This window comes from Paenibacillus radicibacter, assembly GCF_024721995.1.
Lineage (GTDB): Bacteria > Bacillota > Bacilli > Paenibacillales > NBRC-103111 > Paenibacillus_AM > Paenibacillus_AM radicibacter.
Genome location: NZ_JANQBC010000001.1, coordinates 346,027 through 403,697, shown reverse-complemented (window position 1 = coordinate 403,697; position 57,671 = coordinate 346,027). Strand labels below are relative to the sequence as shown.

The 57,671-nt window shown below is 36.3% G+C and carries 75 protein-coding genes (2 of these 75 only partly in view); all 75 read left to right on the top strand.

All coding sequences use genetic code 11. The annotated features are described in order from the left end of the window. Nucleotides 1-892, top strand: partial view of a DNA primase gene (locus tag NV379_RS01985; protein WP_258205583.1) — the 3' portion only. Its footprint begins 197 nt before the window's first position; only the last 892 of its 1,089 coding nucleotides appear in the window; its start codon lies beyond the left edge, outside the window; it ends in the stop codon at nucleotides 890-892. Nucleotides 893-917: 25 nt separating this feature from the next. Then, nucleotides 918-1,349, top strand: coding sequence for a DarT1-associated NADAR antitoxin family protein (locus NV379_RS01980; RefSeq protein WP_258205582.1), 432 nt, complete (start codon nucleotides 918-920; stop codon nucleotides 1,347-1,349). A gap of 294 nt (nucleotides 1,350-1,643) precedes the next feature. After that, complete coding sequence (locus NV379_RS01975; RefSeq protein WP_258205581.1) at nucleotides 1,644-1,841, top strand: hypothetical protein; 198 nt, start codon at nucleotides 1,644-1,646, stop codon at nucleotides 1,839-1,841. Nucleotides 1,842-1,900: 59 nt separating this feature from the next. Beyond that, nucleotides 1,901-2,320 (top strand): hypothetical protein, encoded by a 420-nt coding sequence (locus NV379_RS01970; RefSeq protein WP_258205580.1) that lies wholly within the window; start codon nucleotides 1,901-1,903, stop codon nucleotides 2,318-2,320. Nucleotides 2,321-2,444: 124 nt separating this feature from the next. Next, nucleotides 2,445-2,618, top strand: a complete 174-nt coding sequence (locus NV379_RS01965; RefSeq protein WP_258205579.1) for a hypothetical protein — start codon at nucleotides 2,445-2,447, stop codon at nucleotides 2,616-2,618. 551 nt (nucleotides 2,619-3,169) lie between these two features. Beyond that, nucleotides 3,170-3,466, top strand: coding sequence for a hypothetical protein (locus tag NV379_RS01960; protein ID WP_258205578.1), 297 nt, complete (start codon nucleotides 3,170-3,172; stop codon nucleotides 3,464-3,466). Between the two features lie 26 nt (nucleotides 3,467-3,492). Further along, nucleotides 3,493-5,316 carry a hypothetical protein gene (locus NV379_RS01955; RefSeq protein WP_258205577.1) on the top strand — a complete coding sequence of 608 codons (1,824 nt, stop codon included), beginning with the start codon at nucleotides 3,493-3,495 and terminating at the stop codon, nucleotides 5,314-5,316. 63 nt (nucleotides 5,317-5,379) lie between these two features. After that, the gene (locus NV379_RS01950) at nucleotides 5,380-5,718 is read left to right on the top strand and encodes a hypothetical protein (protein WP_258205576.1); all 339 of its coding nucleotides are present in this window, start codon (nucleotides 5,380-5,382) and stop codon (nucleotides 5,716-5,718) included. 68 nt (nucleotides 5,719-5,786) lie between these two features. Beyond that, complete coding sequence (locus tag NV379_RS01945; RefSeq protein ID WP_258205575.1) at nucleotides 5,787-6,287, top strand: hypothetical protein; 501 nt, start codon at nucleotides 5,787-5,789, stop codon at nucleotides 6,285-6,287. A gap of 60 nt (nucleotides 6,288-6,347) precedes the next feature. Beyond that, nucleotides 6,348-7,169 carry a phosphoribosyltransferase family protein gene (locus tag NV379_RS01940; protein ID WP_258205574.1) on the top strand — a complete coding sequence of 274 codons (822 nt, stop codon included), beginning with the start codon at nucleotides 6,348-6,350 and terminating at the stop codon, nucleotides 7,167-7,169. 1 nt (nucleotide 7,170) lies between these two features. Then, nucleotides 7,171-8,679 carry a nicotinate phosphoribosyltransferase gene (locus NV379_RS01935; RefSeq protein ID WP_258205573.1) on the top strand — a complete coding sequence of 503 codons (1,509 nt, stop codon included), beginning with the start codon at nucleotides 7,171-7,173 and terminating at the stop codon, nucleotides 8,677-8,679. Nucleotides 8,680-8,776: 97 nt separating this feature from the next. Next, complete coding sequence (locus NV379_RS01930) at nucleotides 8,777-9,160, top strand: YoqU family phage-derived protein (protein ID WP_258205572.1); 384 nt, start codon at nucleotides 8,777-8,779, stop codon at nucleotides 9,158-9,160. 35 nt (nucleotides 9,161-9,195) lie between these two features. Continuing rightward, nucleotides 9,196-9,546 (top strand): spore protein H, encoded by a 351-nt coding sequence (locus NV379_RS01925; protein WP_258205571.1) that lies wholly within the window; start codon nucleotides 9,196-9,198, stop codon nucleotides 9,544-9,546. Continuing rightward, nucleotides 9,536-9,754, top strand: a complete 219-nt coding sequence (locus NV379_RS01920) for a hypothetical protein (RefSeq protein ID WP_258205570.1) — start codon at nucleotides 9,536-9,538, stop codon at nucleotides 9,752-9,754. The genes NV379_RS01925 and NV379_RS01920 overlap by 11 nt, the downstream gene beginning before the upstream one ends. Further along, nucleotides 9,744-10,061: a hypothetical protein gene (locus NV379_RS01915; protein WP_258205569.1), complete on the top strand. Its 318-nt coding sequence runs from the start codon at nucleotides 9,744-9,746 to the stop codon at nucleotides 10,059-10,061. The genes NV379_RS01920 and NV379_RS01915 overlap by 11 nt, the downstream gene beginning before the upstream one ends. A 38-nt stretch (nucleotides 10,062-10,099) precedes the next feature. Next, nucleotides 10,100-10,318 (top strand): hypothetical protein, encoded by a 219-nt coding sequence (locus NV379_RS01910; RefSeq protein ID WP_258205568.1) that lies wholly within the window; start codon nucleotides 10,100-10,102, stop codon nucleotides 10,316-10,318. Nucleotides 10,319-10,543: 225 nt separating this feature from the next. After that, on the top strand, nucleotides 10,544-10,771 hold the full coding sequence (locus NV379_RS01905; protein ID WP_258205567.1) for a hypothetical protein: 228 nt from the start codon (nucleotides 10,544-10,546) through the stop codon (nucleotides 10,769-10,771). An 86-nt stretch (nucleotides 10,772-10,857) separates the two neighbouring features. Next, nucleotides 10,858-11,067 (top strand): DUF3797 domain-containing protein, encoded by a 210-nt coding sequence (locus NV379_RS01900; protein WP_258205566.1) that lies wholly within the window; start codon nucleotides 10,858-10,860, stop codon nucleotides 11,065-11,067. Nucleotides 11,068-11,159: 92 nt separating this feature from the next. Beyond that, the gene (locus NV379_RS01895) at nucleotides 11,160-11,393 is read left to right on the top strand and encodes a hypothetical protein (RefSeq protein WP_258205565.1); all 234 of its coding nucleotides are present in this window, start codon (nucleotides 11,160-11,162) and stop codon (nucleotides 11,391-11,393) included. A gap of 153 nt (nucleotides 11,394-11,546) precedes the next feature. Continuing rightward, the gene (locus NV379_RS01890; RefSeq protein WP_258205564.1) at nucleotides 11,547-13,202 is read left to right on the top strand and encodes a DHH family phosphoesterase; all 1,656 of its coding nucleotides are present in this window, start codon (nucleotides 11,547-11,549) and stop codon (nucleotides 13,200-13,202) included. 30 nt (nucleotides 13,203-13,232) lie between these two features. Continuing rightward, the gene (locus tag NV379_RS01885) at nucleotides 13,233-13,469 is read left to right on the top strand and encodes a hypothetical protein (protein WP_258205563.1); all 237 of its coding nucleotides are present in this window, start codon (nucleotides 13,233-13,235) and stop codon (nucleotides 13,467-13,469) included. 217 nt (nucleotides 13,470-13,686) lie between these two features. Further along, nucleotides 13,687-14,571, top strand: coding sequence for a prohibitin family protein (locus tag NV379_RS01880; protein ID WP_258205562.1), 885 nt, complete (start codon nucleotides 13,687-13,689; stop codon nucleotides 14,569-14,571). Nucleotides 14,572-14,665: 94 nt separating this feature from the next. Continuing rightward, a complete protein-coding gene (locus NV379_RS01875) occupies nucleotides 14,666-15,076 on the top strand; it encodes a hypothetical protein (protein ID WP_258205561.1) in 411 nt (136 codons plus the stop codon). 5 nt (nucleotides 15,077-15,081) lie between these two features. Next, nucleotides 15,082-15,333: a hypothetical protein gene (locus NV379_RS01870; RefSeq protein WP_258205560.1), complete on the top strand. Its 252-nt coding sequence runs from the start codon at nucleotides 15,082-15,084 to the stop codon at nucleotides 15,331-15,333. A 397-nt stretch (nucleotides 15,334-15,730) separates the two neighbouring features. Further along, nucleotides 15,731-15,886 carry a hypothetical protein gene (locus NV379_RS01865; RefSeq protein ID WP_258205559.1) on the top strand — a complete coding sequence of 52 codons (156 nt, stop codon included), beginning with the start codon at nucleotides 15,731-15,733 and terminating at the stop codon, nucleotides 15,884-15,886. A 71-nt stretch (nucleotides 15,887-15,957) separates the two neighbouring features. Beyond that, complete coding sequence (locus NV379_RS01860) at nucleotides 15,958-16,194, top strand: Acb2/Tad1 domain-containing protein (protein WP_308860243.1); 237 nt, start codon at nucleotides 15,958-15,960, stop codon at nucleotides 16,192-16,194. Continuing rightward, nucleotides 16,188-16,568 (top strand): class Ib ribonucleoside-diphosphate reductase assembly flavoprotein NrdI, encoded by a 381-nt coding sequence (nrdI, locus tag NV379_RS01855; RefSeq protein WP_258206197.1) that lies wholly within the window; start codon nucleotides 16,188-16,190, stop codon nucleotides 16,566-16,568. Before NV379_RS01860 ends, nrdI begins: the two co-directional genes overlap by 7 nt. Nucleotides 16,569-16,572: 4 nt before the next feature. Further along, nucleotides 16,573-18,627 (top strand): class 1b ribonucleoside-diphosphate reductase subunit alpha, encoded by a 2,055-nt coding sequence (gene nrdE / locus NV379_RS01850; protein ID WP_258206196.1) that lies wholly within the window; start codon nucleotides 16,573-16,575, stop codon nucleotides 18,625-18,627. A 12-nt stretch (nucleotides 18,628-18,639) separates the two neighbouring features. Further along, entirely contained in the window at nucleotides 18,640-19,632 is a 993-nt protein-coding gene (gene nrdF / locus NV379_RS01845) for a class 1b ribonucleoside-diphosphate reductase subunit beta (protein ID WP_258205557.1), read from the top strand. Between the two features lie 74 nt (nucleotides 19,633-19,706). Beyond that, complete coding sequence (locus NV379_RS01840) at nucleotides 19,707-20,138, top strand: dUTP diphosphatase (RefSeq protein WP_258205556.1); 432 nt, start codon at nucleotides 19,707-19,709, stop codon at nucleotides 20,136-20,138. Nucleotides 20,139-20,260: 122 nt separating this feature from the next. Further along, a complete protein-coding gene (locus tag NV379_RS01835; protein WP_258205555.1) occupies nucleotides 20,261-20,698 on the top strand; it encodes a hypothetical protein in 438 nt (145 codons plus the stop codon). Further along, nucleotides 20,695-20,982 carry a DUF2829 domain-containing protein gene (locus NV379_RS01830; RefSeq protein ID WP_258205554.1) on the top strand — a complete coding sequence of 96 codons (288 nt, stop codon included), beginning with the start codon at nucleotides 20,695-20,697 and terminating at the stop codon, nucleotides 20,980-20,982. Before NV379_RS01835 ends, NV379_RS01830 begins: the two co-directional genes overlap by 4 nt. A gap of 59 nt (nucleotides 20,983-21,041) precedes the next feature. Next, a complete protein-coding gene (locus tag NV379_RS01825) occupies nucleotides 21,042-21,971 on the top strand; it encodes a hypothetical protein (RefSeq protein ID WP_258205553.1) in 930 nt (309 codons plus the stop codon). A gap of 145 nt (nucleotides 21,972-22,116) precedes the next feature. After that, nucleotides 22,117-22,659: a CPBP family intramembrane glutamic endopeptidase gene (locus NV379_RS26150; RefSeq protein ID WP_373426064.1), complete on the top strand. Its 543-nt coding sequence runs from the start codon at nucleotides 22,117-22,119 to the stop codon at nucleotides 22,657-22,659. A gap of 13 nt (nucleotides 22,660-22,672) precedes the next feature. Next, complete coding sequence (locus NV379_RS01820; protein ID WP_258205552.1) at nucleotides 22,673-22,894, top strand: hypothetical protein; 222 nt, start codon at nucleotides 22,673-22,675, stop codon at nucleotides 22,892-22,894. Beyond that, on the top strand, nucleotides 22,895-23,182 hold the full coding sequence (locus tag NV379_RS26015) for a metallophosphoesterase (RefSeq protein ID WP_308860236.1): 288 nt from the start codon (nucleotides 22,895-22,897) through the stop codon (nucleotides 23,180-23,182). A gap of 113 nt (nucleotides 23,183-23,295) precedes the next feature. Continuing rightward, the gene (locus NV379_RS26010) at nucleotides 23,296-23,613 is read left to right on the top strand and encodes a hypothetical protein (protein ID WP_308860235.1); all 318 of its coding nucleotides are present in this window, start codon (nucleotides 23,296-23,298) and stop codon (nucleotides 23,611-23,613) included. A gap of 114 nt (nucleotides 23,614-23,727) precedes the next feature. Further along, nucleotides 23,728-24,015 carry a hypothetical protein gene (locus NV379_RS01810; RefSeq protein WP_258205551.1) on the top strand — a complete coding sequence of 96 codons (288 nt, stop codon included), beginning with the start codon at nucleotides 23,728-23,730 and terminating at the stop codon, nucleotides 24,013-24,015. Nucleotides 24,016-24,111: 96 nt separating this feature from the next. Continuing rightward, nucleotides 24,112-24,732, top strand: a complete 621-nt coding sequence (locus tag NV379_RS01805; protein WP_258205550.1) for a sigma-70 family RNA polymerase sigma factor — start codon at nucleotides 24,112-24,114, stop codon at nucleotides 24,730-24,732. A 319-nt stretch (nucleotides 24,733-25,051) separates the two neighbouring features. Further along, the gene (locus tag NV379_RS01800) at nucleotides 25,052-25,264 is read left to right on the top strand and encodes a hypothetical protein (protein ID WP_258205549.1); all 213 of its coding nucleotides are present in this window, start codon (nucleotides 25,052-25,054) and stop codon (nucleotides 25,262-25,264) included. A gap of 58 nt (nucleotides 25,265-25,322) precedes the next feature. Beyond that, entirely contained in the window at nucleotides 25,323-25,664 is a 342-nt protein-coding gene (locus NV379_RS01795) for a hypothetical protein (protein ID WP_258205548.1), read from the top strand. 31 nt (nucleotides 25,665-25,695) lie between these two features. After that, nucleotides 25,696-25,878, top strand: coding sequence for a hypothetical protein (locus NV379_RS01790; RefSeq protein ID WP_258205547.1), 183 nt, complete (start codon nucleotides 25,696-25,698; stop codon nucleotides 25,876-25,878). 15 nt (nucleotides 25,879-25,893) lie between these two features. After that, nucleotides 25,894-26,187 carry a hypothetical protein gene (locus NV379_RS01785; RefSeq protein ID WP_258205546.1) on the top strand — a complete coding sequence of 98 codons (294 nt, stop codon included), beginning with the start codon at nucleotides 25,894-25,896 and terminating at the stop codon, nucleotides 26,185-26,187. Between the two features lie 88 nt (nucleotides 26,188-26,275). After that, nucleotides 26,276-26,809, top strand: coding sequence for a hypothetical protein (locus NV379_RS01780; RefSeq protein ID WP_258205545.1), 534 nt, complete (start codon nucleotides 26,276-26,278; stop codon nucleotides 26,807-26,809). A gap of 204 nt (nucleotides 26,810-27,013) precedes the next feature. After that, nucleotides 27,014-28,276: a Gabija anti-defense Gad2 family protein gene (locus NV379_RS01775; RefSeq protein WP_258205544.1), complete on the top strand. Its 1,263-nt coding sequence runs from the start codon at nucleotides 27,014-27,016 to the stop codon at nucleotides 28,274-28,276. Nucleotides 28,277-28,369: 93 nt separating this feature from the next. Then, complete coding sequence (locus NV379_RS01770) at nucleotides 28,370-28,594, top strand: hypothetical protein (protein WP_258205543.1); 225 nt, start codon at nucleotides 28,370-28,372, stop codon at nucleotides 28,592-28,594. Between the two features lie 225 nt (nucleotides 28,595-28,819). Then, on the top strand, nucleotides 28,820-29,764 hold the full coding sequence (locus NV379_RS01765) for a ParM/StbA family protein (protein WP_258205542.1): 945 nt from the start codon (nucleotides 28,820-28,822) through the stop codon (nucleotides 29,762-29,764). Continuing rightward, complete coding sequence (locus NV379_RS01760; RefSeq protein WP_258205541.1) at nucleotides 29,755-30,066, top strand: hypothetical protein; 312 nt, start codon at nucleotides 29,755-29,757, stop codon at nucleotides 30,064-30,066. Before NV379_RS01765 ends, NV379_RS01760 begins: the two co-directional genes overlap by 10 nt. Before the next feature lie 107 nt (nucleotides 30,067-30,173). Then, a complete protein-coding gene (locus NV379_RS01755; protein WP_258205540.1) occupies nucleotides 30,174-30,902 on the top strand; it encodes a nucleotidyltransferase domain-containing protein in 729 nt (242 codons plus the stop codon). Continuing rightward, a complete protein-coding gene (locus NV379_RS01750; protein ID WP_258205539.1) occupies nucleotides 30,889-32,232 on the top strand; it encodes a CCA tRNA nucleotidyltransferase in 1,344 nt (447 codons plus the stop codon). Before NV379_RS01755 ends, NV379_RS01750 begins: the two co-directional genes overlap by 14 nt. A gap of 30 nt (nucleotides 32,233-32,262) precedes the next feature. Next, the gene (locus tag NV379_RS01745) at nucleotides 32,263-32,490 is read left to right on the top strand and encodes a hypothetical protein (protein WP_258205538.1); all 228 of its coding nucleotides are present in this window, start codon (nucleotides 32,263-32,265) and stop codon (nucleotides 32,488-32,490) included. Nucleotides 32,491-32,545: 55 nt separating this feature from the next. Beyond that, entirely contained in the window at nucleotides 32,546-36,505 is a 3,960-nt protein-coding gene (locus tag NV379_RS01740; protein WP_258205537.1) for a PHP domain-containing protein, read from the top strand. Nucleotides 36,506-36,529: 24 nt separating this feature from the next. Continuing rightward, nucleotides 36,530-36,742: a hypothetical protein gene (locus NV379_RS01735; RefSeq protein ID WP_258205536.1), complete on the top strand. Its 213-nt coding sequence runs from the start codon at nucleotides 36,530-36,532 to the stop codon at nucleotides 36,740-36,742. Nucleotides 36,743-36,770: 28 nt separating this feature from the next. Then, on the top strand, nucleotides 36,771-36,992 hold the full coding sequence (locus NV379_RS01730; RefSeq protein WP_258205535.1) for a hypothetical protein: 222 nt from the start codon (nucleotides 36,771-36,773) through the stop codon (nucleotides 36,990-36,992). A gap of 4 nt (nucleotides 36,993-36,996) precedes the next feature. Beyond that, nucleotides 36,997-37,554, top strand: coding sequence for a RusA family crossover junction endodeoxyribonuclease (locus NV379_RS01725; RefSeq protein WP_258205534.1), 558 nt, complete (start codon nucleotides 36,997-36,999; stop codon nucleotides 37,552-37,554). Nucleotides 37,555-37,969: 415 nt separating this feature from the next. After that, nucleotides 37,970-39,715, top strand: coding sequence for a recombinase family protein (locus NV379_RS01720; RefSeq protein WP_258205533.1), 1,746 nt, complete (start codon nucleotides 37,970-37,972; stop codon nucleotides 39,713-39,715). Between the two features lie 156 nt (nucleotides 39,716-39,871). Beyond that, nucleotides 39,872-40,858: a TadE/TadG family type IV pilus assembly protein gene (locus tag NV379_RS01715; protein WP_258205532.1), complete on the top strand. Its 987-nt coding sequence runs from the start codon at nucleotides 39,872-39,874 to the stop codon at nucleotides 40,856-40,858. Between the two features lie 15 nt (nucleotides 40,859-40,873). Further along, nucleotides 40,874-43,069, top strand: a complete 2,196-nt coding sequence (locus NV379_RS01710) for a TadE/TadG family type IV pilus assembly protein (RefSeq protein ID WP_258205531.1) — start codon at nucleotides 40,874-40,876, stop codon at nucleotides 43,067-43,069. After that, the gene (locus NV379_RS01705) at nucleotides 43,062-43,700 is read left to right on the top strand and encodes a TadE/TadG family type IV pilus assembly protein (RefSeq protein WP_258205530.1); all 639 of its coding nucleotides are present in this window, start codon (nucleotides 43,062-43,064) and stop codon (nucleotides 43,698-43,700) included. The genes NV379_RS01710 and NV379_RS01705 overlap by 8 nt, the downstream gene beginning before the upstream one ends. 95 nt (nucleotides 43,701-43,795) lie before the next feature. Continuing rightward, entirely contained in the window at nucleotides 43,796-44,305 is a 510-nt protein-coding gene (locus NV379_RS01700) for an A24 family peptidase (RefSeq protein ID WP_258205529.1), read from the top strand. A gap of 23 nt (nucleotides 44,306-44,328) precedes the next feature. Continuing rightward, nucleotides 44,329-46,242 (top strand): DUF6382 domain-containing protein, encoded by a 1,914-nt coding sequence (locus NV379_RS01695; protein ID WP_258205528.1) that lies wholly within the window; start codon nucleotides 44,329-44,331, stop codon nucleotides 46,240-46,242. A gap of 64 nt (nucleotides 46,243-46,306) precedes the next feature. Beyond that, the gene (locus NV379_RS01690) at nucleotides 46,307-46,597 is read left to right on the top strand and encodes a Dabb family protein (RefSeq protein ID WP_258205527.1); all 291 of its coding nucleotides are present in this window, start codon (nucleotides 46,307-46,309) and stop codon (nucleotides 46,595-46,597) included. 136 nt (nucleotides 46,598-46,733) lie between these two features. Continuing rightward, a complete protein-coding gene (locus NV379_RS01685; protein ID WP_258205526.1) occupies nucleotides 46,734-47,783 on the top strand; it encodes a M42 family metallopeptidase in 1,050 nt (349 codons plus the stop codon). Beyond that, complete coding sequence (locus tag NV379_RS01680) at nucleotides 47,783-49,738, top strand: ABC-F family ATP-binding cassette domain-containing protein (RefSeq protein ID WP_258205525.1); 1,956 nt, start codon at nucleotides 47,783-47,785, stop codon at nucleotides 49,736-49,738. The genes NV379_RS01685 and NV379_RS01680 overlap by 1 nt, the downstream gene beginning before the upstream one ends. Before the next feature lie 107 nt (nucleotides 49,739-49,845). Further along, nucleotides 49,846-51,459: an ABC-F family ATP-binding cassette domain-containing protein gene (locus tag NV379_RS01675; RefSeq protein WP_258205524.1), complete on the top strand. Its 1,614-nt coding sequence runs from the start codon at nucleotides 49,846-49,848 to the stop codon at nucleotides 51,457-51,459. Nucleotides 51,460-51,477: 18 nt separating this feature from the next. Next, entirely contained in the window at nucleotides 51,478-52,011 is a 534-nt protein-coding gene (locus tag NV379_RS01670; RefSeq protein WP_258205523.1) for a hypothetical protein, read from the top strand. 3 nt (nucleotides 52,012-52,014) lie between these two features. Beyond that, complete coding sequence (locus tag NV379_RS01665; RefSeq protein WP_258206195.1) at nucleotides 52,015-52,344, top strand: thioredoxin family protein; 330 nt, start codon at nucleotides 52,015-52,017, stop codon at nucleotides 52,342-52,344. A 28-nt stretch (nucleotides 52,345-52,372) separates the two neighbouring features. Then, nucleotides 52,373-52,753 carry a kinase-associated lipoprotein KapB gene (gene kapB / locus NV379_RS01660; RefSeq protein ID WP_258205522.1) on the top strand — a complete coding sequence of 127 codons (381 nt, stop codon included), beginning with the start codon at nucleotides 52,373-52,375 and terminating at the stop codon, nucleotides 52,751-52,753. 167 nt (nucleotides 52,754-52,920) lie between these two features. Continuing rightward, nucleotides 52,921-53,283, top strand: coding sequence for a hypothetical protein (locus NV379_RS01655; RefSeq protein WP_258205521.1), 363 nt, complete (start codon nucleotides 52,921-52,923; stop codon nucleotides 53,281-53,283). Between the two features lie 118 nt (nucleotides 53,284-53,401). Next, entirely contained in the window at nucleotides 53,402-54,457 is a 1,056-nt protein-coding gene (locus tag NV379_RS01650) for a CotH kinase family protein (protein WP_258205520.1), read from the top strand. 93 nt (nucleotides 54,458-54,550) lie between these two features. Beyond that, entirely contained in the window at nucleotides 54,551-55,168 is a 618-nt protein-coding gene (locus tag NV379_RS01645) for a trimeric intracellular cation channel family protein (RefSeq protein ID WP_258205519.1), read from the top strand. After that, nucleotides 55,168-55,635 (top strand): hypothetical protein, encoded by a 468-nt coding sequence (locus NV379_RS01640; protein WP_258205518.1) that lies wholly within the window; start codon nucleotides 55,168-55,170, stop codon nucleotides 55,633-55,635. The genes NV379_RS01645 and NV379_RS01640 overlap by 1 nt, the downstream gene beginning before the upstream one ends. Nucleotides 55,636-55,702: 67 nt before the next feature. Continuing rightward, nucleotides 55,703-56,896 (top strand): formate-dependent phosphoribosylglycinamide formyltransferase, encoded by a 1,194-nt coding sequence (gene purT / locus NV379_RS01635; protein WP_258205517.1) that lies wholly within the window; start codon nucleotides 55,703-55,705, stop codon nucleotides 56,894-56,896. A gap of 3 nt (nucleotides 56,897-56,899) precedes the next feature. Beyond that, nucleotides 56,900-57,382, top strand: coding sequence for an acyl-CoA thioesterase (locus NV379_RS01630; protein ID WP_258205516.1), 483 nt, complete (start codon nucleotides 56,900-56,902; stop codon nucleotides 57,380-57,382). A 122-nt stretch (nucleotides 57,383-57,504) separates the two neighbouring features. Next, nucleotides 57,505-57,671, top strand: partial view of a sulfate ABC transporter substrate-binding protein gene (locus NV379_RS01625; RefSeq protein ID WP_373426063.1) — the beginning only. The gene runs 895 nt beyond the window's last position; the window shows 167 of its 1,062 coding nt (coding positions 1-167); the start codon lies at nucleotides 57,505-57,507; the stop codon falls past the right edge of the window.

The following is a 57,671-nucleotide window of genomic DNA, read 5'->3' as shown; positions in this document are numbered from 1 at the left end:
TTCAAAAGGAATCTCATATGGTATGGATATTTATGGATTAGTTTCATACATAGTATTTGATATTTATGATGAGACAGAACAGTTGAAGAATCTATACAAAGCGAAGAAATGGATTTGTGAGCAACTAGGTTATCAATCTACATACAGCCCAATTGTTGTTAAAAGTGATCCACTAAAATGGTTGAAAGACGTTAGAAAGAAAAGAATGAAGCCTAAAAGAGTTTTTAATGATAATGAAATATATGAAGAGAATATGCTTAACCAATACGTTATGTTTCCTCATAAAAAATACATAGATGAAGGAATTGAGTATGAAACTCAGATTGAATTTCAGGTAGGCTATGATGTTCAATCTGAAAGGATTATTTTTCCTGTATATAATGCTTATGGTGAGCTAATATCAGTAAAGGCTAGAACACTTGATCCAGATTATAAGATTAAAGATATTCCTAAATTTTTATATTTTCCAAACTTCAATAAAATGATTGAGCTATATAACTGGCATCGCGCACTGTATTACATATTAGAAAAAAAAGAGGTCATAATTTTTGAAGCTGAGAAGTCATGCTGGTTGAGCAGTCAGTTTGGTCGCAGAAATTGTGTTGCAATCAGTGGTGATGATTTAAGTGAGTATCAAGTTGACTTAATAAAAAATTTGGGTAATGACATCAAGATTATTATCGCGTTAGATAAAGATAAAGCTCCAGACGATTTCATAAAACAAGCAAGAAAGTTTGGTCACACGAGAGTAATATACGCAATGTGGGATAGTAATGATCTATTATCAAAAGAATTGAAGCAAAGTCCTGTTGATGTAAGTAAAAAAGTCTTTGACATGCTATACAAGGAATGTTTTACGCATAGGATTAATACGATTCAAGAAAGCAAATAAAAGAGAAATTTTAATGGAAAGGAGGTTGCAAACGATTAAAATATTGGAGTGCTCTTCTAAAGGTGATAAGCGATTCTCTGCTTTTTATGCGAAAGTAAAAGCTTGGGGTAAATACGATAGTATTGAAAACCACTATCAACTGTGTAAGAGGTTTGGCAATAATGCACCTTCATCTTGGAGAGATGCAAAAGGTAAGCAACCAACTCACATTGAGTTAAACGGTAAGTCATATGAGTTAAGTTATCTTTCACAATGGTATAAGATGCTATGGGTAGAGTATTTAGATAAAAATCCTGAGCTAGTTAAGTATGCTAATGGATTTGATGAGTTCAATGACATATTTAAAGGTAAAAGTTTGAACTGTCAGGCTGATGTTGTAAGACAATACATAAAGCAAGGAAGAGAGTCAGTAATTAGTGACTATAAAGAATTGCTAGATATGTTTAAGTGTAAATAAAATCTTCATTTGATAGGGAAGGGAGTCGAGACAATCTGAATTCAACAGTTAAAATTGACCAGTTGAAATATGCTTTGGAATGTATCGCAAATTCAGATGGATGGTTATTAGATCCTGAACCTTTATGTACTGTTGAAGAAGCCTATATTAGATGTGTAGATATAGCCACAATAGCGCTAAAAGTATATGAGAATGAGTTTGAATAAAGGCGAAGTTGTATTAAGAATCAAGCACTTCTATTAATGATGAAAAATAGTAGACACAAAATATGCAATAGAAAGGAGGACTTATCTTATGAAAATAGTAAAGAAAGATAATTTCAATAGAGATTTATTTTCTGAAATTGTTTTCGCGGAAAATGTAAATAGAGTCATTGGAGAAGAAATGGTGAAACTATGGAATGAAAAGTATTGGAATGGTAATTCTGAATATTATTTAAAGTTGGTTGATGATGATTATGAACTATATGATGGATACGCTGATTTACTGTAAACCGCATTTTGAAGATGTAGTGCAGAAGGACACATTATGTGCAGGAAGGATGAGGATTTATGGGGATAACAATAAGTTCAAAAAGACATAGTTGCGACATGGGCTATGGTGGCTTCGGTAGATTTAGGAATACGGTAGCGGAAAAGGTGGGTATAGAGTTTCATAAGCATTACTTGTTACTCTCGGATTCAACGGTCATGTTTTTATTTGGGGAAGAAAGGAAAGAGTTTTTTGAAAAATATGATGCCATTACGAAAGAATACATTGAGCAAAACGTAGTAACAGTAGAAGTTGCTAACTTTCTATACCAGAGCGATTGTGAAGGAAAGATAGACAGAAAACAAGCTAAACAGATATACGAGATGATTAAAGAGTGCGACGATAGCCTTAGTTTCGGATATTCTGGCAGAGTAGATTGTGCGAAAATGTCTGATTTAAATAAGATTTTTTCAGATGGAACCAAGGTTGAGTGGCGTTAAGAAATATTGGCGCGCTTATGTCACAGTACAATGATGGTTAGCAAGAAACATATCGAAGATTATGAGATCTTAATACAATTGAACTTTGATTTAGAAGTGAGGGTTTAGATGATTATCTATCCAGATGGAGATTATTCATATTTTAATGCGTTGTTTTGGAAGAAGAAACGGTAAGTCTAATCTACATTTGACACTAATAAAATCAATATTATTGAGTAGAGCTTTGAATCAACCGATTGAGGTTAAAATAGGATTTGTGCCATTTGCAGTCGAAAGAAGAGAAGTAGAAATATATTAAAACGTACCAACCAAAAGAATCATACATAGTGTGGCACAATAAAGAGGTTTTTAGAGGGGAACCGCGATATATAGTTATTTAAGCAACAATTTACTCAATCAATTCCTGATAAAATCATTCTTTCATAGGTTATTCAAAATATTAATAATCACATTATATGCAATATTACAAAAGTAGTATTGCATTTTTTATTCTAATATGATAGATTGATATTATAAATAAAGAAAACAAATAGAGGTGAAAATATCTGTTTTGGAGAAGAAAGAAGTTGAATTGTGATCATGAATGGCATGGATTGGGTATTGTTAGTGAATGGGTAGATTATACACATGGACTAGATGGAGAATTCGAAAGAGTGGGACACATCTACTGCCCAAAATGTGACTTGAGAAGGAGAGTGATTGAACAAGAATATAATTTGATTCTTAAATCACAGAAAATAAAAAGTAATTATAATCTATTGATACCAAAAATGATAAAACTGAGGAAATAGTATGGTACTGAAGAAGAAAAGTAAAAGATTAAAATAAATAAATTATAGGAAGTGAGACATGAAAGTATCAACAAAAGTTATTGAAAAATACTTTGAGCTTTGTCCTTCAAGCACATTGAAATCAGATTCATTTGCTGAGATTGAATTCAAAATTCTTAGAGCAGTTGAACTTGGTAAAGTGATTGAATACATAGATGGTGGCAATGGAATGGTTGTACGATATCATCATTTGAATTTTATTCTTGATAGAAATTTAATTGTTGACATGAAGAAGGACACAGAAGCAAGATTCGTACACATAAGTGAGAAGCGAAAGAGTGAGTACTATAATACATATAATAAGGTATTGGTGTAATCAACATGTATAAGGAGGATATTGTGGTGAACGAGTGTGAAGTAAAAGTAAATGTAATAAATCAGCTTAAACTTCTCAGACAAAGCACATTTAAAGATAAGCTATCCTTTCTTGACGAAGACATTCAAAATGCTCAGAGGGCTAAAGCAACAAGAGTGAATGTGACTATTGATTATTCTAATAAAGTTGTATCAATTGAAAATGATGGTAAGATACTCGAAAATCCACAAGCGTTATTTTCAATTGCAGAATCAGAATGGGATGAAGATATTCAAAATAGTGAAACACCTTTTGGAATGGGATTCTTCAGCAATATTACAGTTAGTGACTATATCGAAGTGTACTCAGGCAACAAACATATTGTCTTTAATGTTGAAAATATGATCCAAACCAATCAGACGAAAATCGAAGTAGTCGAAGTAAAAGATACATACAATGGATTCAAGTTAATATTAAGGAATTTTGACTTTACCCAAATTGGATCACATATGATTCGAGAACGAGTTGAGGTTTTAGGTAAGTACATACATGAACTAGACATATATTGTGATGGCAAATTGCAACTTAAGAAAGAATTGACTGAGGGTGATGGTAGTGTATTTTTAAGTAAAATTGAAAACGAACCATCATTTAAAGGTTGGATTGCACTTAACGCTGGTTTTAGTCAAGATCTCAAAGTGTTTTATAAGGGTAGATACGTAACCAAGCTAGAGGGTTTCTATTATGCGAAAGGTGATTTGCATATAACGGATAAGGCTCTAAATTTAACAGCGCCTGATCGGAAAGATATTGTTAGAGATAGTAAGTACAATGATTTTGTAATGATTATTAAAAAATACCTAGAAAAGTTAGCGAATGAGAGTGTTATTCAAGGTAATCAAAATGACATTGAACGTCATATTGACGCTATATCTAATTATGCCGATAAAAATAAATTGAAAAACGAAATGACGTTCTTGCTGCTTAAAACAGAGAATGAATGTGACGCGAAATACTTAACTGGAATTGCTCTAGCAAAGAGACAGAGTGGAGACATTAAAACTTTGAATGATTATGAGGTGTTCATTAAGTCTCAAGCAGCAAAACAATCAGAGTCTCATTTTGAAGAAGTATTAATTGAAAGCGATGTGAAAGTAAAAGCACCAGAAGCAAAAGGCTTAGTTCATCATAGTGGAAGTTCTGGAAGTGTTGGGTGGACTGAAAAGCATGAGATTAACGAAGATCAGTTAGAAGAAAGAAAAGGTCAACACATTCACTTTGACGAAGAACCTGTGTTTTGGTTGGGATTTGATGAAGTGTTGGAGCAAGAAGCAAAATTTAAAATTGCGCAACATTATGGTTTGAGAGTAATTGTGTCACGTAACAAATTTGAAAGCAGTGTTTTAGAAATGTTGGGATGGGAACAAAACATCGTTCATATCTCTGAATTAACAGAAAAGACAAGCATAAAAGCTACTCTAACGAATACAGAATTATCCATTAAAGAAAAAAGAGCATTAATGTTGCTAGATATGATTAGCAGAGTTGTTGGTTTTAATAGAAACGTGTTTGCAATAGGTAATTTGATGGTATTAAAAGAAACTTCTGTGGAAGTATTGAATCGAACAATTGAAAAAATAGAGGAAGAATTTATTGCTGTTCGTGATTATTCAAATGATAAGATATATATTGATAGAATAGCAATTGATAAAAGTAAATTAAGAGAAGATGTAGAAGAAAATCTAGACTTAGAGGATTATAAGTTCATCTTATTAAATTTAAAGGAAATTGTGCGTGAACTTGGATTGATGGATTTTGACAAACCAATAGACCTGTATGGAAGTATCATCAATACATTAGCAGTTGCATGATACATAGACAATATATAATTGATTATTTGTATGATTGAAGTTTTTTGAAAGGGGGCTGTAAAATTGAAAATTAAAGGTGAAGCAAAACTGATTCTGTTTGATCATGAATGGTATATGGATCTAATACTTGAGGTTAAGTTTAAACTTCCTGAGCAAATTTTTTCGAGAACAAGAAGGGCGCTTCTTTGGAAGTCTAGCGGTAAAACTTTTGCAGAATGTCTAGCAATAATTGACAATGTGGATCAATTACATGAAATGGCTAAGGAGGTAATTTTGGAGTATATAAAAGAAAAATATAAACATACAGATAAAGATGATTTTAAAATGCAAATTGATGTCTTGATTAATAAGATAAATAAGGATTTTAAGGTTGAGGTTGAATACCCAGATCCAGATAAATGAATTAGTAGAACTTGAAATAATACAGTTACTTATTGAAAAAAATTATGACAAATAAGGAGCAATAGACGATGAATCAGTGTTTTAAGATTAAACATGGAACAAACTATGATAAGAAAGTTAAGAAGCACTTTACAAAAAAACCACTATGGAAAAATGTCATGGTTAGAGTTGGTGCGCTGCTAGATGAGAATGTAACTCAAATGGCTATACACGCAACTGAATTATGGGTTAACACTGATGAAATGAATAAAGTTGAAAACAAAAAATTATTTAATAAAGACGGTAAGTTAAAAAACAATTCAAAACGAGCAAAAGAAATACTAGAAAACTATAAGAAAATAGTTAGTGATGAAGGTTTAGCTGATTTTGAAGATTTGAGGTTGATAAATTTTACTTACGGTGTAATGAGATTGCAAGGTCAGAAGTTAGAGAGCTTTGTGACAAGTGAAAATGATATTTTTTATAAAGCTGATTTTAATTTAGAAGATAGAGCAAAGGGACTTGTTGAACCAATCACCGAGATTGAGTATGAAGAGAAGTATTTAGAGGAGCTAAAGAAGAACCAATAAAACAGTGATTTCATTCCAATCTATGAAAAGATCGATAAAACCAAGAGAGGTGTATAACTTTTGATTAAATTAAATAATGAAGTTGTAACTTTTACATCGTTTCCTAATGGTGAAACAAAATTAGAACAATCAGGATTAATTATTCTGACTCATAATAAAATTGTATTTAAGTATGAAAATGACGGAGATCTAATTAAACTTATGTTTTTGAAAAAATACCTAGATACATTAAAAGTGATTTGTAGTTTAACTATTATGTACATGCCATATAGCAGAATGGATAGAAGCGAGAATGATTCGCCTTTCACACTTAAATATGTAACCGAATATATTAATCTATTACAATTTTACAGTGTTGAGTTAGTTGAGCCACATTCAGATGTATCAATCGCCTTACTTAATAATTGTAGAGCAAACTATATTGATTTTGAATTGCTAAAATTAGTAATTAGAGAAATTGATTTTGATATTGAACAAGATTACATTATGTTCCCAGATGCAGGGGCTAGTAAGAGATACAGTAAAATGAAATATAAAAATGTGATTGTTGGTGACAAAGAAAGAGATTTTCAATCAGGAGAAATTAAAGAAGTCTCATTACATGGAAATTTCAAAGGCAGTGGAAAGAAAGTTATCATTGTTGATGATCTATCGTCTTATGGTGGCACATTTGTGAAAAGTGCTAAAGCATTACGTGACAAAGGATTTAATGAAGTTTACTTACTAGTTGCGCATGCAGAGAATAGTATTTTCAAAGGTGAGCTTTTTAACCATATCAACAAAGTATTCACCACAAATAGTATTGTTTCTGAACAAAATCATTGGGATAACTTGAAGTATAAAGAACAATTAAAAATTTATGAACTAGAAGAGGTGTTGTAAAATGACAAATACAATTTATCCAGCAAGTTTGCTTTGTGATTTTTATAAAGTGTTTCATAAGAATCAGTATCCTAAAAATACTCAACAAATCTATTCCACATTTACTCCTCGTAGCAAAAAATACTTTCCGCAAGCTGATAAAGTTGTAGTTTTTGGGATTCAAGGATTCATTAAAAAATACTTAATTGATTACTTTAACACACACTTCTTTAATCGAACGAAAGAAGAAGTTGTTCAGGAATATGTAAGGACTATTAGATATTCGGCTGCTATACCTAATCCAGACACAGCTCATATTGAAGCATTACACGATCTAGGTTATTTACCTGTTAGAATCAAAGCATTAAAAGAGGGTAGTAAATCACCTATTAAGGTTCCTGTGCTGACAATTGAGAATACAATGCCTGACTCTCGTCCTGAATTTTATTGGTTGACGAACTATTTAGAGACATTAATCTCTGCTGAAATCTGGCAACCTATGACTTCAGCAACGACAGCATATCAATACCGTAAGCTATTGGACGAGTACGCTTTAAAAACGACTGGGGGCACAGATAGTGTTGGTTTCCAAGGGCATGACTTTTCTGCACGGGGAATGGTTGGCTTAGATGGTGGAGCTGTTAGTGGGGCAGGACATTTGTTATCATTCACTGGAACAGATACAATTCCAGCTATTGCATACCACGAGGCATACTATAATGCAAATATTGAAAAGGAGCTAGTGGGAACTTCGATTCCAGCAACAGAGCATAGTGTAATGAGCGCTAGTACAGATCCAGATAGTCGGGATGAGTTTGAAATGTATAAGCGACTAATCACAGAGATTTATCCCAATGGATTTTTTAGTGTAGTATCTGATACATATGATTTTTGGGCAGTAGTTGGAGATATCTTACCACGCTTAAAAGATGAGATTATGAATCGTGATGGGAGAGTTGTAATTCGTCCTGATAGTGGAGATCCAGTTCTTATTATCACAGGAAACCCAGACGGAGAAACTGAACTAGAACGCAAAGGGCTAATTGAGTGTTTATGGGATATTTTTGGAGGTACTTTATCAGAACAAGGATATAAAGTGTTAGATACACATATTGGTGCAATTTATGGGGACTCAATCACACTTGATCGAGCTGAACAAATTGTTGAAAGACTTGAAGCAAAGGGATTTGCAAGTACGAATATTGTTTTAGGTATTGGAAGTTATACATATCAACACGTAACCCGTGATACTCTTGGCTTTGCTATGAAAGCAACATATGCATTGATTAATGGCGAAGAAAGAATGCTCTTTAAAGACCCTAAGACAGATGATGGAACTAAACGTAGTCAGCGTGGGCGTGTTGCTGTAGTTAGAGTAAATGGTGAATTAACAGTAGTTGATGGTTTGGAAAAGCACACCTATGATGAAAATTTTGCTGCGATTGATCAATTAGAAGATGTTTTTGTAGATGGAGTGTTAGTTCGAGATGAGACTTTATCAGAAATTCGGAAGAGAGTGCTTTGTAAATAATAATCTAAAGTATGAATGATGGCTACTGAGGTGGTAATCACATAACAAAATATTATCATGAAATACGATTTTCAATGGGAAGTGGGGAGGAATATAAGTGTCTAAAAAGTTGGAAGAAAGACAAGAACGAATTGCTATTGTGAATCGAATCATTATGGAGATTGGTAATCGTGGAAGAAAATTCTTTTATAAACCTAACCACTATGGATATGCTCACTTTGTCCAAGAAGGAAAGAGTCTTTGGTATATAGATGATTACACTGGAGCTAAGGTTTATCCATATGAACGATTCGATAAGGGCTTCAGTCACGGTGGAACACTTTGGGGGTTAATTAATGATTTTAGATACTTTATCATTAGAGGAACTCATTCGAATGGGAAGCATGGATACGGCGGACTTCACGGATCACATTGGGCATATCCAGAAGAAGACATGGTGGCTATTCAGCAGCTTGCTAGAGAGCTGGGATACATAGAATGATTGTGTGAGTAACATTCTCGAATGAACTTGTGGTGATGTTTGGAGATTCGCATAAACCTTGGATGATGCAACTTGATGAATATTGTTGGGATAATAGAAAATCCTTAACAACCATTGAGAAGGTTGAGATGTCGCACTCCAAATGGATTAGCTGGGGAGGGTTGAAATGGTGTCTATCTGAAAAGTTTCAGCAGCAGTTGAAAAGAGAAGGTGTTCAGGATCATGAACGAGATAATCCAAAACCAAGACAATACAGCAAAATGAATTTTGTACATAACAACATGGTAGATGATAAAGCGAGAAGGATATTTTACAACTGTCTTAATGATATTGGCGAGCCAAGTTTACTTTACTATAAAAGCAGGAGGAAAGTAGATGAAGAATGAGGATGGCATTAGAGTGAGATGGAGTAAGCTCGAAAAAGACTGGATAATTCATTATCCCAATAGTCATGATGGTTTTCTTACGAGTGACTTTGTTGGTGGTAGAGATTCGTTCAAAGAGTGGATTAAAGAGTTGAGTGAACGTGAATATGACCTTTCCACACTGAAGATTTCAGTGAGGTTAAGAACGGATGGTGTAAATGGAAGTTAATGCTGATTTATACGATTTTCTAAAAGAAAATGAAACTGGTCTTTATACAAAAGAATTTAATAGAAATAAAACAGTTTACGCTTATGTGCATGTATATTTCAATAGTTTATCTGAATTTGCTGAAATTGTAGGTTCCCATCCTTTTGATGAAGGTGGTATGCAAGTGACAATGTTTGAAAGCACAATTGCCATCGAATTGAACGACATTATTGATGGAGATGGGCATTATTTGAGCAGCTATAAGAAGTGCTTTAACGAATACGATTGGGAACAGTATGAAAAACAGATTGAGGAAATGGAAAGATAATGATACAGCGATTTCAATTGAAATGAGGTGGTTTAAAAATGAAAATTAATTATGTATTTCTTGAGCCAGTACATCCATACGCCTTTCGGAGACCAAATTGTGATATTCCCCTGATCACAGGATTAGTCCATGTAAAACCTGATGAGAAGGATTTGAAAGAAAGAATGTGTTTCGAGGTTACATATGAAGATGGATTTAAGGATTACGTTCCCACAAGCGAAGTCGATGATGGAAGTTATAAGTTTGTAGTCCAATAAAATAACAGTTTTATTGGAATGGAGCAATAGATAATGAATAACTTTTGGTTTTGGGTATTTTACTTATACTCTATGTTATTAATGATATATGTAGGCGTATATTGCCTTAGAAAACGTTCTTTTTCTTGGAAGGAGCTAATGTGGTTTCTAGCAGGTTGCTTATTTATTTGGTTGGAAAATAAAATATATTAAACTGCAAATTATTATTATTGAAAGGGATACAATATGAAACAAATTGAAAGAGATATTTTAACACTGCATATGCTACAATACTTGCTTGAAGCAGAGGAAGAGAATATCAACAGTTATATCCCAGAATTCGATATCCATAAACTTCGAGCGTTATCAAAAAAGATGAAGTATTTTGAGACAGAAGAGGCATTAATAGGATCTATGAGTGAATTAGCAAATAATTGCTATAAACGCGTAAAAAAGAAGTTTAAAAACATCTGAATATTTTCTTTTAAATTAATGTTATTTGTAAACGGCTAACAAAATTTATTTTTGATTTGATTAAATATAAAAAGGAGAACTAAAAAATGTCGAAGTTTAAATACGGGAAATTAAAACTAACAAGTACTTTTCTATTCATTAAATTGGGGAAGAAATATAATAATTGTGAGTCTTGTGGAAGTGAGAAGACAGGAGAAGATGAGGGAAGCATGCATTTTGATGGTGTCACAGGTCATTTCAAGAGGACTTGTAAGTGTGGTTGGGAAATTGAACTTGTTTTTGAAAAAGTTGAGTAATATTAGGGTATGAATCTTTTATTGTGCTTCTCATAGCAATAAGTATATGTTTTCATATTAAATTCAAATAATAAATAATTGGGAGATGTACTATGATAACTGAAAATGTAATCGAGGTTGAAGCAGGTAAGAGAATTGAAACCAATTTTTCGTTGAATGAACAACAGACTAAGACACTTCACCAAATTGCTTATAGGTGCTTGGGTATGGCGTATGATATGGATTCAGACTTTACATTGAGCTCAAAGGAAACTGCACTATTGGGAAGCTTTATGTTTGGAATTGAAGAGCTAAAACATATTGATTTAAAAAGTAAAAAACTATAATACATATAATAATACATAATATTATTTTGGGTGAAGACACCTGAAAAATAAAATAAATAATATAAAAGTATTGACTTATTGTTAATACATTTAGTATATTAGCAAAGCAAGATAAATAACAAAGAGGAGGTGAAATATCTGAAATGGTTACAAATGACACCAAAATTACCCTATAGTGATATTGATGGCATTGGAAGAAAACTAGCTGCAATCCATGGAATTGCTGATTTGCAAAGATTCACAACTCCAGACAGTCAAGAGTTGCATAGTCCATATCTTCTAAAAAACATTGAGAAAGCAGCTAAAGAAATATACATAGCAATAAAGAATAAAATGAAAATTGTAATTCACATTGATATTGATAATGATGGAGTTACATCTGGCACATTAATGTACAGCAACTTAAAAAAATTCACAGATAATGTGTTCTATATCCATTCTCAAAGATCAGAAGGACATTCCATTGATGTTACAGAAGATAAGATACCTGATGACACTGATTTGCTTATAATTATCGATTCCTCAACTAACAGTGTCGAGGCTTGTAAGAGGATTACAAATAATAATATCAAGGTAATCGTAATTGATCATCATGAGCAGGATTTAATGAATCCATATTGTACACTTGTAAATCCTCAACAAAAAGGTTGTGAATATCCCAATAAGTTGATCTCTGCTGCTGTTGTAGCTTGGAAAGTATGTCAAGTACTTGATGAGTACTTTAAAACAAGTCATAGTGAAGATTATTATGATGTTGTTGCTATCGGATTAACAGGGGATGTAATGAGTTTGATGGAGTATGAGAATAGATACATAGTTTACAAAGGGTTAAGTATGAAAAATGAAGGAATTAAAAGTCTTTTATCTGAAATGAAAAAGGACTTGAATGGATTGTCATCATCTGACATTAGTTATTCAATATCTCCTTGCATTAATGCAGCATGTAGAATGGATAAAATTGAAGTAGTAATTGAACTATTAATTGAAACAGACCCTAAAAAAGCTAAAGTATTAGCCAAGCAAGTTATTGCAATGAATGAAGAGCGTAAGAAAATTCAAGCTAAATATGTTGAAGAGCTGCGACCTTTAATAGACGATAAAGACAAATGTTCTATTATCATCAATAATGAAATAGGTAAAGGGTTTAAGGGGTTAGTTGCAGGTGAGTTTTGTAATGAGTTACAAAAGGCAATTATGGTCTTATCTGAAGATGAGAATGATACATATTCAGGAAGCTATCGTGCCTATAATGATTTTGATTTAAGGTCATTTTTAAACAGTATACCAGAAGTAGAGTATGCTGCTGGACATGCTTCTGTTGGAGGAGTTAGATTTAAACGCTGTGATCTGGATAAGGTTCAAAGGTATCTTAATGAAAATCTACAAGCCATTAATAATGAGTTAGAGTACATTATGGAATTTGATATTGAAGAATTGAACGAAGGATTAATTAAAAAAATCGAGTCCTTTTATCGAATCAGTGGCAAAGGATTTGAAACTGGTAGATTTCTAATCTCAAATATTCGTCCTCAGAAGAAAGATGTACTAGGAAAAGATCGAAATACTGTCAAGATCCCATGTACACCAATGAGTAGATCATATTTCTATGATGATGATGAATTATTGAAAATGACTCCTTCATTATCATTAATGAAATTTAGAACAAACGAACATTATTTTAGCGAAGAAATAATGGGGAAAGAAATTAAAGCGATAGGAACTCTGAACTTTAACGAGTTTAAGGGTTTCAAGGGGAAAGTTAGCAAATCTAGTCAATTGTTTTTAGAAGACTATAGAGTAGTAAATTAAAATAAAACATACATAAGAGGAGAAAAACAAATGAATACATATTATGGACTAGCATTAGACAGTAAAGGTAACGCAAAATTGGTAAGCAATTTATCAGGTTCTCGTGCAGTGGCAGAAAAAGAATTAAAGGATCTTTGCAAAAAAGCAGGTTTAGTATATGGTAGCTTACGTCCCACTGGGAATAAAAAGAGTGGTGGAAGCACTCTGACTAAATACGCAAAAGCTAGAAAAGTTAAAAATGGAAAAGCAGGACGTATTTTAGATTAAAGAAAATGAAATCCGTCTTTCATGGGGAATGGAAAACTAGACTGTTAAATGCGAGGAGATTAAATGTATTCGTTGTACGTAGGTTTCTTTCTACTAATTATATTTATAGCTTTCCTGTGGTTATGTTTGGCAAGTAAGTTCAATTTTGTTGGGAAGATTATTTCATTGTTCGCGGAACCATTTAAAAAATCAATTAAAAAAGAGGAGAAAAATATTAATGAGTAAATTTTCAATTGGCGGTATCTTTCTAGGAGCTTTACTATTCATTGGAGTGATTTTTGGATTTATGAGTGTGACTAAAATTGAAGCTGGATTTGCAGGTGTAGTTTACAACACGAATGGAGGAATTGAAGAACAAACACTTAATCAAGGGTGGCACGTAGTTGCCCCTTGGAAAAAGGTAACTGAATACCCAGTATCGACAGAAACGGTCTTTTTATCCAAAACACCTCATGAAGGATCTAAGGGAGATGAATCATTCAATGTATCCACCAAAGAAGGAAAGCAGGTTAGTCTTGATGTGCGATATGCGTATCATATGGATGCTGAAAAACTACCTCACATCTTCACTAAATTTCGTGGAGCCAATGTGAGCACAATTGAAGGTGGCTACTTAAAAAATACAGTTCAAGCGACTGTACAAAGTGTAACTTCCGAATATCCAGTTCTTGAAATCTATGGTGTAAAACGTGATGAGATTACTGCGAAAGTTTCAAAAGAACTGACTACCGCTCTTGGTAAAGAAGGAATTACAATTGAGACATTTGCATTTGGTGAGATTCGTCCGGATGAAAATACATTGAAAGCTATCCAAGATAATGTTAACGCACAACAACAATTAGCAACACTTGAAATTCAGAAGAAACAAGCTGAAGCCACTGCTGATAAACAACGTATTGAAGCTAAAGGCGTTGCTGACTCCGAGCTAATCAAGGCTCAAGGGGTAGCAAAGGCTAACGAAACTCTTAAACAGTCATTAACTCCTGAATTAATTCAAATGGAAATTGCTAAGAAATGGGATGGCAGATTACCTACTGTATCAGGTGGAAATACTCCTATGATTCAACTACCTACTACAACAAACGAAACAGTTAAGAAATAAGAATAAGGGGATAAAGTCCCCTTTTCAAAAATGAAGTCTTTTAATAGTAAGTAGAGAACTTGAATTAATATTATTGAACAGGGAGAATAGTGAAATGCATTATCATGAATGTAGAGATAAATTGGTAGTTGGGGATTTTGTATACATATGTGATTATCGTTTTAAGGATATCAATAATAAAGCTATCCGTCACATTAAACCAGTTAAAGTTATTGTTTGCAGCAATGAAGACTTGCCAAAGAATAAGAGGGTTTACTATTCTGAACATCACTTTAAACCAGTCGATAAAAATGGAAAAGTAAAGGCACAGATTATTGCTCCATATGACAATACAGGTTATAGATTTCACACTGGGACATCACTCAATATTTTCTTCAACGAGAGAGATTGTGTCAAAAAATATAAGAATCAATGCCTTGAAATTTTGGAACAGTTTAATAAGGCTAAGGCAGCTAAAATTGATTACTTCGACAAGATGATTGAAGAGATTAGCAATGAGTTGTAGAACGAGTGAAAGTCGAATATCACAAGGAGGATGAAATGCCATACTTTTATCAAGTGCGAAGATTAAATTTAGGTGAATGGGCTGAACCAGAGAATGGAGAAGTTTTAATTCATACAGCAAAACTGACTCAAATAGAATTTGATACATATGTGAAACAAGCGAGTGTCGCAAATTGCTATCTAGAAGACATTGATGCATACTTAATTGAAAATTTTGGATTCAGTAAAACTGAATATATGATTTCGGAGCTGCCATAAAATTCTCGTTTTAAGTGGAAAGGAGAGGGAAAGATTGCATGGGAGACATTTTTCAAACGTTTGATTGAGGTAGCTTCATTTTGGGATTACTTGCAGCAATTATTCTAGGTGGGGTAGGTGCTTTACTAATAGGATTATTCAGTGAAGCTTAAGATATTTGGTAGAGAGTTAATTAGTTGAGTTTGAAATTGTTGCTTTTGATGATGTGATAAAATGAAAAATGTTATTGTTAGTTGTATTTTATCAAGGTTGGTGGTGATTTAGATAAAAGTTTTAGAATTTATCTTTCAAGATTTTTGGCATTGGCTAGGTACGTTTTTATTACTAGGTGTCTTAGTAAATGGGTTAGTGGCTCTTATTAAGAAGTGAAAAATAATAGGCAAGGGGTGAGCAAAAAATGCCGAATCAAGAGATGGTAACAATTCCTAAAGAGAAGTACGAAGCTTTACTAGATAGAGACTATTTTCTGGAGTGTCTTGAGTGGTGTGGAGTATACAGTTGGCAGGGGTATGGAGATGCCTATAAGATGTATGAAAATGAAGATGAAGCTTAAATAGTGCATGACGATGTGGTATGAAAAGCAATGAAACTACGATTTCATAAGAATAAAAGGAGGTGATTAGTATTAATCCAACCATTGAGAATAACTTTATGTATCATTCACCAAAAGAAGGGCAAGCAGAGAAGTATAGTGCAATAAGAGAAAAGGCTAAAGAATTGGCTTATTTGATTGATGAGTTGTGTCCAAATAGTCGTGAGAAATCCAAAGCAATGACAGAGCTAGAGGATTCTGTTATGTGGGCAAATGCGAGTATTGCAAGGAATTATTTAATCAATGAAAAGAGTGGAGCTTCCTGTTAGTTGTATACGATAGTAAGACTGGAAATGTTAAGAGGTTTGTAGATAAGTTAAATGTTAGAAATACAAAAATACATAATAATTTATTAGTAGAAGAGCCATATGTATTAATCACTTACACAACAGGATTTGGTAAGATTCCAGAAACAACACAGGAATTTTTGAAATTAAATAAATTGAATTTAATGGGTGTCGCATCTAGTGGAAACATGAACTGGGGAAGTAGATACTCGATAGCCGCAGTTATAATTGCAGAATTATACTCCGTTCCAATTATACATAGGTTCGAATTATCTGGTACATCAAAAGACGTAGAGGTATTTAAACAGGAGGTATTAAAACTTGTCAGTACAGAAGTGGATTCAACTCAACAATGAGATTATGGTTAAGAAAGATGGACAGTTTCAGTTTGAAAAGGACAAAGAAGCAGTTAAGAGTTACTTTGTTGATTATGTAAATCAGAACACAGTATTCTTTCATGATTTAGAAGAAAAGATTGATTACTTAATCGAAAATGATTACTACGAGAAAGAATTATTTGATAAGTACAAGTTTAGTGACGTAAAGAGATTATTCAAATTTGTTTACTCGAAGAAATTCAGATTTCCGTCTTTTATGAGTGCGTTTAAGTTCTATAACAATTACTCTCTAAAAACTAAGGATGGAACAAAATTCTTAGAGCGTTATGAGGATCGAGTATCAGTTGTTGCTTTATTTCTAGGTGATGGTGATATTAACAAAGCAATGCGACAAGCAGATATTCTTATTTCACAGGAGTATCAACCTGCCACGCCATCAATGCTTAGTGCAGGACGTAAGCAACGAGGGGAGTTAGTTAGCTGCTTTTTACTAGAGGTTAACGACTCAATGAACGATATATCATTTGCCATTAATCAAGCTTTGCAACTCAGTAAGTTAGGTGGGGGAGTCAGCCTTAATCTTAGTAAAATAAGAGGCGCAGACGAAGCTATTAAAGGGATTGAAGGTCGCGCAAGTGGTGTGTTACCAGTAATGAAGTTGCTTGAAGATGCATTCTCTTACGCTAATCAGCTTGGTCAGAGGGATGGTTCAGGATCTGCATATTTAAACGTATTTCATTCAGACATTGAATCATTCTTGGATACAAAAAAAATCAATGCCGATGAAAAAACACGGATCAAAACATTGTCCCTCGGCGTAGTTGCACCTAATAAATTTTTCGAACTTGTGGAAAAAGATAAAGATATGTACTTATTCTATCCTCTTACTGTGTATAAGGAATATGGAGTTCATCTCGATGATATGGATATCAGTGAGATGTATGATGAGTTAGTGAACAATCCGAATGTGCGTAAGAAAAAAATCGCTGCGAGAGATTTAATGACAAAGATTGCACAAACCCAGATGGAATCAGGTTATCCGTACATAATGTTCGTTGATAATGCAAATGAATGTCATGCTTTAAAAGAAATAAATATGGTAAAATTTTCTAATCTCTGTTCTGAAATTTCAATGTTGAGTGAAGTATCAACGATTACTGATTATGGCAAAGAAGACATTATTGGTAGAGATATTTCATGTAATCTTGGTTCTTTAAATATTGTAAATGTCATGAAGAATAAACGAATGAGAGAGACAATACATAATGCAATGGATGCTCTTACTATTGTAAGTAACAAAACTAATATAGCCAATGCTCCGGGAGTAGCAAAGGCAAATCGTGAACTGCACTCTGTAGGTCTTGGTGCAATGAATTTACATGGGTACTTAGCGACAAACAAAACTCAATACGAATCTGTTGAGGCTAAAGACTTTGTTCGAACCTTCTTTATGATGATGAACTACTACTCCCTAGAACGTTCAATGCTTATCGCCAAAGAACGTAATGAGACTTTCAAGGATTTTGAGAGAAGCGAATATGCGAATGGTAACTATTTTACTAAATACTTGGTGAATGATTATTCTCCTAAAACAGATAAGGTGAAGAAATTATTTGATTGGACAGATATTCCTACTATTGAAGATTGGAAACGTCTAATGGAAGAAGTAGCTGAGTTTGGATTGTATCATGCATATCGCCTCTGCGTTGCACCAACTGGCTCGATTTCTTATCTACAATCTTCAACTGCATCTATTGCACCTATTACACAGAAGATCGAAGAACGTGAATATGGGGATTCGAAGACAATCTATCCGATGCCTTATTTAAGCGGAGAGAATTTCTTCTTCTACAAAGAAGCATATGACATGGATATGTTTAACTTAATTGATTTGGTAGCTGAAGCACAACAGCACGTAGACCAAGCTATTTCAACAATCCTTTATGTAAAGGATGATTTAACAACTAGAGATTTATCAAAATACTACATCTACGCACAGAAGAAGGGTTTAAAAACGTTGTACTATACTCGAACCAAGAAAAAGACAATTGAAGAGTGCATCTCTTGCAGTGTGTAAAGGAGTAAATAAATGAAAACATTCGAAGCTGTTAACTGGAACTCTCCAGAATCAGATTATACGGAATTACTTTGGTCACAAAATACATCTCAGTTTTGGTTAGATACGGAAATCCCTGTATCTAAAGATATGAAATCATGGAGTAAGTTAAGTGAAATCGAGAAAGACACGTTTATGAAGGTATTAGGTGGTTTAACATTACTAGACACAGAGCAAGGTAATGTTGGAATGCCAATGATCGCACAGCACATTAAAGAAAAGCAGAAGAAAGCTGTTCTAATATTTCAAGCTGCAATGGAAGAGGTACACGCCAAGAGTTACAGTACAATCTTTACTACAGTCGCTAGTACAGAAATGATTAATGAAACGTTTGAATGGGTTAAAAAAGATAAGCATTTGCAACGTAAGGTGTCGAAGATTAATGAAAAGTATACAGGAATTGTTGATGGAGACAATTTAAGTTTATATAGGGCACTTGTTGCTTCTGTGTTTTTAGAGTCATTTTTATTCTATTCTGGATTCTTCTATCCGCTGTTCCTTGCTGGTCAAGGTAAAATGGTTGCGAGTGGTGAGATTATTAAGTTGATCATTCGTGACGAGAGTGTGCATGGCGTGTTCGTTGGATTGCTTGCTCAGGAAGTATATCGAAAAATGTCCAATGAGGATCAAGGTGCAGCTGATAAATTTGTTCAAGAGTTTCTTATGGATCTGTACAAGAATGAATTGGAATATACAGAGAAGTTGTATGATGCAATCGGTTTGACACATGAAGTTAAAAAATATATTCGTTATAACGCTAATAAAGCAATGATGAATTTAGGACTTGAGCCACAATTTGAATCAGAAGAAGTAAATGCAATTGTTCTCAATGGAATTCGAACAGAAACGAGTACGAACGACTTCTTTTCGACCAAAGGTTCTGGATATCAAAAAGGCAAGGTTGAGGCATTAAGAGATGAAGATTTTACATATCTGAATGAACGAGCAAGTCAAAATTGGTACTAAGAAGGAGAGTTTTGAATCTCTCCTTTAAAACAAATGAATTTAATTAAGCAAAATTTAATAATAGGAGAGTATATATGAAACAAATCAAAATTAAATACTTCGATGAAACATTAGAAAATATCAGTAAAATCGAAATCGGTGATTGGGTGGATTTACGTTCTGCGACTGATATTGAACTAAAGCAATTTGAATACAAATTAATCCCGTTAGGAATTGCAATGGAATTACCTGAAGGATATGAAGCAAATGTTGTACCACGCTCAAGCACATTTAAAAATTTTGGAATTCTACAAACTAATTCATACGGCGTTATTGATGAGTCTTACTGTGGTGATAACGACCAATGGCATTTTCCTGCATTAGCAATGCGAGAAACTGTAATCAAGAAGGGTGAACGTATTTGTCAATTTCGCATCAACAAGAAGATGGAAGATGTTGAATTTCTTGAAGTAAAACAATTAGGTAATCCTGATCGTAATGGTATCGGTTCTACAGGGACTAATTAAATAAGCTACTCACAAGAGTATGAGTGGGAAGGAGGTGACTCACCTTAAAAGTAATCAATAAATCAAAATTAATTAAAACAAATCAGGTTATCGATTGTATCAATTTGCTGAATAAGAAGTACTTGAAACTAAAAACAGAGATCATTATCTATGACAATAAAATTCATATACTAATTGATTTACTGCGATTTAGACTCAAATGGACTTTTAAAGAACTAAAAGAAATACTTTTCAACAGCCATATAAATGGAGCATTTACAGACAAAAATGACAAAATAATTATCCTTATGTATAACATTAAATTAAAGTGCAGGGAAGAGGATTCATATCTTATACTATTTCATACAATAAGTACTCTATATCATGAAATTAGACATAGTTATCAACGAGTCAATAATCCTTTTAAATGGTGCAAAGGAAGAATGGCTTACGTCTCTGAAGGGGATGGTTACATTCAGCAATGGACTGAAAAGGATGCTTATGGGTTTGGAAACATGATGTTTGACAGGTATTTGAATAAGATTTGCGATATTTTATTTGAAAAGGAGAATGTTAAATGAATTTTGGACAAGCATTGGAAGCTTTAAAGGAAGGTAAGAAGGTTGCGCGAGAAAGTTGGAATGGTAAAGGAATGTTTATTTATCATGTTGAAGGATCTGATGTTTCCCCTGCGGATTTGCGTGGAGCTGCACAAAAACATGTTGGTTTCACAAAAAAGAGTATTGCCGATAAAGTGAAAATTAATGGGCATATAGATATGAAAGCAGCAGACGGAAGTATTGTAGTAGGTTGGCTTGCCTCCCAGACGGATATGTTAGCAGAAGATTGGACTGTAGTTGAATAATCTAAATAAAGACAAGTTAGATTCAAAATACATATTAGATCGTAAAGGGAGAATACAGCATGTTTAAACTAAATCATGATGAACTTATTAAATCAGAGAGAGTAATTCTAGGGGATTGGGTCAACGATGATCTTAACTATTTAGAATCAGCGTTACAGGAGCTAGAAGCACTAACAGGAACTAAAGTTATTCAGAAAGGAAGAGTTATTGCTTTTAGATCTACTGACACTTCTAAGTTATTCTCAGCATTCAAAGCAGCAGCTTATCTTGGCAGATACAATGACATGAAAAACACAGATAGATTTTCTAATAAGATGGTTAAGTCACATCACTCCTATGAACCAATTAGAGGTGAGTCCGTATCTTTTCTGTATGTCGGTGTTGGTAAACCGAATTACGATCATTTAGTTACATATTCTGTTGGACGGAATACGAGAATTGCCGCAGGACAAAGAGCTAATCTTCCTTATGGTATTGAAGTACCTGTTGAAACAAAAGATAAAGAAGGCTATGTTTCACGAAATTGGCAAAGGATCTTGGATGTTATCAATGTATGTGGTAAAGGTGACCAAACACCTGAAGTAAAAGAGCAATTGCAATCAGCTCGTTCAGAATTACCAGTTGGCTATATCATGCCACCATTCATTTTTGAGTTTAGTGAGGAAGCTTTAGCAAAGAATGTGTTTAGACAGCGATTGTGGGAACAAGGAGCACAAGGAGCTACTATCGAAATTGTTAATGATATGTGGGAATGCTGCTTAGAGTTAGACAAAGATAAATGGGAGAACCTGATGGACTATCATGGTTCGCATACAGTCATGTGGGAAAAGGCAATGAGAACACTAAGAGACAAAAGGTACACAATCAATGAACTGAAAAAGTTAGCTAATGATAAAGGATTTTCTAGCAATGAAAACACATCTCTATATGAGCTAATTCAAAACACTGTTGGTAAAAAGGTTCCAACGATGTGGGATAAAATGAAATAATAAAAAATGATATTGACATAACAAATTAATAGATATACACTAGGTTTAGCAGAAGAGGAAATAACTGCTAAACCTATTTTTTTATTAAGGAGGAAAGTCTATAAATAAAAAATATCAATACATAGTTTTTTATTATTTCGGATTCATGCTTGTTTCATACTTATTTCAAAACAAATACACCATAGTTCTTACTCCTCTGATTACTTTACTTTTAATCTTATACTTGCTTAAAGAAGAGATAAGGACTACCGACTTTAATTTAATCTTACTCAACACAGCAAATCTCGAACTGTCGTACTATGCTTTTGCTGTAGCTATTATTTCTCAAGGTATTTGCAACTTCTTACTTTCTCCTGAACCGAATCTATCAATGAAGGCAATGACATTTATTCCAGTAATGTCGGTTTATACTGTTTTAGTCGCTCCAGTCTTAGAGGAAATCGTGTTCCGAAAAATAATCTATGGAGAACTTCAAAAGCGATACAATGACTTCTCGTATTTTGCAGCAACATTCAGTTCGTTGTTATTCGCATTGTTTCATTTCAGTATGAATGGGTTTCTGGGTTATTTCGCAGTTGGTGTGGTCTTCTGCTTCTACTTCAACAAATCTAAAACAATTTACGTAACAATAATAGCTCACGCAATGATAAATCTTAGTGTAGTAATAGTTCAATCGTTAAGAACATAGAGAGGAACATCGAATGATCGTATCTGAAACAGCAAGGTTGTTTATTGAAAAATGCTTTGATAATGGAGATATTAGAGGAATTCAAGCTAGGTTTGGAGAAATATATTTGATTAATAATGAAAAATGTAAATTCGATCAAATTGTATTGAAGGAGATAATTGATTCAGAAAAGGTAAAAGTAATATATCAAACAGAAAAGATTGTAAATCTACTTGGGATAAAGGGAATGGGGTGAATGCAAATAAAACGAAGATTAGTTATTTCAGATATTCATGGTTGCTATGATGAATTCATTAGGCTGTTAGGAAAAGTATTCTATAATCACAAGGAAGATCAACTGATTCTACTTGGAGACTATTGTGACAGGGGTAAGAATAGTAAGAAAGTCATTGAACTAATAAAGTATCTCAATGAAGAGTGTGGAGCAATAGTATTAAAAGGAAATCATGATCAAATGTTCGTTGAATCAATTCTTGAAGATGATGATAGCAACTTTCTACTCAATGGTGGTTTGCAAAAATAGAAAGTTATTGTGGACTAAATTGGTTTGAAGAAGGATTTAATGAAGAGCGATACATAGCAGCAAAAAAGTTTATAAAAAAGCATTATAGTGGACATATAGAGTTTTTAAAGAGGTTGCCATATTATCATGAAGATGATAACAACATATTTGTGCATGCAGGAATCAATCCTTTTTATGCAGATTGGAGAAAGCAGAGCGAAGATGATTTTATTTGGATAAGAGACATCTTCATAAAATGTAAAACTAGCTTAGACAAGAAAGTTGTGTTTGGTCATACACCAACAATAAAGATACATGACAAAGAAGAAATTTGGTTTGGAGAGGACAAGATTGGAATAGATGGGGGCTGCTGTTTTGGGCTCCAGTTGAACTTATTAGAAATAAGTAATGAAGGATATAAAACATATTTTGTTAGGAAGAATAGGCATTGAAATTCGAGTTTTATTGTGTAAATATTTCTAAATGATTTACTTGAAAGTTTATACGAATTAGATGGGGAAGATAAGTTTGAACCATTAATAGAGTAAAAAAAGGAGAAGAGTAAAATGAAAAATGTTATTTTTGATGTATCTAAGGAATACCTTGGTAGACTAGCTGAAGCTATTGTTGATAACAACCCAGATAGTATGATTGTAGTAGCTCCACTTTCAGGCACTATGTCAGTTCACGCTCCCACAAAGAAGGGGAAAAGTAAAGGATATCATCGTATGAAGTTTGAAGTACGGATTCCTGAAGATGCAATCAAAGGTGAGGACGCTCTAGGCGATTTTGGAGCATTTACACTGATACGACTACCAAAATCGAGAGTACAGGATCATCTAATCAGAGAATAGAACTACTCTAGAAATTCCTGTTCCCACAGGAAGGTTGCAATGCTTACCTGTATTCTATTACATGGTTTTTAAGAAAGAGAAGGAGTTGATTGGCAATTGAATTGGTTTGAAATCGAATATGACAAAAGCCTAAATAATGAAGAACTATTTAGTAAGGCAAAATCAGGATGTGAGGAATCAAAGAATCTTCTATTTCAAAACAACATACCGTTTATCAGAAAAGTAGCGAAAAGGTGGAAAGCAAAAGGAATCTCGCTTGATGTAGAAGAGTTAATTAGTATTGGTGGGATAGCATTACTAAAAACATACAATGCTTATGATCCAGAGAGTGGATATAAATTTACTACATTGTTAGGAAAAGCCCTTACATGGACATTCGCAAATGAAGTGAAAAAGGTTAGCCAATTAAAATTTAATAAATACCCCACATTTAGTATGGATGATCATACTGGCGAAAAAGAAACTAGTCTCCACGATATTGTAGGTCATGAAGTTGAAATGGAGTCAAGTAAATACATAGATGTTGATCTAGATAAATTACTTTTACGCTTTCAAAAGATTGCTACTGAACAAGAGAAAGTTGTTCTATATAAGACATATGTAGAGAATGTATCATTAACTGATTTAGCTAAAGAATGGGGCAAAACTAGAGCTTTAACATCACTTATACATAGGCGCTGCATTGATAAATTAAGACGGATGAATAATATTGTATAACTATTGTAATGACATGTACTTGATTTCGAAGGTAGAAAAGTGACACTAAAAATCATATTTCATAAGGGGCTGATAAATTGTTTTGGAGAAAGAAGATATCAAAGTGCGAACACGACTGGCACGAACTCACCACAGGAAAGGAATACGTTGACTATACTACACATGGAATTCCAGACGGTAGATTTGAGATATTAACTCATATTTATTGTCCTAAGTGTGACATAAGAAAAAATGTTAGCGAACTTGAGGGGAAATTAATCTTAAAAGCGAATGAAATCAAGAAGCAATATAGAATAAAATGAAAGATGCATTTTATTAAATGAAAAGAGAATGGAGTATGGTAGTGAAAAGCAAAGTGAATAAATTTATTGTAAAATACAAAGAAGATAGCAAGTATGGTGAGGTAGGTGACCTGATAGATTCATTTACTCATCCTAGTGGGAGGGTAATGTATTCACTAGTATTTAATGATAGAGAATTAAAAGGATATTATTTAGATGAAATAGAGCCTCTTATGAAATTAATTAAATGATCTTTTAAACAAACCAAATAAAATAAAAGGCAAATTTCATTAGGAAAGGAGGAATTGAATGAACCGCCGACAATTTGAAGAAGATTATAATATGGAATTTATAACTCCAAATCCTCATTATGAATATTCATATAAAAAATGGCTTGAGTATTACTATCAAACTGAATTATATGACCGAAAAATTTGCACTGGCTTTAATGAGAAGACAGGTGATGCTGTTCCAACTAGTACGGTTGAATACACGGATATAAATAGGAACGCTAAAAGATTGATGAATGTAATTGTTTGTGATTTTAGAGATAAGGGAATAGAGAAATCAACATGGATCTCTGCAAGATGTGAAGCATCAAAGTATTCACATGAAGAAGTAAAAGAAATGTTGATACGGCTATCCCAATAAAAACTCCATTTCAAGGGGAAGTGAAAAGTAATTGGCTCAAATTATACTTATTAGCTATGAAGAAATTGACAAGAAAACTAAGAAGAAAACAGGTAGAGTGCTTGTATCACATGGAATCGATGTAGATACTTTTGAGAACATTGTATTACCAAGCGAGCCAATCAACGAAATTGGAAGATGGGATAAATATTTAGATGAATGGGTTTTACGATAAATCTTTAATTTTAATATGAAAGGGAATGCTAAGACTATGGAAACAGTTAATTTATTAAAAGATACTACGAATGAGAAAAATGCGATTACATTTAAAGAACTCTATCAGGATATTATCAATGAAATTAGAATCTATGAAAGACGTGGAGAATTGGATGAGTTGATGAAGCAAAAGGTCACTTTGTCATTTAATGATTTAAATGGGAGTGTTCTAGGTGGCTATTGCACTTTATTCGTTGGTTGGCTTGAAAGTGGAAGTGTTCATATTGTTGGAAGTTTATCTGATATTTATGAGCACAAGATCCAATAAAACATGAATTTCATCATAATAAGATACTGGATGTCGAATAGTTAGCATATTTGCTATTACCCAAGAAATTAGAAAGGATGAATATATTTTGAGGATTATTCAATTGTCTCTGTGCTATAGCGGAGAGGAAAAAATATCTCTTGTAACAGATATCGGATTTAATGAACATGAGACTTATAGGGGGTACTATTATCTCCAAAAGGATTGCTACCTGATTACTGCTGTTAAGCATTTTGGCTATGTAAAAGTAACTATTTCTGGGTATGAAGATCCAGATACGATTGTGAAATATGTAGATATGAAAGAGTTAGAATTTAAATCCTTTTGGGAGACATTGAGCAGCTTACGTCTTGAAGAAGTCATTGGAGTTTATAGCACATACATAGAGTTTAAAACGCTCACTGATATTTCTAAAGCCTTGATTGTTAAGGGATGGATCGATAAATATCAATTAGGTGTATTATCACACCCTCAGTATCAAGATACAAGTTATTGCCAACCTAATGGGTCATCGTATTTCTGGTTCCAAGACGAAGTAGAGTTTGGCTTTAATGACTATTTATTGCGCCTGAGTAAACTTGGATTGCCAATTGATTTAACGATAAAATCCAGTATTCATTAGAAGGAGCAAAATAATATGAACAAAGGAAAAGTAACAGAAGAGTAGGATATGTTGATATCTATAGTTGTATCTGAGTATGTAAAACGGATAAATACTATAAGTTTGAAATGGAATCAGTTTATAAAAAAGGTTGGATAAAAATAAAAATTATAAATTAATATGAATCAAAAAAACAAATGATTACAAATATGAAGGAGATATTGAATGAATAATATCGTACAAATTGTTGAAGACGCATTAGTCAAGGAAGCGAAAGAAAGAAATCAGAAGATGTTTCAATTTGAGAAAAATAAGCTCTACGCATATCTTGAAGACTTAAAGGACTCACTAATTAAGCATAAAGCATTCATAGCTGGAGGGACTATCACAAGCCTCCTTACAGGCAACGAGATTAACGATTTAGATATTTACTTTAGAAATGAAGAATCTTTAATCGCATTTCTAAAAGATCATTGGCAAGATGGAGAAACTTACGTAACCACACTAACAAAAAAATCGGTCTTGCTAGTTAAAGGAAAAGCCCCTGATTATAGGAATGTCCAACTTATCCATTTTAAATATTTTAATAACGCACAAGAGATTTTTGATACATTTGACTTTACTGTTTGTATGGGAGCATTTGATTTTACAACAGAACAGTTTATATTACACCAAGACTTCTTAAAACACAATTCACAACGTCTACTTAAATTTAATAAGGGTACAGCGTTCCCATTAGTCTCATTGCTAAGAGTGCAAAAATATAGCAAGAAAGGATATCATATCTCAAAACCTGAATTTATTCGCATTGCATTAAAATGTATGGATCTTGATGTAGACTCAGTGGATAAGCTAAAAGATCATCTTGGGGGAATGTACGGGATTAATTATGATAAAATCATTAATCTAGGAGAAGGTGAAGACTTTTCGCTTGATCTTGTAATCGATAAAATCTCTAATATTGCTCTGCGTGAAGACTATTTTAAAAAGCCTGTTGAAATTAAATTCGATAATCTTGAAGATATCATCGATTCTGTTAAGAAAAGACCTATACATATCATTTCTCTAGGAAATCAGTATTACCGTATTTATAGCTCTAACAAAATGAAACACTTAAACGCAAAGGCTCCGTTTTTCATTGAATTGAATTCTAAGGAATATTTCGAGAGTAAACGATTCTATAAATGGGTTCATAAGGAATCTGAAGGAAAGTATCAGAGTCACTATCAAGGTAGTTTTAAATACGAAGATGGTCAGACTGCAACAGCATTAGGAGATCATTTGTATTTCAATGAAAAAGAAGATATTGATTCATCTTTCTACAGTCAAAAAGGGGAACTTATTGAAGTAAAAGTCAATCATGAAGATTTTGTTGGCTTGAATGGTACATCGGTACACGCTAAGGCATGTACTGTAATTAGAGAGGTTCCTAAAACTGAGTGGGAACACTGGTTAGAAGAAGACTTGTCTGATGATGCTCCATTTTGATGTATGTGAAATGAGTAGTCGCTGCAAATGATCAATGTTTGTCTTTACAAAGTATCCATTAAAAGAACAATTTCATTAGGAGATGATAAAGAAATGAGCGAAATTATATGGAATGGTCTACCTAACTTTGGTGATCATATGACAATTCAAGAGTTTAGAGACAGCGTAGATACAGGAACATTCATCTCAGACGATGGTTCTGGTTGTTATGCTACCTCTACTCAAGAAAGCAGTGTATACGTGGACTTCAGTGTTAAGAAAATTGATGAGTATATCGCTGCTGGTCTATTCACGCATGTAATGTGGTACAACAGGTAATCCGATGAAAGGAATATTTCAACAGAGGAGAAAGGAATGATTACATGATAGTTAGTACAGAAAAGGAAGAACAGTACAATTAGTTTCTTTAAAAAGTAAATTAATAAAAAATATAAATATATACATAAAAATTATGTCGTGTTATAATCTCCTTATAGCAAATTGTAATACAAATCATTTCAAATGATTAACTTGTCATTAAGCAGATTACAAGGAGGTTATAACATGAAGGAAATATGTACAATTGATCTTGGTTTCAGTTGGACGAAAGGTGGATTTAAAAACAGAATCTTTAGAGAGCCTTCAATCATTGGAGAGGTGAAAGATCTATATGATGGCAATTTAAAAAGCACAGATTTTATTTACAAAGATGAACATTTCGTAGGTGGGTTAGCTTTAAGACATAGCGATCTTACATACTTTTCAATGAAAGACAATAAGACAGATATGTGGGTTACAGATGTATTACTTGAAACGGCAGTAGGTTATCTTACTAGAAAAGAACCCTGTAATGTTATAACTGGCTTGCCCATTAAGTTCTTCTTTAATCAGAAAAATGACCTTGAACAGAAAATTATGAATCTTAACGACCTTGAGACGTATAAAATAAAACATGGAAAAAGTAAAATGTATTATTGTAATCCGAAAATCATTAAAGCAAAAAGTGTGCCGCAAGGTTATGGTTTGACAATGGATTATGTATTAAATGAAGATGGCACTATTGGTAATAGGGATGTCGCAAGAAAAAAAATATTAGGTATTGATTTAGGATTCTACACTCTAAATCTTTTAGGACTTGATAAACTTGAAATAATGAAAGAATCTAAGACACTATTATTAGGTGTTGAGACTGCCTATAAATTACTACAACGCTACATACAAGATAAAATAGGGAAATCTCCAGCGCTTTATGAATTAGATGAGTATGTTATAAGTGGAACTTATGAGGGGTTCGATATAACACCTCTGATAAAAAAGGCTTTTAGAAACTTAGCGATCCAGATTCAAAATGAAATTGAAAGCTTGAATATTAACTTCGATTGCTATGTGATAGGCGGTGGTGCAGCACACTTTGTTTATGAGTATCTTAACTTGCCCAATAAAATCCTATTAGATCAACTTGCACAGATTAGGGGCTATAGAAAGATTGGTGTGCGTGTATGGAAATGATTGATGATAAGAAAAGGTATAGAAGTGTACAAGCACGTATAAGACCAACTAAAGACAGTGATTTAGAGATTGCTTTAAATATGCTTCCGAGCCATATTGATGAAAGTGATCTTGTAAGAGAAGCATTAAGATTGCTATTCTTCAACAAGAGGAATCATTATTATGAGCAGCTTAATTTTGATAGGGAGAATGTTAGACCTATAATAAACGACTACAGTGGTGATTCAACTGAACTTCAACGAGTTGAAATATCAGATGATGATCTTGAAAAAAATGTAGATTGTTTTCTAATGAATGTATAAATATTGCTGTGGACAAACAAACTGTCCACAATACATAGATATCAAATGGAAGCTTGAAGGATATCATTTAAACCTTGTGATATACTATATAATTTAACTAAAGGAGCGTGAACACAATAAAAGAATTCTGGAATAACCGATTAATCCTGAAAGTTTACTCTGGTAGCATAAGCTATGGAACAAATACTCCTGAAAGTGATATTGACACTAGAGGAATTTGCATACCGCCAGCAAGTCATTTACTTGGGCTAATGAGTTTTGAACAGCACGAAAGTACTGAAACGGACGAAACGATATATTCTTTAAAAAAATTCATCAAATTAGCCTTAGACAACAATCCAAACATTATTGATGCATTGTTTACAAGCGATGAACATGTAATATTCGCTAATGATTATGGTAAAGAGCTACACAAATTAAGAGACCATTTACTAAGCAAGAAAATATATAAGACTTACGGTGGTTATGCAATTGCACAACTAAAGAAAATGTCCGCAGTAGACAAAAACGCAGTTGGAAAGAGAGCTGAAACAATTGCTAAGTTTGGCTACGATACTAAAAATGCACTACACATGATCAGATTACTTAGAATGGGAATAGAAATACTTTCAGGTCAAGGAGTTAACGTTTATCGAAATGACCGTAACTACCTAAATGAAATAAGAAGAGGTTGTTTTACAATCGAACAGATTAAAAATGAATACGCAAGACTTAATGAATCCCTAGATGAAGCATATAATAAGTCATCCTTACCAGATGAACCTAATTTTGAAATGATTAATAATTGGTTAATAGATGTTCAAAAAAGGAGTTTAGAATGGAATGGTAACAATTAAAATACCAACGAAAGTTGAAAATTTACTTTCTCATTTAAACAGTGGTCAGTTTGAGGCATACGTTGTAGGTGGATGTGTTAGAGATTCTATTCTTGGTAGAGAGCCAAATGATTGGGATATATGCACCAATGCAACACCTGAAGAGGTTATTGCGACTTTTACAGATGAAATCTTCAAAGTAATCCCCACAGGTTTAAAGCACGGTACTTTGACAGTTGTATATGGTGATGAACATTTTGAAATCACTACATATAGAATTGACGGTGAGTACTCCGATGGTAGAAGACCTGACAAAATTAAATTCACAAATTCGATAATGGAAGATTTGAGTAGACGAGATTTTACTATTAACGCAATAGCATACAATCCATTGACTGGCATTGTTGATCCGTTTGATGGAATGAAGCATATCTCGCTTAAGAGGATTAAAGCGGTTGGAGACCCATATGAACGCTATAATGAAGATGCCTTACGAATGATGAGAGCAATTCGTTTCTCCAGCCAATTAGATTTTGAAATTGATGGTAGTACGCTATTTAAGATAAAAGACAATGCTCATTTAATAATGAAAGTGTCTCAAGAAAGAATTAGAGATGAGCTATGTAAAATATTAATTTCTAATAATCCTGAAGTTGGAATGTCACTACTTGCATTAACAGAACTATTGAAGTACATCCTCCCAGAGTTGGATGATTGTATTGGCTTCAAGCAGCATAATCCGAATCACAATATGTGTGTATTTGATCACACTCTAGCCGTTATTGAAAACACTCCAATTAATTTAAAAACAAGGCTAGCTGCAATGTTTCATGATATTGCAAAACCACGTACCTTCTCAATAGATGAGAATGGAATTGGACATTTTTACAATCATCATATGGTTGGAATGTATATGACCAAGGAAATCTTGAGTAGATTAAAATTTGATAACCAAATGATTTCAGATGTATCTGTTCTAGTTAAAGAGCACATGAGCCGACACAAAAATACTAGCAATACAGTTGCTAAGAAATTCATTAACCGTGTAGGAAAAGATAATATTAATGATCTCTTTGACCTCATGATAGCAGATACATTAGGAAGTAAGAAGCCGCATGACTATTCGGATGTCTGTCAATTAAAAGAAATGTGTGAGAGATCATTGAATGAGAAGGAACCTATGAACTTAAAGGATTTAGCTATCAATGGCGATGATTTAATACTAATAGGATTTAAACCAAATAGACAGATGGGACAGACACTTAATAATCTAATGGAAGAGGTTCTAAAAAATCCGTTGATTAATAAGAGAGATTTATTATTAGAGATGGCTAGAGGCATGATCGAATAATGCAGCTTCTTAGCTAATGGGGAGGGTTGAATGGATACATCAAAATTGTTGGATGATAATAACTCTAAGAGTAAATCAAATGCTTGGAAGAGTATGAAAGAAAAACTTCCTTCCGGTCTTCCTGCTCACTTTGTTGATCTTTTAGAATCAACATATCTCACAGGGTATGTAGCAGGAGTATTTGACGGAGAAAAGCAATTGAAGTATTTAGCTAAGATTGATCCAACTCAGTACTATAAGTGGTTAAATGAAGGGTAATGAAAGAGAGATTTTATGGGAAATAAAGAGTAAAAAATGAAAGGAGCACGAATAATTGATAAAAGGATTTATAGGATGTCATTGCCACACAGATAGATCCAATATAAGACTGTTAGATAGTATCAACAAGACAGAAGACCTCATAAAAACTGCTGTCCAACAAGGATACAAGGGAGTTGCTATAACTGATCATGAACTTTTAGCCTCTCATGTGGAAGCTTTACAGGTTGTAAAAGATATGAAAGAAAAAAAGGAAATATCAGAAGATTTCAAGTTAATTCTTGGAAATGAAATCTACCTAGTCTCATCATTAGAAGATGTGAGAGACAATTATCAAAAAGGTGGAGTGACAAAATTCCCTCATTTCATTCTTCTAGCTACTGATTCCATTGGACACAGACAATTGAGAGAACTTTCATCAATTGCTTGGGAAAACAGTTTTATGACTGGGATGATGGAGCGTGTTCCAACAGAAAAAAGAGTATTGGCTGAAATTATTAATAAAGATAGAGGACACTTAATTGCAACGTCAGCTTGTCTTGGATCTGAATTGGCAATACACACTTTAAAATTAATAGAAGCGAGAGAAACTGGCAATAAAGAAGAATTTGAGAAACAAAAGGATATTATACACACCTTTCTTACTTGGTGTATGGATTTATTTGGGAAAGACAAGTTCTTTATTGAGTTGCAACCTGCACTTAGTCGAGAGCAAATAATTTATAATAAACAGGCTGCTAAATTGGCAAAGCATTATGGGTTGAAATGTATAGTTGCCACAGATGCACATTTCTTAAGACCAGAAGATATGAAAATTCATGGAGCTTATTTAAATTCAAAGGAAGGCGACAGAGAAACAGAAAGTTTTTATGCTTCATGTTTTGTTCAAAATGAGAAGGAAATGGTTGAAAGACTTTCGGTTGATGATAATTTATCTCTTGAAGAAATTGAAGAAGCAATTAATAATACATTACTGATTGGAGCAATGGTTAAAGATTATAGCTTAGAGAAAGCTCCAACAATTCCTAAAATTGGACTGCCCGAATTTACAGTCCGACATCTCTTTAAACCTGCTTATGACAAGTATGAATACATAGAAAAAATGGCTGAATCGAATGAGGATCAAGACAGATATTTAATAAAATTGATTGAAGATGGATTCAATGATAAATTTCCAAGAAGTGTATTATCAAAAGAATATTTTCACTCAATACTTCATCGAATTAATATTGAATTAGAAGAACTTTGGAAAATTTCAGAGTCAATGAAACAGAGAATGTCTTCCTACTATGTAACTGTTAGAGAGTTAATAAATATTATCTGGGATGATTGTGGTGGAAATAGTTTAGTTGGTGGAGGAAGAGGTTCAGCGGCTGGGTTCTTAATTAATTATTTGCTTGATATAGTACAATTCAATCCGATGGACTATGACCTGCCACACTGGAGACACATACATGCTTCAAGACCAGATTTACCAGATATTGACATAGATACTGAAGCTTCTAAGCGTCCTTCTATTCTAAAGGCATTCAAAGCAAGATTCGGTGAACGTAGAGTACTTAATATTGCAACATACGGTACTGAAGGATCAAAGAGTTCAGTTTTAACCGCTTGTAGAGGGTTGAATATTGATAGTGATACAGCAGCTAATATTGCAGCACTAATTCCGTTCGAGCGTGGTTCTAACTGGTCACTGGAGGATTGTTTTGACGGAGACGAAGAAACTGGACGTAAGCCTGTAACAGAATTTATTAACGAAATATCAAAACACGATGGATTGAAAGAAATGTGTTTGAAAATTGAGGGATTAATAAATAAACGAAGTATTCATGCAGGTGGAATATACATATTCAATGAAGATTTTATAGAAAGTAATGCAATGATGAGAGCCCCAAGTGGACAGTGGACAACACAGTTTGAAATGCATGACAGTGAGAGTATGGGAAATGTAAAGTATGACCTATTAACAATTGAAGCTATGGACAAGATTCGTGAAACACTTAACCTACTACTTGAATTCAAAGATATTGAATGGCAGGGAAGTCTAAGATCAACCTATAATAAGTACATTCATCCAAACACATTAGAATTCAAAGATCCAAAAATGTGGGAAATGATTAGTAAAAATGAAGTGATTGATTTATTCCAATTCAGTACTCAGATTGGAATTGAAACAGCCAAGAAAGTTAAACCTGAAAATCTCCTTGAGACTGCTGTTGCCAATTCCCTTATGAGGCTCATGGGAGACGGAAGTGATATTCAACCAGTTGATCAATTTGTAAAGTTCAAAAACGATATATCACTCTGGTATGACGAGATGAGAGAAGCTGGATTAAATGAAGATGAGATAGTAGTTCTTGAAAAATATTTAAAACCTATTTATGGAGTTGCTGACACACAAGAAGTCGTAATGTTGATGGCAATGGATGAAAGAATTTCTGGTTTTGATGTTGCCGAAAGCAATAAATTGAGAAAGGCTATTGCGAAAAAAAGTGAGAATGCACAAAAGAAAGCAAAAGAAGACTTTTATGTAAGTGGTCGTAAAATAGGAACTTCTGAAAATCTACTTGATTACGTATGGAACGTTCAAATCAAACGACAGCTTGGATATTCATTTTCACTGTTACATACACTTGCGTACAGTATCATTGCTCTACAAGAACTCAATCTCTATTTTAAGTATGATCCTTTATATTGGAATACAGCATGTTTAACAGTTAACTCTGCAAGTGGAGAAGAAGATGTTAGTGATGTCGATGAAGAAAACGAAGATGAGGAGAAGAAGAATAAATCAACAAACTATGGTAAAGTGGCTTCAGCAATTGGTTTAATGCAGCAACATGGAATTAAGATTGGCTTGCCTGATATCAATAAAGCACATTTCGGTTTTAAGCCAGATTTTGAAGATAGGCAAATTGTATTCGGGCTAAAAGGAATTAATGGAATTGGTGATGATGTTGTTGACAAAGTAACTGCTAATCGCCCGTACACATCATTTGAAGACTTTTTTGAACGAATGCATATGACATCAATAATTAAAAAATCACAATTCATTCAACTAATCAAAGCAGGGTGTTTTGAATCGTTCGGAGATCGAATTGAGATTATGAAGAAGTATATCAATAATACATATGCTCCAAAAAGTAAGTTAACTATGCAAAACTTCAATATGATTGTTGAAAATCAGTTAATTCCAGAGGAATATAAGGAATATTCGAGACTTTATAAGTTTAGAAAGTATGTAACTAAGTCAGTTTATAAGACAAGTGAAAATAAAAAAGAAAAAATGTACTTATTAGATGATAAGTCAACAGATTTCTTTAATGAACATTTCTCAGATGATTCCATTGTTGATTATTACAAAGGAAGACCTGTTATAGCTGAAAAGCAGTTTACTAAAGAATATGATAAAAAGATGGAGGGAGTAAAGGAATGGCTTACATCTCTCGAAACGCTTGAAATTGTAAATAGCCATCTCTATCAAAAAGAATGGGAATCAAATGCTATTGGGAATGTTAGTAAATGGGAAATGGAGTCACTATCATTCTATTATACAAGTCACGAACTGGAAAATATCCATGAGAAATATAAAATCATCAATTTCAATGATCTTCCTGAAGAACCTGTTCCAGTAGGCACATATTTCTACAAAGGAAAGGATAGACCGAAGTTCGATATTGTTTGTATTGCAGGTACTGTACTAGATAAAAACAAAAATAAGCACACAGTAAGTCTTTTGACCACTGATGGTGTTGTCACAGTTAAATATTATGATGGAGCTTTTGCCAATTATAACAAACAAGTCTCGAAACCCAAGGGTGATGGGAAGAAAGAAATTGTGGAGAGAAGTTGGTTCACTCGGGGAAATAAATTGGTTGTATGTGGGTATAGAAGGGGATCACAGTTCAGACCAAACAAATACAATGATTCGGTTTTCACGCATACGACAATGCTAATCACTAATGTTTTTGAAGATGGCACAATCCATGTGAACACAGAACGGAAAAAATACTAAGCAAAAAGAGGAGAATATATAGTCATGCCTAAAAATAAGAAGTTTTATCTACACTATATAACTGCTGAAGGTGATAAAATTGTCCTTTCATTTAGAGGTCAGGAAACTTTAAATGAGCACATTAAACTAAATAAAATATTTAAAAATCAAATTATTGAAATATCGAATGTACGCCCTGAAAGTTCTAATATTGCCCCAAATAACAGTTCAATTCAAGAAGCGATCAATTACTTTTAAGCTAATGAAAATGAAAGGGGGTGATTTTTTGAATCTTGATCGATTCAATGAGAATTTTTTTTGGAATAAGTTTCCCATTAAAGATGAACCAGAGGAATTTTCAACATGTGCTAACAACAACTGTCGCAAGACTCTCTATATTGGTGATGAAGCATTAGAACACTATGGATATGTGTGCTGCAAGGAATTGGATTGTTTAATTGCAGTGTCAGGCTCAAAAGATTTTGTATGTCAAAATGACGAGGAGTGATTAGTTGAATTTAAAATTAGTTTTGCCTTTACCAGTATCCATTAACGACTTATACATTAATGAATATAAATGGAATCCAAAATCAAAAAAGCGAGAACCTACTGGGAGACGCATAATGAGCAAAGAGGGAGAGAGAGTAAAAAAAGAAATCCAACATGCAGCAACTGAACAGTTAAATGGTCAGAACTGGGAATACAATTATACTTTAGACAATTTCATATATATGGATACAAACATTTTCTTTAATCGTATGGGGCGAGACGATAATAACATATATAAGCTACTGCCAGACAGCTTAGAGAAAATTGTATATGACAATGATTCAAGAGTACTTATTAGAACGCAAATGATTTTATTTGATTCAAATAACCCAAGGGTGGAAGTTGAGTTTTCACCAGTAAAGTACATAGGAATATTTAAGACTCAGAACTTGTTGAACGATTTTGAGGATAAGTGTAGGGAATGCAAGAGATACGCCAGAAATTGCTCAATACTCAGAAAAGCTAAAGAAGGAAGAATTCAAGATGAGATAGTAGAATTTGTATGTACGAAATACAAATAAATTATATAAAATATAAAATAATATTATTCTTGTTGATTGCTAATTTACTGGAGGGGATAGTATAAATAATCCGTTTAATTATATCTGTGAATTATTCGAAATTGATACAGAGTCTTTAGATTTAACTATTTTTGAATACATAAAGAATGAATTCTATTTCTTAATTAGCTTCAATTTCCCTGATTTACGTAAACCAATGAAAGCTGCTGAGAATGATAAAGTATTTCTTAAGAGATTGTTCGAAAGGTCTGGCGGAAAATCAAATTTACTGGTTTCATTTAATTATTCACTAATTGGATTAAAGTATCTGTGCGATAATAAAGAGTTAACAACTTAAAAGCCTATATAGGCTTTTTTTATTATTTGTTTTTATGGTATAATAATAAAATATAAAAAAAGAAAGGATGTTGATTGTATGATAGCTACATTTTATGCTCGTGTGAGTACAGATTTGGATCAACAACAACAATCGATTGCGAACCAAGTTGAATATTTTAAAGAATATTTGAGATCACACAATTTTGAGCATGCCAGTGGTTGTGGGCAAATAAGTCGAAAAGATGGAAGCAACGAAGCTCTAGAAGGATATTATGTAGATGAAGGTCTTACTGCATCGAAATCTGATACGAAAAATAGAAGAGCATTTAATCAAATGATTAAAGATGCAAAAGCCGGAAAGTTCACAGCAATATTTGTCAAATCGATTTCGCGATTCTCACGATCAGTTGAAACTACAATTAAAGTGATAAAAGATTTGAAAGAACTTGGAGTAGGGGTGTATTTTGATGACATAAAAATGAATTCAATAGACGGGCAAAATGAAATGTTAATAACAATGTTTGCTTCTGTAGCACAAGAAGAATCAAGAGTTAAGTCGGAAAATATCCATTTTGGGATAATGAGAGGAATAAAAAATGAAAAATGGACTTCATCAGCACCATTTGGGTACGATAAGATTGATGGTTATCTTCAAATAAACGAAGATGAGGCTGCTGTTGTTAGAATGATCTATGAAATGTATATCAATGAAGGTCTGGGAATAAAGCTAATTGCCAAAAGATTAACAGAGTTAAAAATACCTACAAAACGAAGTTACTCAAAAAAAAATGGGTTTTCTCTAAGAAAATGGCATCATAGCACCATTAAAAATATAGTCAATAACCCTATTCATACTGGGAGAATGATGCAGAATAGAACTAGAAAAACTGATATCAACAGAGGAATTATCAAGTATAACCCAGTTGATGAATATATCGTACATAAACTTGAACGCCTTCGAATTATTGACGATAATAGCTACAAGATCTTACAAATTGAAAAAGATGAAAGAATGAAAAAGCTTGGAACATACGACCATTTGACAAGAACAAGAGAAGACGTTGATGGGATGTCCTATCAAAAAGTACGAGTTCAAGTGAAAAATAGAACTGAAAGACACAGTGCTGCACATCTATTTAGTAATATCTTTTACTGTGGTCATTGTGATGTGGCTATGAGAAGGCGCAAAAGTTACCATTTAAGAGTAAAAAATAAGAATATTAAACTTGAAACATTGCCATTCTTTTACGTCTGTGCAACTTTTGACATCTATGGTAAAGCCCAATGTAATTATAGGAACATGTCGCAAGAGCATGAGATAATAAATTGGGTAAAAGAAAGAATAAAAGAAAAGCAAAATATCGATACGAGTTTTTATATTGATGAATTGATAAATATAAACTATGATACAAGCAACAACTCAGAAGAAGTGGAAAGACTAGAAGCAGAATACAAAGAGCTAGAAACTGAAAAAACAGGTTTGATCAAAATGAAAGCTAAGGAATTAATCAGTGAGGGCGAATTTAAAAGTGAGTATAAGAAGATAATGGATGAAATTGAATTGAAAACAAAAGAATTAAATAAGGAACAGCAAATTTTTAAGGAAATCGACAGACTAAAAGAAGAGTATTACGACTACATGGAAGCACTGAAGAGTTTCGATTTTGATAATATAACTAATCGCTCATTAAAGAAAATTATAAAAAAAATCAAAATTGTAACCGATAATAGTGATGGTCGGAAAAATAAACTATTCTATATTGAATGGAAATTCTTGAATATGAATCAGACATCTATTGCTTATGAAAGTGTTAAAAAGTTCTTTAATGAATATCAAGGTTAGGAAAATTTTTTGAATAATATAAAACCTATTTAGTTTGTAATGCAAGTGGATTGTAGCATGGTTTAATAGCTTGATTACTGATGCGGACAAGGATTTAAGCACGAATACAGATACTAAAGCGAAATGTCCGGAAGGCAGTAAAGTTACTTGCTAGACATGAGGAATATTCCTCTAAAGTTATCCCGGTTCGTTCGCTGTGAAAAAGGCAGCTATACACTCGAGACCACACTGTTGTTTCCATTTATTCTTATCGCTACGCTTGTAATCATCTTCATGGTCCTCTATGTCTATCAGAATGTCTTCATGTACAGCACGGCGAGCATGTCTGCTGAACGAGCTTCATTCGCATGGGGGAACTCACACAAGATCGTCAAGACGGGTGAGCTGCAGGTTTACAAGAATGATGGATTATATTGGCGGATCGGTGACTTCTTCTCAGGTGGATTCGGATTGTTCGGCAGTTCGGCAGGTGAAGTAGCCATTCCATCGTCAGGTGCGAAATCTAGTGGAATTGTTACGAAGAAATTGTCGCGTACAGCCGCAGATGTACCAACTGGGATGGCAGGAAATGTTAAATATGTGAATCATGGATTGACAAGTTATGTGGAAGTTCAACTAAATAAGCCGTTTCGTTTCCCGTTTGATGGTACTAAACAAGCGGGAGCTATGGCTTCTTCTTATGTGACAGATCCAACTGAATTTATACGAATCATTGATTTAACGCGAAGTTATATCGGCACGATTAAAGATCGGATTAAACCGAATAAGGCGAATGCGGTATTTAAAGAACGTGGGGTTCAGGCAGATGGGAAGGAGCTTAGATTTGCTAGTGAGAAAGATGCAGCAAGCTATATTGGAAATTTAGTGGGAAGTACGGAGACTAATCGCAGAATAGAACTCACAACTTCTGATCATAGAAAACGAATGGTAGATGCATTTGATAAAGATAACATTGCGCATCAAGTTTACTACACGACACCTGAAAGTCAGATTCGAAGTGACCAGTTTCCGAAAGATGTAGATTTATTAAAAACAGGTAAGGTGAGTGGGGTTGTCTATTATTTTTTTAAGACAGGCAATGTCCCTTCACCTGGGTTTCGAGCAGAGTTAGAGCGTGAGGGTATAAGAGTGGTTATTTATTAATGGAGGGGGAATCCCTTGAAGAAACGTTTCTTTAAAGCACAAGATGGGGCGGTGACCTTATATCTCGTATTCATTATCGTTCCGATTATTATGCTAATTGTGACGATGATTGATTATAGCCGTACGAAAGCGGCGGAGATGGAAAGTGAAAAAGCTATAAAAGCTGGCGTTCGTTCGGTGTTGTCTGCCTTTGACCCAAAGCTACATAAATGGGGATTGTATGGTGTCGGGATGAACGACGCTGATGCAAGCAAAATGTACACGGATGTTGTGACCCAAAATTTATCTGGGGCTGATCATACGAAGTCTTATCGCTACCTCAATTTATTGAATGTAGTAGAAAAGAGTAAGCTCGAGATGACTCGTACATTAGGCGAGCATGCTGTGTTTAAGCAGCAGGTCTTAGAGGAGATGAAGTATCGCGCTCCGATCTCTTTTACATTAGAAATTGTAGACAAAATGATTGCGACAGGTGCTTCTAATACGATGACGGATAGTTCAACGTTCGCGAAGAATGCGGAACATGTTCAGAAAATAATCGATAAACGAGAAAACTTGTTAGATGAAGCATGGGACGAAATCGAGAAGATGAACAAGTTTACGAACCAAATTCATCGTAAGTATGAGGATGGAATCCGTGAATTAGAAGAGTTATCAAGTAAGATTGGTTCGAATACTGAAGCGATGTTAAATGCGCAATTAAGCGCATTGCTAGCGTATAAAGAAGAAGGTAAAGAGCTAGATGATGGTACAAAAGCTGAAATAGCACGAATACGAGAAATCCTTGGGTGGATAAGAGATTTTAATGATAAAATATCAAATTTGAATAAAGATGCTCATTCCAATCTCAAAGATTTAATGGACTCCCAGAAAAAGATTGATGAACTTGTTAAGAAAGCCAGCGATGAAAATCGTATTTTGAGTGAAGAAATTGAGAAATTAAAAGCTGCTCCTGGAAGTACAACGACAGGTAGCAACACGAATGCTACCGCAAGCAAGGGTTCGATGGAAGTGAACAGCGTGTTTGATCATGTGAAAATTCGAGACGATGAATATTTCAATAAGATTAAGTCTGGGGTTGCACAGGTTCCGACTGCTTTCGCTGAATTCCAAACTGCTCTGGGAAGCATCCAGTTACATGGTGGTTCAAACTATAACGCTGCTCTATCAGCTAACAATGTGTATAGGGACAAAATGAACAAGTTCTACAATGCTCAATCTGTCATCGAAAAGCAGAGAAAAGACGAGAATGCAGAAAAAGAGAATCAAAAGAATGCAAATCGAAAAAAAATTAAGGACGTTCTGAAGCAGGTTGATAAAGTTACAGATGTATGCGAGGTTAGCGGATTACCTTCTTACGAAAAACTCGAGGGTATGCCATTTAGCAAAGATACGGGCTTGTATGGGAAGTACCTTCAACTAAACTCGGGAGCAGCTGCGGTAACGCAGGTATCTAGTGAACTCAAGGACCCTGATGATACGACTAAACAATCCATGGATTTCATGGGTGCCATTAGCAAGGCTATAGAAGGTGCGCGTGATAAATTACTTATTAATGAATTTGCATTGACGAAGTATAATTATCGAACTTTCGGTACAGAGAAAAATGCAGCCAAACAGATCAAGAAAGTCGCAACATTAAGTGAACCTGACAAACACAAGCTTCTTAAACAAGAAGCGGAATACTTGTTATACGGGTTCGGTTCGTGTGAGATTAATGTGGGAGCAGCGTATTCGGAAATGTTCGCTCTGCGCTTTGCCATTCGGACGACGGAAGCCTTACTTGACCCGAAGAATAAACCATTAGCATTAGGATCACCTTGGCTTGTCTTGCTCGCTGCAGCTGCAGAAGGTGTGTATAAAGCACATCAAGACATGGAGGAGTTATTAAAAGGGGAAGCAGTTGAAATATCCGAAAAGCTATCGGGCAGATTTCTCACGTTCCACTACAGTGACTATCTCCGATTGTTCTTCTTGATTCATTCGAAAGACATCAACTTAATGGCTCGAATGCAGGCACTAATTGAACTCAATACATCTGTTGATCTATCGAAAACGCCAACTTATGTAAGAGGTTCTACTAGTGTGAAATCGTCATTATGGTTTGTTCCTGGATTAACGAAAGCTATCGGGCTAGGCAGTGGATCAGTCTGTAAGATTGAAGGTCGATCTTGTGAAATTACGAAGACGGCGGAATTAGCTTATGAATAAGTGGAGAAATTTCTTGTACAAGCAATCGGGTGGTATCACGCTCGAAGCAGCGGTCGTACTACCCATATTTATTTGCTGTTTGCTTGCGCTTATTACGATGGTTCGATTAGCTTCTGTTGATATGGCGCTGCAAGCGGCTGCATCAGAGACGACCAAGGTTGTTGCCACACACATGTACCCGGTTGATTTATTAGTGAATGAGGCGATGAACCAATTGCATATTAATACGATCTTAGAGAATGCCAACATCGCTAAAGAAAAGCTCACACAAGCAGAAGAGTTCGTGGATGATTATGCGGCATATATTCCTGCACCTATCATCTCTCTAATTAAGTTGCAAAAAGAAGCCCGAGATGCAGCGGCTGATCGGGTGGGCGAAGAGTACGATAAATTCATGGAAAATGTAATCAATCCAGCGATGAAACCCGTTGTGTGGTTGTTTGCAGATCAGAATATGCTTCATAATGAACGTTTATTTGTTAAGGGAGTGAATCTGCCAAGCCTTATCGATCGGAATAAAGCGTTTCTGGGGATCGAACTTGAGTATCATTTTCCAATCCATCTCCCATTCTTTAAACGAGAAATTATTATTCGCAAAAAAGCGTACGAGCGCATCTGGGTGGGTGCGTAATTTCGCTTAAGCCTTTAATCAAGCTGGGATCGTATATCCGTGCTCGTTCTTAGGATCAACAGAGGTCCTATTCTTGGAAAGTGGGAGGTTGCGAGATGTTAGAAATCGTGTTAGCTGTATTTATCTTAATTGCATTCATCACGGATGTGCGACGAAGTCAAATTCCGAATGTGCTTACGGTAAGTGCAGTGCTTATTGGACTCCTCCTTCAAGGTATAATTGGAGGTTGGGATGGACTGCTTCAAGGTTTAATTGGTATGGGTGTAGGGCTTGCTGTAATGCTTCCTCTTTATTTATTCGGGGCGCTTGGAGCGGGTGATGTGAAGCTATTCGCAGGGATTGGAGCAATTACGAGTCTATCCTATGTGATGAATTCCATGTTGTATTCACTGCTGTTCGCAGGACTCATCGGTGTAGTAATTCTTATCTGGCGCAAACAAGTCAGGCAGAAAGCATCCATGCTCTTTAGTGTGATTGGCATTACGTTTATTCATCGAGACTTACAAGCCGTTCGAACCGTTCGTAATAGCAAGAATATTACTTTTCCTTTCATGTATGCAGTTCTGCCAGGTTCAATCCTTGCGATGCTGGAAGGATTTTGGTGAATAAATGGAAGGAGGGATGTCATTTGGTTGATGAGCTATACGGTTTACAAGTAAGGTTTATGGAATCAGGCACTCATTTTATGGTGTTGGAGCGAAGTAACGGTATGCGGCGTGAAGAGCTAGACTCTTTACAGTTAAACATGCTGTTAGCGAATACACCACCAAACCTGATTCCGCTCCGTTTACAGGAAATTAATGAGAATACGATGCTTCTTTATAACATCTCCTCGTTAAAAATGCTTAGTTATTCCTTACGTGGAAGTACATTAACAATCCAAGATGCATTGGATTTATTAACAGGCATTGTACAAGCATTAGATCAAGCAGCGAATTACATGCTTCATGTGGATCGATTCGTGCTGCATGAACAGTTTATTTTTATCGGAAAAGGGTGGAGAGATGTCTCGCTCTTATATATTCCGATGCAATTGTCGCAAGCTCCATTGCTCCGTGTTCAAATGAAGCAGTTACTCGGCGTGATCATGCAGCATCTGACAAAAGCACATATGAACCCTTTAGCTGAACTTGAAAGACAATATGATCAACAAAATTGGAGTGTCTCCTTGTTTAGAGAGCAACTTCAGCAACTTGCCTTGAATCCCAATCGGGCTTATAACATGCAAGAGACAGAAGAACAACAATTAAGAAACGAACCTTATCAAGAACGTACGAGTCTATTGGGCGGAGGATTCTCAAATCGTGTACAACCACAAGTGACGAATGTGGCTCAAGCACCCTCTACGATGACAGATACTTCTGAACCGCCACAAGCTTCATCTAAAGGCTGGATTTTTCGTTTATTTGGAAAAAAGAACAAAGAAGCGACTCCAAAAATAAAGAAGGAGAAGCCAGCTAAAGTAAAGAAGGAAAAGTCTCCAAAAGAACAAAAGGAATCCCCGGCATGGGGGCTAAGAGAGCCTGGCAGCAAACAAGCGGAGAGACACTCCAACCAAGAGACGAACGAACAAGAAGTTACAGTGGCCTCCTCGAGTAAAAATCTAATCGTGATTGGACTAGTAGCGAGTCTACTTGGATGTGCCTATGCATGGAGTCAGTATATGACACTGATGACAGAGGGATGGCTATATATCGCGCTAGGACTGACGCTTGTGTTAGTAGCATTCCTATTGGTGTATTTACCACGCGGGGTTAAAGATTGGAGTGGGACCAAACCGAAGAAGTTGAAGACTAAGTTTAAGCTTGAAGACGAAGGGACGGAGTACGAAGTTGAAGTGCCAGAGCTTGCGGCATCCGTCGTGAAACCGAAACCTGCTAATCAGAGCGGGGGGCAGGTAGGTCAGCAGTTTCCAGTGCATGCGAACAATCATTTATCGTCTGCATCCCACCAACAGCTGGAACCATCTTCTCCACCACCATATCAACAAGGGAATCAGCAGGTAAGTCAACAAGCCAATCAAGTGATGAGTCAACCCGTAAATCAACCCCAGTATGAGGTTTCTGCTCCTGTACTGTCGGCACCGAATCCTACCGATAATACGCAGTCAGATTACTATGCGAACTTGCCGCAGCATACCGTCATGCTCCCGCAGGGTGATGCGCAGGCTACCGTATTCTTAGGGAAAGATGCACTTGCACACATGGATGTCATTAAAGCAACGAAGTCAACAGAGCCACGTCCTTATCTGGAAACAAATCGTAAGGGTAGCTCGATTCAGTTTACGCTTCATATTTTCCCTTTTGTCATCGGTCGTGGAAATGAAGCACATGTAAAGACAGAAACGACAATTGGTGTTTCACGCATGCACGTTGAAATTACGCAAAAATTCGATAAATACTTCATTCGTGATTTAGGATCGAAGAATGGGACTTCGCTTAATCAAACACAGCTGGTCGCGTATGAAAACTATCCTTTGAATGAAGGCGATCAAATCGGGGTACTGACCGAAACTTATATTTTCAAAAAAGTTACTCTTTGAAATTTCGCCTATGCTATAATAATGGACAAACTTATGAAACATAGCTGACAAGGAGTGTATGCGGATGTTTACGCACGTTGTATGTTTTAAATTGAAAGATCGTTCACCAGAGGCAATCGAAGTGACACGTCAAGTGCTTGCAAATATGGAAGGTAAAATTCCACAGCTTCGTTATATCGAAGTAGGTACAGATGTACTTCGTTCGGATCGTTCTTATGATCTTGTACTTATTACTAAATTTGATTCCCAAGCGGATATGGAAGCCTACCAAGTACATCCGGCACACCTTGAAGTAGGGGCACATATGAAGCAAGTATTAGACGGAACGTCTGTCGCGGTTGACTTCGTTGGGTAAGTGAGAATATTATCTATTTTTCAAATGAAAAATGGGTTTAGATGTTTGATAAAATAAGGAAAACAGTGTAGTATCCATAAGTGAGACAGCACTGTTTTTTTGTGTCCAAAAGTGCGAATAAAGGGGATGTTCGTCCGTGAAAAATCCGTTTGATCAAACTTATATTCTAAAGATTTTGCAAGAATTATTGAATACACCTAGCCCAACAGGCTATTGCCATCACATTATTGAAAAAGTACGTCATGAGACGGAAAAATTAGGCTATGCTTTCCACACAACGAATAAAGGTGGCGGTGTCATTACGGTTCCGGGACAATCAAGCGAAGTGCTTGGGATCTCAGCACACGTGGATACGCTAGGTGCGATGGTACGCTCGATTAAACCATCGGGTTCCTTAAAACTAACTTCCGTTGGCGGTTATATGGGAAACTCGATTGAGAATGAGTACTGCCAAGTGCATACACGTGACGGACGTACGATTGATGGGACGATCTTGACAACGAAACCATCGGTGCACGTCTATAGTGATGCTCGCGATATGAAGCGTGACGAATCGGTTATGGAAGTACGATTGGATGAAATCGTGAGTTCCAAAGCAGACGTTGAAGCACTTGGTATTCGCGTTGGCGATTTCGTATCCTTCGATCCGCGCGTTCAAATTAAGTCCAGTGGGTACGTGAAGTCCCGTCACTTGGACGATAAAGCGAGTGTTGCGGCGATTTTCGGTATGTTAGAGTGGATGAAGCGTGAAGGTGTTACACCACAGCGTACACTCAACATTTTCATTACAACGTATGAAGAAGTAGGTCATGGTTTAGCTCATTTGCCTGCTGAAGTGACTGAACTTCTAGCTGTGGATATGGGTGCGATGGGCGACGATCTTACTGGTAATGAGCAGCAGGTTTCAATCTGTGCGAAAGACTCTTCAGGTCCTTACGACTACGCAATGACTACACGTCTAATTGAACTGGCTGAGCGTGACGGTATTGCTTATGCGATAGATATTTATCCGAATTACGGTTCAGATGCTTCAGCTGCGCTTCGCGGCGGCAACGATATTCGTGCAGCATTAATCGGACCAGTTGTGCATGCTTCTCATGCCATGGAACGTACGCATATTCATGCGATTCTTGGAACAGCAGCCCTTATTGCTGCTTATGCAACAGATGCGGCGGTGAACAACTAGTGAATATTTTGCAAGTGCTGAATGTATCGAAGAGCTATGGGGAAAAGGTACTTTTCGATGACATCAGCTTCACCTTGAATGAAGGTCAGCGTATTGGACTTATCGGGGTGAATGGCACAGGGAAATCGACATTACTTAAACTTTTGGCAGGAATGGAAACACCAGATAACGGAAAGCTAGAACATGCGAATCATTTCAGAGTGGAATATTTGTCCCAAGCTCCTGAATTACCTAAGGGCGCGACTGTTATTGAAGCGATGTTCGCAGCTGACTCGGAGCTTGCTCAAGTCATTAATGAGTACGAGCAGCGTCTACGCGAGCTTGAAGTGAATCCGAACGATACCCATGCTCAAGAGCGCTTATTAGTCGTGCAAGAGCGAATTGAAGTGCTTGATGCATGGGATGTCATGACGACGATGAAGACTGTGCTAACGAAGCTCGGTATTATCGACTTTGATAAAAATGTGGATACGATGTCAGGTGGTCAGCGTAAGCGTGTGGCAATGGCGCGTGCGCTCATTCAACCTGCGGACTTGCTAATCCTGGACGAGCCTACGAACCATATTGATCACGCAACGGTCGAGTGGTTAGAAGACTTCCTGAAGAGATGGAAGAAAGCACTTCTGATCGTAACCCATGATCGTTACTTCTTAGATCGTGTGACGAATCGAATTCTGGAGCTCGATAAAGGCAATTTACACAGTTATGATGGCAACTACGCTTATTTCTTGGAAAAGAAAGCTGACCGGCTTGTCCGTGAAGCCGCGACAGAAGACAAGCGTCAAAACTTGCTTCGCCGCGAGCTTACATGGCTGCACCGTGGTGCGAAAGCACGTACGACGAAGCAGAAAGCGCGTGTTGAGCGTGCTGAAGAACTGCGTGACCGGAAGGTTGCAGGTCCTGATGACAAGCTGGACCTCGCACTTAGTGGATCTAGACTCGGACGCAAGGTGCTGGAGATTCAGAATCTGAGCAAGAGTTATGGCGGCCAGACATTGATCCAAGATTTCAATTACATCGTGATGCCGAATGATCGTCTTGGTATCATCGGTGAGAACGGCAGCGGTAAGTCGACGCTGCTGAACATGCTCGCTGGCCGCATTGAACCAGACAGCGGTGTGATCGAAACCGGTCAAACCGTTAAACTTGCTTATTACACGCAAGAAAATGCAGAGATGGACGAAGAGATGCGTGCTATCGACTACATCAAAGAAGTGGCTGAAGTGATTCGTACAGCAGATGGTGGTACGATTAGTGCGAGCCAAATGCTCGAACGGTTCCTATTTACTCCGAATCAGCAGTGGACACCGATCCGCAAGTTATCCGGTGGCGAACGCCGCCGTCTGTACTTACTACGTACTTTGATGGGGGAGCCTAATGTACTCTTCCTTGATGAACCGACGAATGACTTGGACATTGAGACATTGACGATTCTTGAAGATTACTTGGACACTTTCCCAGGTGCAGTTATTACGATATCCCATGATCGATATTTCTTGGATCGTACATGTACACATCTATTCTCATTCGAAGGAAACGGACAACTTGAGCCTTACATCGGTACGTATTCCGAGTTCTTAGAGTCACGTAAAGAACGTGAACTCGAAGAAACAGCAGCTCTGAAGAATACATCCAACAACACAAGTTCTGCTTCTGTTAACCAAGGATCTACACCTGCGAATGCATCTTCAACGGACTCCAATTCTGATCGCTCGAAGCTTAAGAAATTAACTTTCAAAGATCAGAAGGAGTGGGATGGAATTGAGGATTTAATCGCTTCGCTTGAAGCTAAATCTGAGGATTTGAAGCAGCAGATTGAACTTAATGGTAGTGACTCGATGCTTGTGCAGAAGCTGTTTGCCGAAGATGAAGAAGTGGCGAAGCAATTGGACCATGCCATGGAGCGTTGGGCGATATTGTCTGAAATGGTGGAAGAGATCGAAAGCAATAAATAAAGAATTAGGACACTTCGCTATTCAGCTGCTTCTTGGATCGAGGAAGCAGCGAGTAGCGTTTCGTGTTATAATAGAAGAAATTTCGTATAAGGGTGGTTCTTGAATTAATGATAACAGTAACAGACGTAACTTTAAGATATGGAAAGCGCGCGCTTTTCGAAGACGTAAACATTAAGTTTACACCAGGTAACTGCTATGGTCTAATCGGTGCGAACGGTGCAGGTAAATCAACGTTCCTTAAAATTCTATCCGGTGAAGTTGAGCAGAACAAAGGAGACGTACACATCCCTGCGAACGAGCGTATGGCTGTTCTAAAACAGAATCATTACGAGTACGATGAGTTCCCAGTTCTTGAGACGGTAATCATGGGACATGCGAAATTGTACTCCATCATGAAAGAGAAAGATGCGATTTATGCAAAACCAGACTTCAGTGATGAAGACGGTATGCGTGCTGCTGAACTTGAAGGTGATTTCGCAGAGCTTGATGGATGGCAAGCAGAGTCCGATGCGGCTGAGTTGTTGATTGGACTCGGTATTACGCGTGAACTGCATGATCAAAAAATGGCAGAGCTAAGCGGTAACGAGAAAGTTCGCGTATTGCTTGCGCAAGCGTTGTTTGGCAGCCCGAATATTCTACTGCTCGATGAGCCTACCAACCATTTGGACATGGAATCCATCAAGTGGTTAGAGAACTTCTTGGCTCGCTATGAAGGCACTGTAATCGTGGTATCTCACGATCGTCACTTCTTGAACCAAGTATGTACACATATTGCTGATATTGACTTTGGTAAAATCCAAATGTACGTAGGTAACTACGACTTCTGGTACTTATCTTCTCAACTTGCACTTAAACTTGCTCGTGAGCAGAATAAGAAAGTGGAAGAGAAGCGTAAAGAATTGGAGCAATTTATCGCACGTTTCTCCGCGAACGCGTCTAAGTCCAAGCAAGCGACATCCCGTAAGAAGACTTTGGAGAAGCTTACACTTGAAGACATCAGACCTTCAACGCGCAAGTATCCGTTTATTAACTTTAAAGCTGAGCGTGAAGCGGGTAAACAGCTTCTTGCTGTTGAGAATCTTTCCAAAGCAGTCGATGGTGAGACTATAATAGACAACCTTACATTCACTGTAAATAAAGGCGATAAGATTGCATTAGTAGGTCCAGACGGACATGCGAAATCAACTCTTTTCAAAATCTTGATGAATGAGCTAGAAGCGGACAGCGGTACGTATACATGGGGCGTTACAACTTCCCAAGCATACTTCCCGAAAGATGCTTCCGACTACTTCGACGTTGACATGAACCTTGTTGACTGGCTTCGTCAATACTCCAAAGACCAAGATGAGTCCTTCATCCGCGGCTTCCTTGGACGTATGTTATTCTCTGGTGAAGAGGCGCTTAAGAAAGCGAATGTTCTATCCGGAGGAGAGAAAGTACGCTGTATGTTATCCAAAGTGATGCTAAGTTCTTCGAACGTTCTTCTGCTTGATGAACCAACGAACCACTTGGACTTGGAATCCATTACAGCACTTAATAATGGTTTAGTTGACTTTGACGGTACGTTGCTATTCGTGTCCCATGACCATGAGTTCGTTCAAACAGTTGCGACTCGTATCATGGAAATTACACCTAAAGGTCTAATCGACAAGATGATGACTTACGATGAATACCTTGCAAGTGAAGAAGTAAAAGCTCTTCGTGCAAGCATGTACGCATAAATAAGCGAGGGATCCAGCATGTTCGATCCGACAATTTTTGATAATTTAAAAGTAGTATTAGAAGGTGCGGTGTATGATCTTGATCTGGAGGGGACCATCTTGGTGACCTCCCGCCAAGATTACGTCGATTTATCCAGTATGTCTCGAACATACGAGATTGGATTTGCGATGAAAGGGGAGAAGCCGGTTGCATTTGCCGAACTCTCCCTGCACGCTTCTTTAAAAGATTTGTCTGCAGAAATTCTGGAAGTAGATGCAGAGCAATCCGGCTGTACACTAGGCATTAAATTTCTGACGCAGACTCGTGATCCGAATGTCTTGTGCAACCTGATCCAACAGGAGATGGCTGTGCAGTGGAGCGGTAGACCGATCATGGAACAGACCGTATCTTACACGCATGGAGCAGTTGAACAGGTGTATACAATCACGGTTTCACTCTCATTTGGACGTAAGGTAAATGAATCGCATGTGCAGGATTTCCCTGAGCTGATTGAATATGCGGCTGCAAGCTTAGAGTGGCTCACTCAGCAGCAGTTGAAGCAGCAAGGTTAGGTGATGGGAATGCAAGAGTTAACTTTGACCGAGATTCAGCACAAGCTAAGGGCGGAGCAGGATGAATTCGCACTATTCTTATTTAGTCCACTTTGTGGGACCTGTCAGGTGACGCATCGAATGCTGGATATTGTGCTGCAGATGGAACCTGAACTCCCGGTATATAAAGGTAACTTGAATCTCATGTCGCAATTAAGTGATGTGTGGCAAATTACTTCTATTCCTTGTATTGTCATTTTGAAAAATGGTAATCTCGTAACGAAATTTACGCGGATGGAATCGGTTGAGCGGCTACTATCTGCGCTTAGACCGATGCTTCCTAAGTACCGCTAACCTATGATTTTGAAAGAAGGAATAGCAGATGTTAGAAGTAGGGAAATTCGTCACTGCTACTTACAAGACAGGTGAATATATCGGAGAGATAGCTGAACCTGCTGGACTTAGCAAAGTTGCTGTGCGTATACTTGCAGTAACGAAACATCCGGAACAAGGAAATCTGCATCAACCCTACAATGGTGGAGCGGTTATGTTTCATCAGCGTAAAGCGCTTGCTTATACCGAAATTGCACTCATTGCGCTGCAAGTGGTAGAACCATTCCAAGGTGCAGTTCCACCGTATAAGGAGTCGCTACGAGCAGCATTTGACGTCATGCTAGCAGAACTCCAAGCGATGTCTACGCAATGGGCAGAGCGTTCACTTGGTGAACTCGAAGATCTGCGCAAAGAATATCAATTTGAATAGTTATATTATGAAAAAAAGACGATAGAGGCATTCCGTGCTTCTATCGTTTTTTTTTGTGCAAATATATCTCCATATGAATCTATTTTACGAGAAGCTATACCTCTATCACTATCATTTTCCATCGACAAAACATAGATTGTACTATCAAGTTCGAGGAGGTGTTTAATATGACACTTAGAAAAAAATCCACAAAAAAATCTTGCGGTTGTAAAAAGAAACATGAACCTAAACGTAAATCTTGCCACTGCAAACATGAATGCGACTGCCACAAACGTAAGAAGCGTAAGCACCGTGATTGTGGATGTCATCACAAAAAAGAACACCGTAATTGTGGTTGCAAGCATAAAGAGGAACATCGCAGCCATGAACACAAACAAGAAGAGATGGAAAGTTGTCACAGAGTGGTTGAAGAGGAAAGCTGTGAAAGAAAACAAGAAGAGCATCATGAAGTTAGACAATGTGAACGTGTGATACTTGTACCTCAACGTGTAACTTTCCCATGTGGTTGCGACCGCAGACGTAGTTGGTAAGGGTGGTAGCACGCCGTGACCAGATGGATCAAGGTGGAATATTGTAAGGTAACAAAGTGCCTATCATCCCTGATAGGCTTTTTTCATTGCTGCGATGATGAAGAGAGGTTGATGATGGATGCTACTTCCAATCTATCATATTCAGATTAGTGAGCAAGCACGGTTGCGGCTTCAGCAAAATGTATGGAGCAATAGATTCGTTCCTGCCTTTAGGGTGACTAGTAAGCGCTTTGAACCTATTCAGGTTCGGTTTCGTGGAGGGCATACAAGAAATTATCCGAAAAAATCATATGAAATCATCATGCCAGACAAGCGAATTCATCTGAACGCCGAATACGATGATCCTTCGATGGTTCGAAATGCGCTCTCCTTCTATTTTTTTGATCAGATTGGAGTGCCAAGTCCGAAGACAAGGCACTGTGAACTCATCATTAACGGAGAAAGTGCGGGAGTCTACTTGGAAATTGAATCGGTTGACCGACTATTTTTCAAGAAAAGACATATTGCCGTTCAATCTCTGATGTATGCCGTGAATGATTATGCGAATTTTAGTCGAAAAGTTGGTGGGAAACCACGATTGAAAGAAAGTTTGTTTGAAGGATATAAGCAGATGATTGGTGGGGAACAAGATATTCTGCATCTGAAATCGTTTATTGCAGAGATAAATGGACGACAATCAAGGTCATTACAAGCATATTTAACAGAGCATTTGGATGTAAACAATTATTTGATGTGGTTAGCCGGTGCTGTATGCACTGGGAATTATGACGGGTTTGATCAGAACTACGCGTTCTATCGCCATCAGTCGAAGCGCTACTACCGAATTATCCCGTGGGACTATGAAGGAACATGGGGGCGCAATTGTTATGGTAAACTATGTGAGAGTAACTTGGTACGCGTGGAAGGTTATAACTTTTTAACGAAACAAATGCTTCGTGTACCAGCCTTTCGTGCGAAATACAAGAAGATATTGAATCAAGTATTGGATCAACATTTTACATTATCAAGAATAGAACCGGTTATCGATCACCTGCATTCGCAAATTGCGCCATCCATCTATCAGGATGAATCTCGTAAGTGGTCCCTTTCTACGTTTGATAAAGAACCGGAGCTAATGAAAATATATTTGGTTGAGCGTCGAGTAGATATATTAAAAGCCATATCCAAACTTTAGACACAAAGTTTTTGATTGCGAAGCTAGGGCGCTCATTCTATAATGGAATGGCTAATTGATAGAGAGAGATCAAGGACTGGAGCGTCAGACACAATGGATTGGGAGATATTCAGTATAATTGGTACGGTTGCATTTGCTCTAAGTGGTGCAGTTATTGCCATGGAAGAAGAATATGATATTTTGGGTGTATATGTGTTAGGTCTTGTGACAGCGTTTGGCGGCGGAGTGATTCGTAATGCATTAATTGAGTTACCGATGAGCTTGTTATGGTCACAAGGGATGTATTTTCAAATTGCACTAATTTGTATTACGATTGTATTCATCGTACCTAGACGTTTTATCACGCATTGGCGTACGGTATGGGACCCACTATTCGATGCGGTAGGATTATCAGCATTTGCGATTCAAGGTGCGATTCTTGCTACGAATAAAGGACTACCTATCTCTGCAGTCATTGTTGCTGCGATGCTAACAGGAATTGGTGGCGGAATGATTCGTGACGTGCTTGCAGGACGCAAACCTCTTGTATTACGTGATGAAATTTATGCGGTATGGGGCATGCTGGCTGGATTATGTATTGGACTTGGCTGGCAGCAAAATGCGATTATGCTAATTCTATTATTTGTACTTGTTGTTGGACTGCGAATGATATCATTACTTTATAAATGGAAGCTACCGCGCCGCTCGTTGCGCGAGAAAGCGAGGGTATAATGGAATCTTTTCTAAATGAAGTAAAAGTAGATGCAAGCAATCTTGAGGCACGCTTAGAAGTTGTTAAAGAATTGTTGGATGCGAATCATGAATATTATTCGATTGTCAAAGACAGCCAGACAGGTGAACACTATTTGCATTATGCATACATACATTTGAATGTTGCAGATGCAGGAAGTGAAGAACAGTTTCATCATCTCATGCCAATTGATGCAGACGACGTGATTGGTTTCATGTTTGGGGAGCAACCGTATACTTATCCAGCCAATTGGACCAGAGCTTTTTTGCGTAATGGTCCATCTGGATTCTATGTTTGGTTCGATCCAGATCATGATGCAAATTATGATGCGAATGAAGAACTTGGTGCGCAGATCGCTACGAAATTGCGTGAATTTAAGCAAACAGGAGCGACTAATGAAGATGAGGTACGCCAATTACTACAAGAATTAGATAAAGCTGGGCAATAAAGAGGAAGAGTCTGTGACAGGCTCTTCTTCGTTATTATATAGACATTCAGGGAGGGTTACGATTCATATGTATGGTGCACCACTTTCAACGAAAGCAAAGAAGATCTTGCTATTAGGTTCAGGGGAATTAGGGAAAGAAGTTATTATTGAAGCGCAGCGACTCGGGATCGAGACTGTCGCTGTTGATCGTTATGAACATGCACCTGCGATGCATGTTGCCCACCGCTCTTATGTGATTCCGATGCTTGATGAGGAAAAATTACGTGAAGTATTAACAAAAGAACAACCCGATTTGATCGTACCTGAAATTGAAGCGATTGCGACAAATGTGCTCGTCGAATTGGAACAGGAAGGATACCGTGTTATCCCAACGGCTAATGCTTCTAAGCTAACGATGGATCGTGAAGGTATTCGTCGTCTGGCTGCAGAAACGCTTGGTTTACGTACTGCGAAGTACGAATTCGCAAATACATTGGAAGAATTAAAGACAGCTATTCAAGTGATTGGAACGCCTTGTGTCATTAAACCGATCATGAGTTCTTCTGGTAAAGGACAAAGTGTATGCCGTACGTTGGACGATGCGCAGAAGTGCTGGGACATTGCGATGGAAGGTGGACGTGCCAAGAAAGCGCGTGTAATCGTTGAGCAATTCGTGAAATTTGATTCCGAGATTACGTTACTAACAGTACGTTCGGTATCTGGAACAACATTCTGTGCGCCAATTGGACATGTTCAGCAAGATGGAGACTACATCACATCATGGCAGCCGCACGCAATGAGTGAAGAGCAGATTGATGAAGCACAGCATATTGCAGCCCGTATTACAGAAGCTTTGGGTGGTTATGGATTATATGGTGTGGAATTATTCTTAAGTGAAGATGGTGTTTATTTCAGTGAGGTATCACCTCGTCCGCATGATACGGGTATGGTCACGATGGTTACACAGGATCTATCCGAATTTGCTCTTCATGTTCGCGCAATTCTAGGCTTCCCAATCCCAGATATCCGAATGATTGCACCTGGGGCTTCGCATACATTGAAGGCAACAAGGGAAACTACAAATTATACAATTTCAGGTGTTGAACAAGCCTTGTCACTGCCGCATACTCAAGTTCGAATCTTCGGCAAGCCAGAGACGAAGGTTGGCCGTCGTATGGCAGTTGCGCTATCAACAGCAGATACAGTTGAAGAAGCGCTACAAACCGCTACGAAAGCAGCTCAATACCTGCAAGTGAATTATGAGAATGAAGGAGTGGAATAAATCATGACATCAAAGCATCCAAGAGAATCTCGCTCCATCGTGACCGAACTGATTATGCCTGGGCAAACGAACTATCACGGGACTGTATTCGGTGGACAATTGTTTCATTCTGTCGATAAAATTGCATCGATTGCCGCAATGCGTCACAGCAACGGTGGAGTCGTAACTGCTTCTTGTGAAGCGCTGCAATTTCTGTGTCCAGTCAATATTGGAGAAGCAATAGAAATTACAGCTTCGGTCATCTGGACGCATCGATCCTCGATGGAATTATATGTGACAGGTGTAGCTGAGAATTTATATACCGGTGAAAAAAGAGATGCATTAACCGCCTATCTGATTTTTGTTGGACTCGATGATCAAGGTAAGTCAAGACCTGTACCAAGCATTGTGCCAGAAACGGAAGACGAACAGCGTTTATTCGAAGTCGCAGAAGCTAGATATGTGGAACGTAAACGCAAGATTGATGCAGCTCGAAGTACGAAATAATCATTTAAATCAACCTCTTCTCCATCTTTCGTGGAGAAAGAGGTTTTTTTGTGTCCACAGCCCATCCACTTTCATAGGCTAATGCTATGTGGCCCAGTCATGAAATACATAAGGGGGTGTTGATGATCAGGAGAATGAATCTTGGTGCATGTAATGGAAAGAGATGGATCGTGATCGTGCTAGTTCTAGTCTTGATGATGACGATGGTGGCATGTGGGAAATCATCACCTTCCCAATCTACGCAGCCAGTCGAGTTAATCAATGTATCCTATGATCCGACAAGAGAACT

Coding starts and splice junctions, on each gene's coding strand:
- NV379_RS01975 (WP_258205581.1), top strand. CDS start 1,644: ATGAAAATAGTAAAGAAAGATAATTTCAATAGAGATTTATTTTCTGAA.
- NV379_RS01970 (WP_258205580.1), top strand. CDS start 1,901: ATGGGGATAACAATAAGTTCAAAAAGACATAGTTGCGACATGGGCTAT.
- NV379_RS01965 (WP_258205579.1), top strand. CDS start 2,445: ATGGAGATTATTCATATTTTAATGCGTTGTTTTGGAAGAAGAAACGGT.
- NV379_RS01960 (WP_258205578.1), top strand. CDS start 3,170: ATGAAAGTATCAACAAAAGTTATTGAAAAATACTTTGAGCTTTGTCCT.
- NV379_RS01945 (WP_258205575.1), top strand. CDS start 5,787: ATGAATCAGTGTTTTAAGATTAAACATGGAACAAACTATGATAAGAAA.
- NV379_RS01935 (WP_258205573.1), top strand. CDS start 7,171: ATGACAAATACAATTTATCCAGCAAGTTTGCTTTGTGATTTTTATAAA.
- NV379_RS01925 (WP_258205571.1), top strand. CDS start 9,196: ATGTTTGGAGATTCGCATAAACCTTGGATGATGCAACTTGATGAATAT.
- NV379_RS01920 (WP_258205570.1), top strand. CDS start 9,536: ATGAAGAATGAGGATGGCATTAGAGTGAGATGGAGTAAGCTCGAAAAA.
- NV379_RS01915 (WP_258205569.1), top strand. CDS start 9,744: ATGGAAGTTAATGCTGATTTATACGATTTTCTAAAAGAAAATGAAACT.
- NV379_RS01910 (WP_258205568.1), top strand. CDS start 10,100: ATGAAAATTAATTATGTATTTCTTGAGCCAGTACATCCATACGCCTTT.
- NV379_RS01905 (WP_258205567.1), top strand. CDS start 10,544: ATGAAACAAATTGAAAGAGATATTTTAACACTGCATATGCTACAATAC.
- NV379_RS01900 (WP_258205566.1), top strand. CDS start 10,858: ATGTCGAAGTTTAAATACGGGAAATTAAAACTAACAAGTACTTTTCTA.
- NV379_RS01895 (WP_258205565.1), top strand. CDS start 11,160: ATGATAACTGAAAATGTAATCGAGGTTGAAGCAGGTAAGAGAATTGAA.
- NV379_RS01890 (WP_258205564.1), top strand. CDS start 11,547: ATGACACCAAAATTACCCTATAGTGATATTGATGGCATTGGAAGAAAA.
- NV379_RS01885 (WP_258205563.1), top strand. CDS start 13,233: ATGAATACATATTATGGACTAGCATTAGACAGTAAAGGTAACGCAAAA.
- NV379_RS01880 (WP_258205562.1), top strand. CDS start 13,687: ATGAGTAAATTTTCAATTGGCGGTATCTTTCTAGGAGCTTTACTATTC.
- NV379_RS01875 (WP_258205561.1), top strand. CDS start 14,666: ATGCATTATCATGAATGTAGAGATAAATTGGTAGTTGGGGATTTTGTA.
- NV379_RS01865 (WP_258205559.1), top strand. CDS start 15,731: ATGCCGAATCAAGAGATGGTAACAATTCCTAAAGAGAAGTACGAAGCT.
- nrdE (WP_258206196.1), top strand. CDS start 16,573: ATGGTTAAGAAAGATGGACAGTTTCAGTTTGAAAAGGACAAAGAAGCA.
- nrdF (WP_258205557.1), top strand. CDS start 18,640: ATGAAAACATTCGAAGCTGTTAACTGGAACTCTCCAGAATCAGATTAT.
- NV379_RS01840 (WP_258205556.1), top strand. CDS start 19,707: ATGAAACAAATCAAAATTAAATACTTCGATGAAACATTAGAAAATATC.
- NV379_RS01830 (WP_258205554.1), top strand. CDS start 20,695: ATGAATTTTGGACAAGCATTGGAAGCTTTAAAGGAAGGTAAGAAGGTT.
- NV379_RS01825 (WP_258205553.1), top strand. CDS start 21,042: ATGTTTAAACTAAATCATGATGAACTTATTAAATCAGAGAGAGTAATT.
- NV379_RS26150 (WP_373426064.1), top strand. CDS start 22,117: ATGCTTGTTTCATACTTATTTCAAAACAAATACACCATAGTTCTTACT.
- NV379_RS01820 (WP_258205552.1), top strand. CDS start 22,673: ATGATCGTATCTGAAACAGCAAGGTTGTTTATTGAAAAATGCTTTGAT.
- NV379_RS26015 (WP_308860236.1), top strand. CDS start 22,895: ATGCAAATAAAACGAAGATTAGTTATTTCAGATATTCATGGTTGCTAT.
- NV379_RS01810 (WP_258205551.1), top strand. CDS start 23,728: ATGAAAAATGTTATTTTTGATGTATCTAAGGAATACCTTGGTAGACTA.
- NV379_RS01800 (WP_258205549.1), top strand. CDS start 25,052: ATGAAAAGAGAATGGAGTATGGTAGTGAAAAGCAAAGTGAATAAATTT.
- NV379_RS01795 (WP_258205548.1), top strand. CDS start 25,323: ATGAACCGCCGACAATTTGAAGAAGATTATAATATGGAATTTATAACT.
- NV379_RS01785 (WP_258205546.1), top strand. CDS start 25,894: ATGAAAGGGAATGCTAAGACTATGGAAACAGTTAATTTATTAAAAGAT.
- NV379_RS01775 (WP_258205544.1), top strand. CDS start 27,014: ATGAATAATATCGTACAAATTGTTGAAGACGCATTAGTCAAGGAAGCG.
- NV379_RS01770 (WP_258205543.1), top strand. CDS start 28,370: ATGAGCGAAATTATATGGAATGGTCTACCTAACTTTGGTGATCATATG.
- NV379_RS01765 (WP_258205542.1), top strand. CDS start 28,820: ATGAAGGAAATATGTACAATTGATCTTGGTTTCAGTTGGACGAAAGGT.
- NV379_RS01760 (WP_258205541.1), top strand. CDS start 29,755: ATGGAAATGATTGATGATAAGAAAAGGTATAGAAGTGTACAAGCACGT.
- NV379_RS01750 (WP_258205539.1), top strand. CDS start 30,889: ATGGTAACAATTAAAATACCAACGAAAGTTGAAAATTTACTTTCTCAT.
- NV379_RS01745 (WP_258205538.1), top strand. CDS start 32,263: ATGGATACATCAAAATTGTTGGATGATAATAACTCTAAGAGTAAATCA.
- NV379_RS01735 (WP_258205536.1), top strand. CDS start 36,530: ATGCCTAAAAATAAGAAGTTTTATCTACACTATATAACTGCTGAAGGT.
- NV379_RS01720 (WP_258205533.1), top strand. CDS start 37,970: ATGATAGCTACATTTTATGCTCGTGTGAGTACAGATTTGGATCAACAA.
- NV379_RS01715 (WP_258205532.1), top strand. CDS start 39,872: ATGAGGAATATTCCTCTAAAGTTATCCCGGTTCGTTCGCTGTGAAAAA.
- NV379_RS01705 (WP_258205530.1), top strand. CDS start 43,062: ATGAATAAGTGGAGAAATTTCTTGTACAAGCAATCGGGTGGTATCACG.
- NV379_RS01700 (WP_258205529.1), top strand. CDS start 43,796: ATGTTAGAAATCGTGTTAGCTGTATTTATCTTAATTGCATTCATCACG.
- NV379_RS01690 (WP_258205527.1), top strand. CDS start 46,307: ATGTTTACGCACGTTGTATGTTTTAAATTGAAAGATCGTTCACCAGAG.
- NV379_RS01675 (WP_258205524.1), top strand. CDS start 49,846: ATGATAACAGTAACAGACGTAACTTTAAGATATGGAAAGCGCGCGCTT.
- NV379_RS01670 (WP_258205523.1), top strand. CDS start 51,478: ATGTTCGATCCGACAATTTTTGATAATTTAAAAGTAGTATTAGAAGGT.
- NV379_RS01665 (WP_258206195.1), top strand. CDS start 52,015: ATGGGAATGCAAGAGTTAACTTTGACCGAGATTCAGCACAAGCTAAGG.
- kapB (WP_258205522.1), top strand. CDS start 52,373: ATGTTAGAAGTAGGGAAATTCGTCACTGCTACTTACAAGACAGGTGAA.
- NV379_RS01655 (WP_258205521.1), top strand. CDS start 52,921: ATGACACTTAGAAAAAAATCCACAAAAAAATCTTGCGGTTGTAAAAAG.
- NV379_RS01650 (WP_258205520.1), top strand. CDS start 53,402: ATGCTACTTCCAATCTATCATATTCAGATTAGTGAGCAAGCACGGTTG.
- NV379_RS01645 (WP_258205519.1), top strand. CDS start 54,551: ATGGATTGGGAGATATTCAGTATAATTGGTACGGTTGCATTTGCTCTA.
- NV379_RS01640 (WP_258205518.1), top strand. CDS start 55,168: ATGGAATCTTTTCTAAATGAAGTAAAAGTAGATGCAAGCAATCTTGAG.
- purT (WP_258205517.1), top strand. CDS start 55,703: ATGTATGGTGCACCACTTTCAACGAAAGCAAAGAAGATCTTGCTATTA.
- NV379_RS01630 (WP_258205516.1), top strand. CDS start 56,900: ATGACATCAAAGCATCCAAGAGAATCTCGCTCCATCGTGACCGAACTG.